The sequence below is a fragment of the Thermostichus vulcanus str. 'Rupite' genome (assembly GCF_022848905.1).
In the GTDB taxonomy this organism is placed as follows: Bacteria; Cyanobacteriota; Cyanobacteriia; order Thermostichales; family Thermostichaceae; genus Thermostichus; species Thermostichus vulcanus_A.
The window spans coordinates 1-46,769 of sequence record NZ_JAFIRA010000031.1; the positions used below are offsets into that span (position 1 = coordinate 1).

At 54.5% G+C, this 46,769-nt stretch carries 36 protein-coding genes and 1 pseudogene; 21 read left to right on the forward strand and 16 right to left on the reverse strand.

Going from position 1 to position 46,769, the window contains the following annotated elements; all coding sequences use genetic code 11:
* Positions 1-198: 198 nt before the first annotated feature.
* From JX360_RS11620 to JX360_RS11635, 4 genes are read left to right on the forward strand one after another with little or no spacing between them, the layout of a single operon-like run.
* The gene (locus JX360_RS11620; RefSeq protein WP_279611456.1) at positions 199-387 is read left to right on the forward strand and encodes a DUF4351 domain-containing protein; all 189 of its coding nucleotides are present in this window, start codon (positions 199-201) and stop codon (positions 385-387) included.
* A 36-nt stretch (positions 388-423) separates the two neighbouring features.
* The gene (locus JX360_RS11625) at positions 424-2,295 is read left to right on the forward strand and encodes an FAD-dependent oxidoreductase (protein ID WP_244351011.1); all 1,872 of its coding nucleotides are present in this window, start codon (positions 424-426) and stop codon (positions 2,293-2,295) included.
* Between the two features lie 6 nt (positions 2,296-2,301).
* Entirely contained in the window at positions 2,302-2,679 is a 378-nt protein-coding gene (locus JX360_RS11630; RefSeq protein ID WP_244351013.1) for a hypothetical protein, read from the forward strand.
* A complete protein-coding gene (locus tag JX360_RS11635) occupies positions 2,676-3,926 on the forward strand; it encodes an ATP-binding protein (RefSeq protein ID WP_244351015.1) in 1,251 nt (416 codons plus the stop codon). Before JX360_RS11630 ends, JX360_RS11635 begins: the two co-directional genes overlap by 4 nt.
* Positions 3,927-3,932: 6 nt before the next feature.
* On the opposite strand, the gene JX360_RS11640 is transcribed toward JX360_RS11635, so the two are convergent.
* Entirely contained in the window at positions 3,933-4,250 is a 318-nt protein-coding gene (locus JX360_RS11640; protein WP_244351016.1) for a DUF3067 family protein, read from the reverse strand.
* A 136-nt stretch (positions 4,251-4,386) separates the two neighbouring features.
* On the opposite strand from JX360_RS11640, the gene JX360_RS11645 reads away from it, so the two are divergent.
* Together JX360_RS11645 and JX360_RS11650 are read left to right on the forward strand one after the other, a co-directional pair.
* Entirely contained in the window at positions 4,387-4,905 is a 519-nt protein-coding gene (locus JX360_RS11645; RefSeq protein ID WP_244351032.1) for a cytochrome b6-f complex iron-sulfur subunit, read from the forward strand.
* A gap of 104 nt (positions 4,906-5,009) precedes the next feature.
* Positions 5,010-5,993, forward strand: coding sequence for an apocytochrome f (locus JX360_RS11650; RefSeq protein ID WP_244351035.1), 984 nt, complete (start codon positions 5,010-5,012; stop codon positions 5,991-5,993).
* Positions 5,994-6,114: 121 nt separating this feature from the next.
* Here JX360_RS11650 and JX360_RS11655 read toward each other — a convergent pair whose 3' ends face one another.
* Entirely contained in the window at positions 6,115-6,942 is an 828-nt protein-coding gene (locus JX360_RS11655) for a PhzF family phenazine biosynthesis protein (protein WP_279611453.1), read from the reverse strand.
* Positions 6,943-7,022: 80 nt separating this feature from the next.
* Here JX360_RS11655 and JX360_RS11660 point away from each other — a divergent pair, with 80 nt between their 5' ends.
* The 8 genes from JX360_RS11660 to JX360_RS11695 all read left to right on the forward strand — a co-directional run bounded on the left by JX360_RS11660 (position 7,023) and on the right by JX360_RS11695 (position 19,654).
* Complete coding sequence (locus tag JX360_RS11660; RefSeq protein ID WP_244351046.1) at positions 7,023-7,403, forward strand: response regulator; 381 nt, start codon at positions 7,023-7,025, stop codon at positions 7,401-7,403.
* Positions 7,404-7,484: 81 nt separating this feature from the next.
* Positions 7,485-8,795 carry a glutamate-1-semialdehyde 2,1-aminomutase gene (gene hemL / locus JX360_RS11665; protein ID WP_244351049.1) on the forward strand — a complete coding sequence of 437 codons (1,311 nt, stop codon included), beginning with the start codon at positions 7,485-7,487 and terminating at the stop codon, positions 8,793-8,795.
* Between the two features lie 153 nt (positions 8,796-8,948).
* A complete protein-coding gene (locus JX360_RS11670) occupies positions 8,949-11,768 on the forward strand; it encodes a cation-translocating P-type ATPase (protein ID WP_244351113.1) in 2,820 nt (939 codons plus the stop codon).
* Between the two features lie 155 nt (positions 11,769-11,923).
* Positions 11,924-14,413 carry a PAS domain-containing protein gene (locus JX360_RS11675; RefSeq protein ID WP_244351052.1) on the forward strand — a complete coding sequence of 830 codons (2,490 nt, stop codon included), beginning with the start codon at positions 11,924-11,926 and terminating at the stop codon, positions 14,411-14,413.
* A 52-nt stretch (positions 14,414-14,465) separates the two neighbouring features.
* Positions 14,466-15,689, forward strand: coding sequence for an RNA-guided endonuclease TnpB family protein (locus JX360_RS11680; protein WP_244351055.1), 1,224 nt, complete (start codon positions 14,466-14,468; stop codon positions 15,687-15,689).
* Positions 15,676-17,634, forward strand: coding sequence for an ATP-binding protein (locus JX360_RS11685; protein ID WP_244351057.1), 1,959 nt, complete (start codon positions 15,676-15,678; stop codon positions 17,632-17,634). The genes JX360_RS11680 and JX360_RS11685 overlap by 14 nt, the downstream gene beginning before the upstream one ends.
* 27 nt (positions 17,635-17,661) lie before the next feature.
* Positions 17,662-18,333 carry an Hpt domain-containing protein gene (locus JX360_RS11690; protein WP_341830549.1) on the forward strand — a complete coding sequence of 224 codons (672 nt, stop codon included), beginning with the start codon at positions 17,662-17,664 and terminating at the stop codon, positions 18,331-18,333.
* Entirely contained in the window at positions 18,320-19,654 is a 1,335-nt protein-coding gene (locus tag JX360_RS11695; protein WP_244351073.1) for an ATP-binding response regulator, read from the forward strand. The genes JX360_RS11690 and JX360_RS11695 overlap by 14 nt, the downstream gene beginning before the upstream one ends.
* A 298-nt stretch (positions 19,655-19,952) precedes the next feature.
* Here JX360_RS11695 and JX360_RS11700 read toward each other — a convergent pair whose 3' ends face one another.
* From JX360_RS11700 to JX360_RS11730, 7 genes are all read right to left on the reverse strand, one after another.
* A complete protein-coding gene (locus tag JX360_RS11700; RefSeq protein WP_244351075.1) occupies positions 19,953-21,128 on the reverse strand; it encodes a cysteine desulfurase family protein in 1,176 nt (391 codons plus the stop codon).
* Between the two features lie 8 nt (positions 21,129-21,136).
* Positions 21,137-26,461 (reverse strand): FtsK/SpoIIIE domain-containing protein, encoded by a 5,325-nt coding sequence (locus JX360_RS11705; RefSeq protein WP_244351077.1) that lies wholly within the window; start codon positions 26,459-26,461, stop codon positions 21,137-21,139.
* Positions 26,461-27,981: a hypothetical protein gene (locus JX360_RS11710; RefSeq protein ID WP_244351079.1), complete on the reverse strand. Its 1,521-nt coding sequence runs from the start codon at positions 27,979-27,981 to the stop codon at positions 26,461-26,463. Before JX360_RS11710 ends, JX360_RS11705 begins: the two co-directional genes overlap by 1 nt.
* A gap of 50 nt (positions 27,982-28,031) precedes the next feature.
* Positions 28,032-29,888: a hypothetical protein gene (locus tag JX360_RS11715; protein WP_244351081.1), complete on the reverse strand. Its 1,857-nt coding sequence runs from the start codon at positions 29,886-29,888 to the stop codon at positions 28,032-28,034.
* A gap of 25 nt (positions 29,889-29,913) precedes the next feature.
* Positions 29,914-30,708 (reverse strand): phosphoadenosine phosphosulfate reductase family protein, encoded by a 795-nt coding sequence (locus JX360_RS11720; protein ID WP_244351083.1) that lies wholly within the window; start codon positions 30,706-30,708, stop codon positions 29,914-29,916.
* 245 nt (positions 30,709-30,953) lie between these two features.
* Complete coding sequence (locus tag JX360_RS11725; RefSeq protein ID WP_244351085.1) at positions 30,954-31,559, reverse strand: Uma2 family endonuclease; 606 nt, start codon at positions 31,557-31,559, stop codon at positions 30,954-30,956.
* A 262-nt stretch (positions 31,560-31,821) separates the two neighbouring features.
* Positions 31,822-35,289, reverse strand: a complete 3,468-nt coding sequence (locus tag JX360_RS11730; RefSeq protein ID WP_244351086.1) for a hypothetical protein — start codon at positions 35,287-35,289, stop codon at positions 31,822-31,824.
* Positions 35,290-35,389: 100 nt separating this feature from the next.
* Here JX360_RS11730 and JX360_RS11735 point away from each other — a divergent pair, with 100 nt between their 5' ends.
* A complete protein-coding gene (locus tag JX360_RS11735) occupies positions 35,390-36,079 on the forward strand; it encodes a Uma2 family endonuclease (protein ID WP_244351089.1) in 690 nt (229 codons plus the stop codon).
* On the opposite strand, the gene JX360_RS11740 is transcribed toward JX360_RS11735, so the two are convergent.
* Both JX360_RS11740 and JX360_RS11745 read right to left on the reverse strand, forming a co-directional pair.
* Positions 36,060-37,010 (reverse strand): DUF4007 family protein, encoded by a 951-nt coding sequence (locus JX360_RS11740; RefSeq protein ID WP_244351092.1) that lies wholly within the window; start codon positions 37,008-37,010, stop codon positions 36,060-36,062. The genes JX360_RS11735 and JX360_RS11740 overlap by 20 nt on opposite strands.
* A gap of 202 nt (positions 37,011-37,212) precedes the next feature.
* On the reverse strand, positions 37,213-37,665 hold the full coding sequence (locus JX360_RS11745) for a PIN domain-containing protein (RefSeq protein WP_244351095.1): 453 nt from the start codon (positions 37,663-37,665) through the stop codon (positions 37,213-37,215).
* Here JX360_RS11745 and JX360_RS11750 point away from each other — a divergent pair.
* Positions 37,664-39,724, forward strand: coding sequence for a DNA phosphorothioation-associated putative methyltransferase (locus JX360_RS11750; RefSeq protein WP_244351096.1), 2,061 nt, complete (start codon positions 37,664-37,666; stop codon positions 39,722-39,724). The two genes, JX360_RS11745 and JX360_RS11750, sit on opposite strands and share 2 nt — an antisense overlap.
* Before the next feature lie 62 nt (positions 39,725-39,786).
* Here JX360_RS11750 and aroA read toward each other — a convergent pair whose 3' ends face one another.
* A complete protein-coding gene (gene aroA, locus JX360_RS11755) occupies positions 39,787-41,115 on the reverse strand; it encodes a 3-phosphoshikimate 1-carboxyvinyltransferase (protein ID WP_244351097.1) in 1,329 nt (442 codons plus the stop codon).
* 28 nt (positions 41,116-41,143) lie between these two features.
* Entirely contained in the window at positions 41,144-41,275 is a 132-nt protein-coding gene (locus JX360_RS17630; protein WP_279611455.1) for a hypothetical protein, read from the reverse strand.
* A 127-nt stretch (positions 41,276-41,402) separates the two neighbouring features.
* Between JX360_RS17630 and JX360_RS11760 the strand changes: the two genes are divergently transcribed.
* The 3 genes from JX360_RS11760 (at position 41,403) to JX360_RS11770 (ending at position 43,423) form a co-directional block, all read left to right on the forward strand.
* Positions 41,403-41,861: a DUF4332 domain-containing protein gene (locus JX360_RS11760; RefSeq protein WP_244351098.1), complete on the forward strand. Its 459-nt coding sequence runs from the start codon at positions 41,403-41,405 to the stop codon at positions 41,859-41,861.
* A gap of 36 nt (positions 41,862-41,897) precedes the next feature.
* A complete protein-coding gene (locus JX360_RS11765) occupies positions 41,898-42,578 on the forward strand; it encodes a polysaccharide deacetylase family protein (protein WP_244351099.1) in 681 nt (226 codons plus the stop codon).
* A 65-nt stretch (positions 42,579-42,643) separates the two neighbouring features.
* Entirely contained in the window at positions 42,644-43,423 is a 780-nt protein-coding gene (locus tag JX360_RS11770) for a PspA/IM30 family protein (protein ID WP_244351100.1), read from the forward strand.
* 56 nt (positions 43,424-43,479) lie between these two features.
* Here JX360_RS11770 and hemF read toward each other — a convergent pair whose 3' ends face one another.
* Entirely contained in the window at positions 43,480-44,484 is a 1,005-nt protein-coding gene (gene hemF / locus JX360_RS11775) for an oxygen-dependent coproporphyrinogen oxidase (RefSeq protein ID WP_244351101.1), read from the reverse strand.
* Between the two features lie 115 nt (positions 44,485-44,599).
* Positions 44,600-44,842: a Ycf34 family protein gene (locus tag JX360_RS11780; protein ID WP_244351104.1), complete on the reverse strand. Its 243-nt coding sequence runs from the start codon at positions 44,840-44,842 to the stop codon at positions 44,600-44,602.
* 380 nt (positions 44,843-45,222) lie between these two features.
* Between JX360_RS11780 and JX360_RS11785 the strand changes: the two genes are divergently transcribed.
* Together JX360_RS11785 and JX360_RS17975 are read left to right on the forward strand one after the other, a co-directional pair.
* Positions 45,223-45,525, forward strand: coding sequence for a hypothetical protein (locus tag JX360_RS11785; RefSeq protein WP_244351107.1), 303 nt, complete (start codon positions 45,223-45,225; stop codon positions 45,523-45,525).
* A 98-nt stretch (positions 45,526-45,623) separates the two neighbouring features.
* Positions 45,624-45,989 (forward strand): annotated as a pseudogene (locus tag JX360_RS17975) (pentapeptide repeat-containing protein); the annotation flags it as partial.
* Positions 45,990-46,065: 76 nt separating this feature from the next.
* Here the strand turns inward: JX360_RS17975 and JX360_RS11795 are convergent.
* On the reverse strand, positions 46,066-46,769 hold a 704-nt coding region (locus JX360_RS11795), incomplete at its 5' end, for an RNA-guided endonuclease TnpB family protein (RefSeq protein WP_244351109.1).

A 46,769-nucleotide genomic window follows, 5' to 3' on the forward strand; every position in this document is an offset into this window, starting at 1 on the left:
CTAAAAGAAGCCGTATCTGTAATGGGTACGGTCGGCTCAGGGGATGGGGTAGTTGGCAATCCCCTGAACTCCATGAATACCTTGCAGTCTAAGGTTGCAAGGGGCTAGAAGGGAGAATCCCCCGGTTAGAAACCGGGGGAGTGTCAACAGCTAGGGTATTCGCGTAGTGTGCTGTAGGCATAGCGTTGGGATGTAGAGCTGGAGGCCCAAATTCGCGGTTTGTCTCTGGAGCAGATCGAATTACTGGGTGAAGCCCTGCTGGAGTTTGGATCCCTAGCTGAGCTGAAAGCTTGGCTGACAGAGCACTCACGAATTTCCAATCGACTCCTTCCGCTACAGAGGCTGGAGAAAACATTCGGGATCCTCTACCGTGCCAAATCCGTCTAGCCTAAGTAACGTTAGGGGTGTGGAGCGGTAAGCGTAATGAACGGGAAAGTCTGGGGTGCGGTGTTGCTGGGGTTAGGGATCCTCAGCTCGGGAAGAGGCATGGCCCAAACCCCATCTGCACCGGTACCAGAAACCTCGGTCACCTGTGAGATTTTCATTGCGGGGGGTGGCCTGGGGGGAGTGGCGGCGGCTTACGATGCCCTGCAATTGGGCCGGCAGGTGTGCATGACGGAGATCACCGATTGGATCGGTGGCCAGGTGAGCGCCCAGGGGGTCTCGGCTCTGGATGAGCGGCCTTTGCAGCGAGAGAATGATATTTTTCCGAGGGGATATAGCGAGTTTCGCCAGCGGGTACGGGCGGAATATGGCGGGGATCCGAATCCGGGTAAGTGCTGGGTGAGTGTGCTGTGTTTTTCACCGCAGGTGGGCCACCGGGTGATCCGTCAGATGTTGGAGCCGTATCTGCAGTCGGGGCAGTTGCAGCTGTTTACCGAAACGGTGGTCAAGGATCTGGAATTGCGCAATAACCAAATTCGCAGCGTGCAAGCGATCCGTAACATTCCCAAACATGCCGGTGTCGAGCCGGAGCAACGGGGGGATCTCTCCAGCTATCTGCTGGATTTTTATCGCCTAGAACCGACAGAAGATTGGGACAAGGAGATCCTGCGCTTTGTTCCCCCGGTAGGACGACAGAGCCAAACCCTGCCTTGGGTGGTGATCGATGCCACGGAAACGGGGGAGCTGCTGCCCCTAGCTCGGGTGCCCTACCGCTTAGGAACGGACGGAGAAAGCCGTTGGGAACCCAGCTCCAAGCCCTATGTGGATCCCTACTGTACCCAGGGCTTTACCTATACCTTTGTCATGGAGCGGTTGCCGCTGCCGCAGCTGCCGGTGAGACCGGAGTTTTACGATGACCCGCTGCATGGCCCTTACTACAGCTATGAGCATCCCCGCTTTAGTTTTCCCCTTATTTTTACCTACCGGCGCATTCTCGGTCAGGTACCCGGTTTTGGGGAAGAAGCGATCCGGGTGGGGGATCAGTCGATGCAAAACTGGACTTGGGGCAACGATTGGCGGATAACGGGGCCGGAGAAAAATCTCATCCTCACCGATGCGCAACTGCAAGCCTCCGGGCAACTGGATCCCGGGGGTTGGATGGGGGGGCTACGACCGGAAGCGCTGCTGCGGGGGGAACAACACGCCAAAGGCTTTTTCTACTGGTTGGTGGCAGGAACCACCGATTTTCTATTGCAACAGGAGGATCCCACCTTTCAGAAGGACTACTACCTGCGCTATGGCTATCTGGAAGGAGCCGATAGCCCGATGGGATCCGCCAGTGGCCTTTCTAAGTATCCCTACATCCGCGAATCGCGGCGCATTATTGGCCGACCCAGCAAAGCTTACCCGCAGGGGTTCACGATTTATGAGTCGGATATCACCACGCGAGAATCCGATTTGAACCGGGGTCGCCCGTTTATCTTTTACGACTCAGTCGGCATTGGTCAGTACCCGATTGATTTTCACGACTGCCTGTTGCCGGATTTTTCGCTACCCCCCAGCAACAACAAAGACTCACAGGCTCCCACGTATCCCTACCAGATTCCTTTGCGGGCCCTGATCCCGCAGCGGGTGGATAATCTCTTAGCGGGTAATAAAAATATCGCCACCAGTCGTATTGCCAGTGGATCCTATCGGGTACATCCGGTGGAATGGGCGATTGGCACGGCGGCTGGACATACCGCTCACTTTGCTCTGGAGCGAGATCTCATCCCGGCGGAGATTGTGCAAGAACCGCTTTTGGATTTGCAGCTTTTGCCCGCCTTGCAAGCCCAGATCCAGAGTTTGGGCAACCCGATCCAATTTCCCGGTACCACCATTACTGCCACTGAATGGGCGGATCCCCGCTAGCCTAGGATGGAGAGCATTCTGGCGTTGAGCTTGAGCATGGAGCCCGGTGGGATGGTGGTGCCTTGGGAGATGATCCGCCCCTCTTTGTGGGCAGGTATGGCGCTGTGGTGCTTGGGGTTAATGTGGGGCTTTTCGCCGTTGCATCGACGGTTGCAGTCGAGTTGGGAACAGCGGATCCCGTTTGACCCCACCGGGGCCTTGGCCTCGCTGCTTAGCCTCACCCCTTTTCTGCTGGGATCCATCCTGGTGGTGGCGCTGACGGAGCTGTCTTTGGGCAAAAGCTGGGGGGTATCTTGTGGGTTGATTGCCTGTGTTAGTGGCGGTCTGTACGAATTGGGGCGCCGGGATATTACCCGCGGATCCTCTGCGGAAGAGGAACCATGACCCCTCTAGAAAAAGCTGCCGAGGCGGCAGCTGAACTGCTGGTGTTTCGGGACATCCTGCGGGATCCGATGCTGCTGGCTTGGCAGGCGCTGATTCAACAGTTGGCGGAAGGGGATCCCTTGCTGGGTCTGCAGGCGTATGGCCGGTGGTTTGAGTTGCTGGCTGAGCAGAACTTGAGCTGGCGGGAATGGCTGATTCAGGCAATCCGACTGGCGGATAACCCCTTTTCGCGGGCAGCCCTGCGACCGCAGGGGATCCCGGCGCCCCTGATGCAGGCGGCTCGACATGACCTGAAGTGCCTGCAAACCCTGGCGGATAGCCAAGAGCCCATTTGGGAACAGGTGCAGGCGCTGGGCTTAGGGATCCACTGGCCGGATGGGGAAGTCGGAACGGGCTGGGATCCGCGCCACTTTCCCGATTGGGGGCTGAGTCTAGAGGGGTTGATCGCCCATTATCGGCAGGTGGGAGTGGGGTTGTGTGGGCAATACCGAGCTTTTCGCTGGGGAGGAATTGGGTTGCAAGGGATCCCGACCCCTGATTTGCCCGATTGGGATGGGATCTACGGCAATGAGCGGCAAAAACAGCAGCTAGCGGCCAATACTGAAGCGCTGATGCGCGGGGATCCCGCCTTGCATGTGTTGCTGTATGGGGCACGCGGCACGGGCAAATCATCCCTGGTGAAGGCACTGCTTAGTCGCTATGGCGGGCAAGGGTTGCGCCTGTTGGAGCTAAACCGGGCCGATCTGATCCACTTGCCAGAGATTCTGCAGGATCTGCGCACACGGGTGCTGCCCTTCATTTTGTTTGTGGATGATCTGTCGTTTGAGGCGGATGAGACTGACTTTAAGCAGCTCAAGGTGCTGTTGGAGGGGGATATTGCCGCGCAACCGCCGAATGTACGCCTCTATGCCACCACCAACCGCCGCCATTTGATTCGGGAGTTCTTCCCGGATCGGCCCAACCCTGAGGATCAAGAGGTGCACGCCTGGGATACGGTTCAGGAGAAACTGTCGCTGCGGGATCGCTTTGGCCTCACCCTCACCTTCACCCCCTTCACCCAAGCCGATTACCTGGCCACAATTGAGCACTTGGCCAACCAACGGGCTCTTACCTATGATCCCAAAGCCCTGCGCCGCCAAGCTTTGATCTGGGCACAGCAGCAAAACGGCTTTTCCGGTCGCACCGCCCGCCAGTTTTTGGATGCCATCGGAGCCGGTTTGGTCAAGGTTGCAGGAGTTGAGGAATAAGAAGCATCACAGCAGCCACTCCGAGGCCCGTTCCCCCATCCCAGCCAAGTCAAGCGGGATGGTTACCGCTTTGCCCATGCGGGGTTTTTGGCGGGTGGCTTTGATTTCCCTTTGAACCGCTTCCCATACTCCCCAAGCTTGCAAGTGAGCAACAATGTCCTGCAAATGGGCAAGATACTCAGCTTCGCTCATCGGAAAAGACGGTTGCTCTAGGTAGCGCCACATCACCAGCAGCACCACCTTTTGGTTGACGCGCCGCAGTTGCACATCGTAGGAATGGCCCCATTTCTCCTGGAGCAAAGCTTGAAAGTCGGATCCCGTCATCAGGTTTGGCCCATTGTCTGCACACTCCCCGCGGGAGAGCTGTTGTATTTCTTAACGATATTGGTGGGAGGGGTCAGTTAGGATGAACTCGTTTATCAACGAACATTAAGACAATCTCAGGTCTGCACTCGCCATTATGACGGAAGCCGTTCGCAACTTTGAAGCGCCCCCCATGGGCCGACGTGTCTTTATGAATGCCCTCCTGAGTGGCTCTGTGGGGGTTGTGGTGCTGGGTGCCCTCTACCCGGTGGTGAAGTATTTCATTCCGCCTTCTTCCGGGGGAGGCGGTGAGGGGCTGTTGGCCCAGGATGCCCTTGGTAAACCGATCCGTGTCAGCGAGCTGCTGGCCACTCATGCCAGCACCGACCGGGTGTTGGCCCAAGGTTTGAAAGGGGATCCCACCTACATCGTGATCAATGACGGTGCTATAGCCAACTATGGCCTCAATGCCGTTTGTACCCACCTCGGCTGTGTGGTGCCCTGGAATGTGGGGGAAAACCTATTTAAGTGTCCCTGCCATGGATCCCAGTATGCGGCCAACGGCAAGGTGGTACGGGGGCCAGCACCCCGCTCTCTGGAGCTGGTTAGTGCCACCGTGGAAGGCGACAATGTTCGCTTTAGCCCCTGGAAAGAAGCCGACTTCCGTGATGCCTAAGGCCGGTTGACCTGAGCTGAGAACAGCGGCAAAAGCTGTAACTCAACTTAACGACCCAGTTGCACTCCGCTGATGCGAACCCTTTTGAAAGTCTGAGCCGAGATATGAAGCGAATTTGCTTGGCCCTGTGTGCGTTGCTGCTGCTATTAGGGATGGGAACTCGTCCGGCGGCAGCCTTCCCCTACTACGCCCAAATGGCCTACGACAACCCCCGTGAAGCGACCGGAAAGATTGTTTGCGCCAACTGCCACCTGAATGCCATGCCCACCCGCGCTGAGGTACCGCAGGCGGTGACTCCCGGTCAGGTGTTCGATATCAAAGTCGGGATCCCTTACGACCTCAGTAAACAGCAGCTGCTAGCTGATGGCAGTAAGGGAGGATTAAACGTGGGGGCGGTGGTGGTGTTGCCGGAAGGCTTCCGCCTCGCCACCGAAGAGGAAATGACCGAAGCGCAGCGGGAAGAAACTGCCGAAACCTACATTACTCCCTATAGCGATGAGAAGCCTCACATCCTTTTGGTGGGGCCACTGGCGGGAGAGGAGCATCAAGAAATTGTCTTCCCCGTGGTTGCCCCCGATCCGGCTGAGGATCCCTCGGTGGCCTTCATGAAATACAAGGTGTTTGTGGGAGCGAATCGGGGACGCGGCCAGCTCAACCCCGATGGCAGCCTCAGCAACAACAACGTCTTCCGCGCTCCAGCCACAGGCCGCTTGGTCAGTGTTGCTTTAATCGAGTCGGATATCAGTGATTTACCGGCTGATTTGGCCAGTTTGGTTCCCCCTGAATACGAGCTGCCGGGCACCCGAGTGCTCAGCTTCGAGACGGAAAACGGGATCCAAAACCTGGTATTACCACCGGGCCCAGACCTAATAATCAACCTTGGCGACAGTGTGAAGGAAGGGGATCCCGTTACCAACAACCCCAATGTGGGTGGCTTCGGACAAGTGGAGCGGGATCTGGTGCTACAAAGCCCGGATCGGGTGAAGTGGCTCCTGGCCTTCCTGGCGGCAGTGTTCATCGCTCAGGTGGTGCTGGTGCTGAAGAAGAAGCAGGTGGAGCTGATCCAAGCGGCGGAGATTCTTGGCTAAGGGATCCTCAATCCACCTCCCCCTCACCCCTTGGGTTCACCTTGTATCAATCGCATCCAACCGCATCGATTATAAGCAGCACCCTAGAGCCTTCTGGGGTGCTTTTTCCCTTCATCTTCTGCTAGTTCAGCAAAAGCTCTCCCACAATCACCAGCACGGCATATCCAGCGATTTCCACACGAGATCCGAGATCTCGACAAAACAACTCACCCCCACGCGCAGAAACTTGGCGGGCCGTCAGTTCAGATTGGCCCAGCCGTTTGGCCCAGTAGGGTATGAGCAGGCAATGGGCTGCTCCTGTCACCGGATCCTCCGGGATCCCCAGTTGTGGGGCGAAAAAGCGAGAGACAAAATCCAGCTCCTCTCCATCTAACTCCTCTGCGGGAGCGGTGACGATCAACCCTGTGCTGGCCAGGGCCTTGATCTCGGCCATATTCGGCTGCAGCTGCTGCACTTGCTGGGCAGAGGCCAAGACCGCCAACCCTAGTCCCCCTTGATACAACTCCAGAGGCCTAACCCCCAACGCTGCTGACACCCTCTCCAGTGCTTCCGGCCATGGCTCCAAGGCTTGGGCGGGAAAGTCCATCACCAAACGCTCCCCTTGGCGCCGCACCCGCAACAGACCACTGCGGGTAGAAAACTCGACCACCTCCGCCTGCGGATCCACTTGGGTAAACAGCACATGGGCACTGGCCAAGGTAGCATGACCGCACAGATCCACTTCTGTGGTCGGGGTAAACCAGCGCAGTTCGTAGTGGAGAGTGGTGCCTTGGGATCCCTGGGGCAGCAAAAAGGCAGTTTCCGAAAGATTATTCTCGGCGGCAATCTGCTGCAGGAGCGGCTCCGCCAACCCCTCTTTTGTGAGCAAACAAACGGCGGCTGGATTGCCCGCAAAGGGCTTCTGGGTGAAAGCATCGACTTGAAAGAACGGGATCCGCACACCCTCCATAAACCCTCTCTTCAGGACAAAATTTCCCTCATGAATAATCTGAATCTGCGCCAGCCTTCCCACTCTTGCACAGCATTGACTTGCACTCAAACGTATCTAAGTTACGGCAAACGCTGGCCCGACAGTTGGAGCGTGCCGGCTACGAGGTGGTCCAAGCCCGAGATGGACAGGAGGCCCTAGCTCAACTGGAACAGCAGCAGCCCGCCGATTTGATCCTCTGTGATGTGGAAATGCCACGCATGAATGGCTTCGAGTTTCTGAATCAACGGCGCAAAGTCTCCCACTTGGCCGGGATCCCGGTGGTCATGCTCACCTCCCGCAGCGGCCAAAAGCACCGTCGTCTGGCCATGCAACTGGGGGCCAATGCTTACCTGACCAAGCCCTGCCTGGAATACGAGCTGCTCAACCAAGTAGAAGCCCTGCTGCCCAGCCGCCAGAGGCAAAAAGTTGCAGATTATTAAAGGTTTCTCTTGCAGGGGGAGCAACCTACTTGTGCGTTCTGTTGCCTGCTAGCCTGAGTAATGCGTCGCATTGAGTCCGTTATGACCAGCACCCTTCACCCCACCTCCTTTAACACCACCCAATCCAAGCAAATTTTTGCCCAGGCCAAAACCTTGATGCCGGGCGGGGTCAGTTCACCGGTGCGGGCCTTTAAGTCGGTGGGTGGGGATCCCGTTGTTTTCGACCGCGTCTCAGGGGCCTATGCCTGGGATGTAGACGGCAATCGATACATCGACTACATCGGGAGCTGGGGGCCTGCCATTGTCGGCCATGCCCACCCGGAGGTGATTGAAGCGCTACAAAAAGCCCTCAGTAAAGGCACCAGTTTTGGCGCTCCCTGTGTTTTGGAAAACCAACTGGCGGAACTGGTGATCGAGGCAGTGCCCAGCGTGGAGATGGTGCGCTTTGTCAATTCGGGTACCGAAGCCTGTATGGCGGTGCTGCGCCTGATGCGAGCCTACACCGGTCGGGAAAAGGTGATCAAGTTTGAAGGCTGCTACCACGGCCATGCGGATATGTTTCTGGTGAAAGCGGGATCCGGAGTCGCTACCCTGGGGCTGCCGGATTCCCCTGGGGTACCGAAAGCGGTTACCAGTGCTACCCTAACCGCACCCTACAACGATCTTGAAGCGGTTAAGGCCCTATTTGAGCAAAACCCTGACTCGATTGCGGGCGTGATCCTGGAGCCGGTGGTGGGCAATGCCGGCTTTATCCCGCCGCAGCCGGGCTTTTTACAAGGTTTACGAGACCTGACTCAACAGTACGGGGCGCTGCTGGTGTTTGATGAGGTGATGACCGGGTTTCGCATCAGCTATGGCGGTGTTCAGGCCAAGCTGGGGGTGACCCCCGATTTAACCACCCTAGGGAAAGTGATTGGCGGTGGCTTGCCGGTGGGGGCCTATGGCGGTCGGCGGGAGATTATGGAGTGGGTGGCTCCAGCAGGGCCGATGTATCAAGCAGGGACCCTATCGGGCAATCCCTTGGCCATGACGGCAGGGATCCAGACGCTGCAAATTCTGCGTCGTCCCGGCACCTACGAGTACTTGGAACGGATCACTGAAAAGCTGGCCAATGGATTATTACAGGTGGCCCAAGAAACTGGGCATGCCGCCTGTGGGGGCTATTTGCCGGGCATGTTTGGCCTGTTTTTCACCGCCGGGCCCGTTCGCAATTATGAAGAGGCCAAAACCTCGGATCTGCAAAAGTTTGCCCGCTTCCATCGCGGCATGTTGGAGCAGGGGATCTACCTGGCTCCTTCTCAATTTGAGGCAGGCTTTACCTCCCTAGCCCATACGGAGGCGGATGTGGAGCAGACCTTGGCGGCAGCGCGGCAGGTGTTGAGTACCCTGTAGACGGGATCCCCTGGTAAGCAGTCACACCTAGGTCTTCCCCCGGCAGCAGCGAAGAGTTTTGCGAAGACGCTGGGGGGCTGCTGCTCAACCTTGCAACTGGAGAGGGATCCGTAAGCTAGCGTACAATTTGGCAAGAACCCTTGAGTGGCCATGATGATCCCTGCTGCTGGATCCCCTGTTTCTTCTGCTCCTGCTTGGCATACCCTCACCCTGGCCGCCACCGCTCAGAAGCTGCAAACGGATCCCGATCGCGGCCTAACCACTCAGCAGGTGCTCCAACGACAGCAGGAGTACGGCCCCAATGAGTTGATTGCCACCTCTGGCCGCAGTCGCTGGCAGGTATTGCTTGACCAATTCAGTAACATCATGCTGCTGATGCTGATTGCGGTGGCGGCGGTTTCAGCGGCTTTGGCCATAGAAGAGGGAGAATTTCCGAAAGATGCCCTGGCCATTCTGCTGATTGTCGGGTTAAATGGCGGCCTGGGTTACCTGCAGGAAAGTCGGGCGGAAAAAGCACTGGCGGCCCTGAAAAAACTGGCTTCCCCCAGTGTACGGGTAGAGCGAGACGGGTTGTGGCAAGAGATTCCTGCCAGCAAGTTGGTGCCAGGAGATCGAGTGCTCCTAGAGGCTGGGGTACAGATCCCGGCGGATGGACGGTTGGCGGAAGCCGTCAATTTGCAGGTGCGCGAAGCTGCCTTGACTGGTGAGGCGGTGGCGGTGGTTAAGCAGGCGGACTGTGTGCTCCCGGCAGACACCGAGCTGGGGGAGCGGCGTAACATGGCCTTTATGGGTACAGAGGTGCTGCAGGGGCGCGGGATCCTCTTGGTCACCAGTACCGGTATGCGCACCGAGTTGGGCAAAGTAGCAACTCTGTTGCAATCGGTGGAGACCGAACCCACCCCTCTGCAACGGCGCATGAACCAACTGGGGAATGTGCTGGTATTCGGTTCCTTAGCCCTAGTGGCGGTGGTGGTGGTGGTGGGTTTGTTGCAGGCGGGGAATATGGCCCCCTTTACTTCCCTGCTGGAAACCTCCTTGAGTATGGCGGTGGCGGTGGTACCGGAGGGGTTGCCGGCAGTGATCACCGTCACCCTAGCGATTGGCACCCAACGCATGGTGCGGCGGAATGCCCTGATCCGGCGCTTGCCAGCTGTAGAAACCCTGGGATCCGTCACCACGATTTGCTCCGACAAAACCGGCACCCTCACGGAAAACAAGATGGTGGTCACCGAGATTGTCACGGCCTCCCATCACTACCACCTGACCGGCACAGGCTACATTCCGCAGGGATCCTTTTACTGCAGGGGAGAACCGGTGGATCCGCAGGGAGCCCCGGATTTGTTGGCGGTGTTGCGGGCAACCGTGTTCTGTAATGATGCCTTGTTGCAGGCCAACATCCAGCCGGCTGGGGTGCGCAATCCCCGTTCTGCCGTCTCATCCCAACCTCCCTCACCCACCTGGTCGATCTTGGGGGATCCGACGGAAGCAGCCTTACTGGTGGCGGCGGCCAAAGCCAATCTGCAAAAAGCCTCTCTACAAGAGCAATGCCCACGGGTACAGGAGTTGCCCTTCAGCTCCGAGCGCAAGCGCATGAGCGTGGTCATTCAGGAGAAAGGTGGCTTCCGCGTTTACGTTAAGGGATCCCCGGAACTGGTGCTGGAGCGGTGTGATCGCATTCAGAACGCCGAGGGTTGGCGTTGGCTTTCGGAAGAGGTTCGCCAGGATATTCTCAACACCAACGACCAAATGGCAGCTCAGGGCACACGGGTTTTGGGAGTGGCCACCCTAGAGTTGGAATGGATCCCAAGCAACCTAGAGGAAGTAGAACAAAACCTGATCTGGCTCGGATTGGTGGGAATGCACGATGCCCCACGACCGGAAGCACGAGAAGCGGTGGCTCGCTGCCAAGCGGCTGGGATCCGCACCCTGATGATCACCGGTGACCATCAACTGACGGCTGTCGCCATTGCCCGTGACCTGGGCATTATCGGGCCAGACGACCGAGCGGTGGAAGGGCGTGCCCTCTCCCGCATGAGTGCCGATGAGCTGCTGGAAACCGTACGCACCGTCAATGTGTATGCCCGTGTTGCCCCCGAACACAAACTGCGCATTGTACAGGCGCTGCAAAAACAGAACCAGTTTGTAGCCATGACCGGCGATGGGGTGAATGATGCCCCGGCTCTGCGTCAGGCGGATATCGGCATTGCCATGGGTATTACGGGCACCGACGTGAGCAAAGAAGCCAGCGATATGGTCTTGCTGGATGACAATTTCGCCACCATCGTTGCCGCCATTGAAGAGGGACGAGTGGTCTACAGCAATATCCGTCGCTTTGTGAAATATATTTTGGGCAGCAACATCGGTGAGGTATTAACGGTGGCAGCCGCGCCAATTTTGGGTCTTGGGGCTGTGCCTTTGACCCCACTGCAAATTTTGTGGATGAACCTCGTCACCGATGGTTTACCTGCTTTGGCTTTGGCCATGGAACCGGCTGAACCGGGGGTGATGGATAAACCCCCCTTTAGCCCTAAGGAGAGCATTTTCGCCCAGGGCCTGGGGGCTTATATGGTGCGCATCGGGGTCTTCTTTGCCATCACCACAATCATCATGATGCTCATTGTGGAGAATTATACCCTCCATTGGCGCACGATGGTATTCACAACCTTGTGCGTTGCTCAGATGGGTCATGCGGTTGCGGTGCGCTCCAACAACAAGCTGATCGTTGAAACCAATCCTTTTTCCAATCCCTACCTGTTTTGGGCGGTGTTGGCTACCCTTCTCCTTCAATTTGCCCTTCTTTATGTGCCCTTCCTGCGAAATTTCTTTGGCACCGAAGCCTTGACCCGCGATGAACTTTGGATCTGCATGGGCTTCAGCAGCCTGATCATGGTTTGGGTGGAGATGGAAAAACTTTATTTCCGCTGGCGACAAGGATCCCGGCCCTCACAACCCGAGCCTGCCCCCACAACCTAGCCAGGAACCAAGCCCATCCCGACTCGAAGGTGGGCCATCCTCAGCTCTTTGTAAAAAAGAACACGCCCCGATAAAGTCACTCGCTAAGATCAAGCTGGGCCATACTGAGGCTATTTCCGTAGGCAAGCTAGCTAAAGTAGGGTCAAGCGGCTCCGTTGGCTGGTCTGACTTTTTACAGTATGCACAGGTGGGCTTGGGTAGCACTGGCAACCCTGGGCATGGGAAACTTTGGGATCCCTGCCCCTTTGTCATTGGCCAGTTTGGATGTCTGTTGGGAAACTGCTGGCTGGGGTTGGGCTGCCTTTGGGCTGCTGCTGCTGGTTAATCTGGGCCTGTGGGGGCGGCAACGCTTTCTTGTTTTCAAAACAACAACAGACAAAGCAACAGGTACTGTTTCAAGTCTTGACACCCGCTTCCGGGCTGCGATTGAAGCCAGCTTGGATGCCATTTATCTGTTGGATGCGGTACGGGATCCCCTCAGCCAAGAGATCCTGGATTTTGTTTTTGTGGATTTGAACTCGAAAGGGGCGGAACTGGTCTCCCTCCCGCGCGAGGCGATCCTCGGCCAACGCCTGTGCGAGCTGCTGCCGATCAACCGCTCGGGCGGGTTCTTCGAGAAGTACAAACAGGTGGTGGAAACCCAAACCAGCCTGGAAGAAGAATTTCCCATTTCTGGACAGCCGGGCTTGGTGGCCAACTGGCTACATCATCAGGTGGTGCCGATCGGGGATGGCATTTTGATCACCAGCCGCGATATTAGCGAGCGCAAGCACCAGGAAGCACTGCTGCAAGAGCGACAGGCCCAGTACCAGGCCATGTGGGAGGTCATTCCCGACTTGATGGCTCGCGTCAGTCGAGAGGGGGTTTACCTCAGTTATTCCCACACCACCGTCTTTAACGACCTAGTGCCCAGCGATGTGGATCCGATCGGGAAAACAATCTTCACCTACTTGCCGCAGGAGGTGGCCCAAAAGCAGTGGGATGGGATCCAAGCTGCCCTCAATACCGGCCAGTTGCAACTCTACGAGCAGCAGATCCCGCTTGGTGACAGGGTGCAGTACCAAGAGGTGCGCATTGTCCCCAGTGGCCCCGATGAAGCCCTGATCATTGTACGGGACATGACCGATCGGGTCAGGTCAGAACAGGCGCTGCGGGAAAGCGAGCTTCGCTACCGCGCCCTTTACGAAGCCATCCCGGACATGATTCTGGAGGTGACCCGTGCCGGATACATTCTCAGTTGTAAAGCGCCACACGGGTTCCCCACTCACTATCCCGCCGAGGCCTATGTAGGTCGGTATGGACAGGAACTCTTTCCAGCGGCGGATGTAGAGCAGTACCAAGCGCTGATTAACCAGGCTCTAGATACCCAGCAGATCCAGTATTGGGAATACAAGACGGAGTTTCTAGAAGGGATCCCACAGTACCGCGAAGCCTGTGTGGTACCCCAGGGAACCGATAAGGTTTACGTCTTGGTGCGAGATATCACCGAGCGTAAACAAGCGGAGCTAGCCCTGAAGGAAATTGAAAATACACAGCGGGCCATTTTGCAGGCCATTCCCGATCTAATCATGCGCTTCGACGCACAGGGCACCTGTTTGAACTTTATTTCCGGTGGAGATATTCGTTTGCGCGGCACCCTCCAGGAGGCTCTGCACCAGTCCATCTATACCATCCTGCCCCCCGACTTAGCGGATCAACGGATGCTGTTTATTCAGTTGGCCCTTTCCACCCAGGAGCGGCAAATCTACGAATACAGCATTGAGGTCACAGAAGGGGAATTGCGCCACGAAGAAGCCCGTGTTGTTCCTCTCAATGAGCATGAGGTGATGGTGATCGTGCGGGATATCACGGATCGGGTGATCGCCGAGCAGTCTCTCTGGGAGAAAACCAAGCAACTGAGACAGGCCCAACGGATTGCCAAACTGGGCAACTGGTCTTATGAGGTGGCTAGCCAGCAGATCACCTGGTCAGAAGAAATTTTTCACCTGTTTGGGTTGTCACCAGAACAGCCGCCCCCCAGCTTTGCAGAGCACCTAGAGCAAATTTACCCCGAAGATCGCCAACTCTGGCTGAAGTATGTGCAGGCCACCCTTGAACAAGGGATCCCGCAAAGCTGTGACTTCCGCATTCTGCGTGCCGACGGAGAAGTTCGCTACCTGAGCGCCCGTAGCCAAGCGGAACAGGTGGATGGAACGGTTGTGCGTATTTTTGGCACGGCCATGGATGTCACGGAGAGAAAGCTGGCGGAACTTGCCCTGCAAGAAAGCGAACAACAATTCCGCGCCCTCTTCGACAATGCTGCCGTTTCCATCATGATTCATGATGCCGAAACCGCCGAGATCATCGATGCCAATCCGCGTGCCATCGCCTCCTATGGGCTGTCTAGCTTGGAGGAATTGCAAGCCTACGACATCTTCGATACCTCCCCCTACAGCTATGCGGATGTGCTGCCCTACCTAGAGCAGGTGCGCCAAATGGGAGCGGTGCGGTTTGAGTGGCGGTCGCGGCGGGCGGATGGCCAGATCTTTTGGGAAGATGTGTTTGTCCAGCCGATGTTGCTGCGCGGGATCCCGCGCTTGGTTTCCACCGCAGTGGATATTACGAAAAGCAGCGTAAAGCCCCCGGTTTCCAACCGGGGGATATGAGCGCACAGGCTGAATTTATTCAGCAACAGAAATAGTACATACAATAGTCTGCATGAAACGGGTCACCACCACACTCAAGCTCAAGTTTCTTGACCTCAATGGTGCTCCGCACCGCCCGGAGGGCGATGCGGTCAAAGCAGAGATGTTCGACCAGACGGTTTGTGCGACAACCGAACTGGCAAACGAACTGCTCCGCATCAGTCCGAAGGAACGAAAAGCATTAACAACCGCCAAAGTGGTGACACCACTCAAGTCGGCCCTCTCCAACCAGGTGATTCGTGTCCTGAAGGGGAAAGCCGGCCAGCGGGTCAAACACTTCAAAGTGTTCTGGCCAGAGGTCAACAACCAAAACTGGAAGCTGCACAAAGTAGGTAGCACCTACTCGGTGAGTTTTCCCACGATTCAGGGTGACAAGCGGGTTCCCCTTGAGGTTGGCAGTTCCTACTATGCCGAGCGTCTTGAGCGCATCCTGGCCGAGCAGGATTGTGAACGGGGAACCTTGAAACTCATGAAGCTACGGGGCTGTTGGTACGCGGTTGTATCTATCACTTGGGAAGTTCCCGAAGTGAAGAGTACGGAGCGACTGGGTGTTGACCGGGGGCAGAACCGTTTGGCAGTGGCGGCCACCCGTTGGGGTCGGGCGGTGTTTTTTGGGGGTGGAGAGGTAGCCTATCGTCGTCGTCGTTTCCAGAAGCGTCGTGCCCAGTTGCAACAGGCGGGTAAATACCGAGCACTCAAGCGACTGGAGCGCAAAGAAGCCCGTTGGATGAGGGCGGTCAACCACACCGTTAGCCGTCGCATTGTGCGGTTTGCCAATGCGGTAAATGCAGATGTGTGGATGGAAGACCTCTCAGGTATCCGCCAATCCAGACAGAGCCAGAAGGCGCGTTCGGATGCCGGGAAATCGCGCCATACCTGGTCGTACTACGACCTGGAGTGGAAGGTTGCCTACAAGCTGGAGATGGCAGGTAGAACTCTACACAAGCGCCCTGCTGCCTACACATCCAAAACCGACCACAGGACAGGATTGATCTGCTCCGCAGGGCCGGAGGCCATTGGGAAAAGGAGTGGGCATCTGTTCACTGGGCAGGACGGGTATTGCTGTGATGCCGACTGGAATGCCGCAATGAACCTAGCCCAGTGGGACGGGTTTTCGTGTCCCTTGAGTCTAAAAGAAGCCCTGCCCGTAATAGGTAGGGTCGGCTCAGGGGATGGGGTAGTTGGCAATCCCCTGAACTCCATGAATACCTTGCAGTCTAAGGTTGCAAGGGGCTAGAAGGGAGAATCCCCCGGTTTCTAACCGGGGGAGTGTCAACGAGCGCAAATTGGCCCAAGATGAGCTGGATTACCGTTCCCGCCTGGAGCGGCTGTTGATCGATCTTTCGATGCAGTTTATTAATGCCTCGGAGGCGGCGCTGGACGAGCGTATTCAGCAAGCTCTCCAGGAAGTGGGGCAATTTGTCGGGGTGGATCGGGCCTATTTGTTCACCTACGACTTCGAGCAAGGGATCACCTGCAATACCCACGAGTGGTGCCAGGTGGGGATTGAGCCGCAAATCGAGCACTTACAGGCTGTTCCCCTAGAAGTAGTATCCCAGTTTCTCGACCGTCATCGGCATGGGGAGCCCTATATTCTGCCGGATCTGTTTGCCCTTCCCCCAATGGATCCCTTACGGCAAGTTCTGGAACCGCAAGGGATCCGGTCCCTACTCGCCATTCCCCTTTACTTTGAGCAAACTTGCCTGGGCTTTGTCGGGTTTGATGCTGTGCGCCAACAGCGCCAATGGCAAGCCGGTGATATTACCCTGCTGCAAATTTTGGCGGAGCTTTTTGTCAATGCCCACCTAAAGCAGCGCAATGAAGCCTTTATCCGCGAAGCGCAAGCTCAGCTGCAAGCTTCCACACGGTTGGCCCAGCAAATGGCCGAAGCCGCCGAAGCGGCGAACCGAGCCAAGAGCGAATTTTTGGCCACCATGAGCCACGAGATCCGCACCCCCATGAATGCGGTGATCGGCATGACGGGTCTGCTGCTGGATACAGAGCTGAACGAGCAACAGCGGGACTTCGTGCAAACGATTCGCCACGGCGGTGAGGTACTGCTCAGCCTGATCAACGACATCCTTGATCTGTCCAAAATCGAGTCGGAGCGCCTAGAGCTGGAGGAAAACCCCTTCTCACTGCGGCAACTGGTGGAAGATCTCCTGGATCTGATGGCGATTCAAGCGCGAGACAAAGCCATCGAACTGGCCGCCCTAGTCGATCCCACCCTGCCCGATACCCTGATCGGCGACTCAGCCCGTTTGCGCCAAATCCTGGCCAACCTGCTCAGCAATGCCATTAAGTTCACCCCCGCCGGAGAAGTGGTGCTCACCATCCAGTCCGGCCACTGGGATCCCGAGGCCCATCGGCAAGAGCTGTGTTTCCAGGTGCGAGATACCGGCATTGGCATTCCCCCCGAAAAACTGCATCGGCTCTTCAAGCCCTTCAGCCAGGTGGATGGCTCCATCAGTCGGCAGTTTGGCGGCACAGGACTGGGCTTGGCCATCAGCCAACGGCTCTGTCAGCTCATGGGGGGTGAGATCACGGTCGTCAGTCAACCGGGCGAGGGATCCAGCTTCCGTTTTCGCCTATCCTTTGAGGTGTCCACTACCCCTTTACCCCAACCGCAACTGAACCTGACGGGCAAACAGGTGTTGGTGGTGGATGATAACGCCACCCATCGTCAGATTTTAACCCTCCAGGCGAAAGCCTGGGGCATGGAGGTGGTCGCCTGTGCCTCAGCCGCCGCCGCCCTCACCCTAGAAAACCATCCCTTCGATCTGGCCATCCTCGACTACCACATGCCGGATATGGATGGACTGACTTTGGCTGCTGCCCTGAAAGCGGGGGATCCGCAACTGTCCCTGATTTTGCTTACCTCCCGCGACCAACATTCCCTCACCCAACACCCCGCCATCTCCGCCTGCTTGACCAAGCCGGTGAAAGCCTCGCAATTGCGCAACCTGGTGCAGCAAATCTTGGGCCGTGACCGGGATGGAGAATCCGCCCATGGGCACACCCGCTCCACTGGCTCCAACTGGGATGTGGAAATGGCCCAACACTATCCGCTGCGGATTTTGGTGGCGGAAGACAACCCCATCAACCAAAAAGTAACTCGCCTGACGTTGGAGCGACTGGGTTACCGACCGGACATTGTTGCCAATGGCTTAGAAGCCGTCTAGGCTCTGTACCTGCGCCCCTACGATCTGGTGCTGATGGATATGCAAATGCCGGAGTTGAATGGCATCTCAGCCACCCGCCGGATTCGTGCCGAACTGTCCCCAGAGCGCCAACCCCGTATCGTTGCCCTCACCGCCAATGTGCTAGCAGAAAGCCGCGAAGCCGCAGAAGCTGCCGGGGTGGATGATTACCTGACCAAACCCCTAGAGCGTGCCCCTCTATTGCGCGTTCTCCAGGGATCCGTTCCTCAGCCCTCCTTGTTCAGATCTGGCTCAACAGTCCTATCTACAGTCCCAGCAGAAGATACGCCAGATGCGATTGATGCAGCCACATTCAATGCCCTGAGAGCAGTGATTGGCCCAGAGGATCAAGCGGTTCTCCAGGAGATGATCAGCATCTACTTGCAAGAGGGACAGACCCAGCTGGGATCCCTGCAAAAAGCCCTTAGCGAACGGGATCCGCAAGCCTTGTTCCGATTGACCCACCGCTTCAAAGGCAGCAGCAGTACTTTGGGGGCGAAAGGGCTGAGCCAGCTCTGCCAGGAGATAGAGGCACTGACCCGAACAGAACCGATAGACTGGAATCTCACCCAGTCGTTGCTGAATCAAATACAAGTCGAATATCAGCGCGTTGCCCTCAGCCTTGCTGCCCTTACCGAACCTTATCTCACCCCCCACTCCTCTCCCCATGCCGACGCTTGAACTACCGGAACTCGATTCTTTGCCGGTCGCTGAGGCACCGCAGGGGGATAGCTTCCCTGACTCAGCCGCCGCAACCAGGGATCCCTCAACTCCCTTGCACACGGATTTGGATGGGGATCCTGACCTACCCTCCACCATTGCAGACAAGACGCCCTCTGGCCAATCCCAACCGTTGCTGTTAATCAGCGATGATGACCCCAACCAGCGGTTGTTGATCCGCCATGTCATGGGCAAAGAAGGCTATAGGGTGATCGAAGCCAGCGATGGGGAGAGCTGTCTGGAGGCGTTCGCCACTCATCTGCCGGACATGGTCTTGCTGGATGCGGTGATGCCGCAGTTGGATGGGTTTGAGTGTTGCCGCCGCCTGCATGCCCAAAATCCGGATCTGCCAATTTTGATGGTAACCGCCCTCGATGATGAAGCCTCCGTGGCCAAGGCCTTTGCGGCAGGAGCCACTGACTACATCCCCAAACCCATTTATTGGCCAGTTTTGAAGCGGCGCATTCGTCATCTGCTCGAAGCCAGCCGTGCCCGCCGTCGCCTACAGGAACTGAACCAGGCCCTAGAAGAGAAAGTTAAAGAACGCACCGCCCAGTTGGCCTGCCAGGTGGAGGATCTGCAACACCTGCACCGCCTCAAGGATGACTTTCTGGCGACCGTGTCGCACGAGCTGCGCACCCCCCTGACCAAGGTGGAGCTGGCCCTACAACTTTTGGGTCGCACACCCTTGAACGAGAAACAACAGCAATATCACCGCATCGCCTTAGAGGAATGCCACGCCGAGATCGATCTGATTGACAAATTGCTGGATTTACAACGGCTAGAAAACGAGGAACTGGCGGCTTCCGTCTCAGCCATCGATCTGAACGGTCTTTGGGTGAGCCTACTTGGCCGAGTACAGGAACGGGCACAGGCGCGACACTTAACCCTGCAGATAGCCGAACTACCGCCTGCAGCCGTAATTCATACGCATCGGCAGCACCTCAGCCAAATTTTGCAGGAACTGCTGGAAAATGCCTGCAAGTTTACCCAACCCGGTGGAACCCTTCGCCTCGAGGCCCAACCCATGCCGGGGGGGTTTGAATTCAGGGTGGGAAACACAGCCCAGATTCCCGCTGCCGAGCTGCCCCGTCTGTTTGATCGCTTTTACCGAGTTCCCTCTGCGGATCCCTGGGCGCAACAGGGAAGTGGCCTAGGGTTGGCGTTGGTAAAGCAATGGGTGGAGTATTTGCAGGGGCAGATTCGGGTCACCAGCCAAGCGGGATGGACCTGGTTTATCCTCAGGCTGCCAGACCTAAAGCTACCCAATTCCAACTCCTAACGGGGTTTACACGTTCGAAATCTTGTATCAAACTTGTATCAAGCTCAAGATGATACAATCGGTAAAAGACTTCCACCATGATTTAAGGGTGGATGGTGCAATGCTCACACCATCATGCCGCCAACCTCAAGGAGGCAGAAGCCCAAACCCTAGAACTCCTGGGCTCTTAGGATAGATGGATTGGGGCTCCTCAAGTGAAGGGGATCCCTATTTTTTGCTCTTGCAAAAGCTCCACCCCGACACCCCATCCCATCTGCCAAAACCTAGCTTTTATGGGATCCGACAGTGGATATCCCAATCATGAGGAATGGAGAGCTTTCAAGATCTGGTGAACGGCTGAAATGAGAATCTCCGCTGCCCGATCTACTTCCTGATCTGTTGTGAATTTCCCTAATCCGATTCGCAAAGCTCCTTCGATTACTTCGGGCGATAAGTTCATAGCCGTAAGTACATGAGACGGGGCTTCAACTCCACTGGAACAAGCGGATCCCGTGGAGATGGCTAGCTGATGCCGGACTCTCGCAATCACCGCACTGTTTGGGATCCCTGGGATCGATATATGCAAATTCCCGGCTAGCCGATTGTCCACATCTCCATTGACAACTAAGTTGGGGATCCCTTCTTGGAGTAGAGTTTGCAACCGATCCCGTAAACATGAGATCCGAACTTCATCCTCAGTCATTTCCAAAGAGCGCAAACAACAGGCTTCCCCTAGTCCAACAATTCCTGGAACATTGAGCGTACCAGGACGGATCCCGCGTTGATGTCCACCTCCATACATGAGTGGTTCCAGTCGCTGCCCTTGCTTGATAACCAGCGCCCCCACACCTTTTGGAGCATAGAATTTGTGACCTGAAATGGCAAGAAACGTAATGCCCCATTCCTCAAAGTTAATCGGGATCTTTCCCACAGCCTGCGATCCGTCACAGAGAAAGGGGATCCCATATTGTTGGGCAATTTCACCAACCTGTTGAATAGGATAGATTGTCCCGACTTCATTATTGGCAGCCATGACGGAGAGTAGATCAATACCTTCAGAGCAAATTTTATCGAGATGATCTAAGTCCAGTTGTGCTTGGGAGTCAACCTTTAGAAAGGTGATCTCAGCTAATCCCTTCTTACTTAGTACTGTGCAGGTATCGAGAACAGCTTTGTGTTCTGTGGGAAGAATCGCTACTTTGAAGATCTTACCTGTAAGGACTGAGTTTTGCAGGACGAGATTAATACTTTCGGTTGCTCCAGAAGTGAAGATGACTTCCTTGGGTAAAGATCCTATGAGTTGAGAAACTTGCTTAGTCGCTTGGAAGACAGCATTCTCTGCTTCATCACCAAAAACATGATCAATGCTACTTGGATTCCCAAATTCTTCTGTCATGTGCCGCAGTACTATGCTGGCAACTCGCGGATCTGTAGGCGTAGTCGCGTGATAGTCCAGATAGATAGGCTTGGGGAGGGTACTTGCTCGCTCGTTCATGCCCCAAATTATAGGTTAGGAAGTCCTTGTAGGGTTTGCCATTGCTGTTTAATGATTTCGGCGATTGCAGCCATCTCCTCATCCGATAGGAATGGCACCTGAGCGTAAATGAGATCAGATTGGTTAGTTAGGCGGGCAGCTAGATGTCCTTTACCTAAAAGGTCTTCTGCTCCTTTTTGACCCAGTGAAATTTCCGAAGTGCCCACGCTCTCGACTCTCAGGATTAAACGATTTCCTAAGTTGTCTCGAAGCTGTACCGGAAGGACATTCGCATCAGGACGCTGGGCAGCAAAGATAAGATAAATCCCTGCGGCTCTTGCCTTTACCCCCAAACGTTGTACTGCCGCCGATACAGCCGCTTTATATTCATCGACCAGCATCCATTCAGCAAATTCATCGTGAACCAGCCATAGCACCGGAAGCCTATCCTGCTCAGGCACTTTACTATTGTAGTCTTGCAACGATTTCGCTTTCTGAGGAAGAAACTTGCGGTATCGGTTGTCCATTTCCTCGACCAAAAGCTCTAAAACCTCGATTGCACGGTCTTGGTCAATAATGATTCCTTCTTTGAGATGATGTAGGTCGCTGATGTTGGCATAATCAACGCCCATTTTGGGATCGATTAGATAAATGCTTGCCAGTTTGGGAGAGTTCGTTGCACAAATATCAAGAAGGAGATTTTGCAACAGAACCGATTTACCGCTGCCTGTGGCTCCAGCAATCAGCGTATGTGGAGCGTGTTGTTCTAAATTCTCGAAACTACTGCCTAGATTAAGGTAAAGCAATTCACCATCCAGTTCTTTAACCCCAATGACAAAGCTAAGGTTCACACCCGAAGGCGATCGATTGATTTTTCGTTTTGCCCACACTTCCCGTAAAGAAATCGTTTGACGCTGGGGGCGGGCAACGGTGACCACAATTTCACCAGGCTGACCATAAACGCTAATAATATTCAGGGCGTGAGTGGTCAGGAGTTGCGATCGCTTCTTCTCGATGTCATCCAACTTTAAATTGTCCGAGCCTTTGAAGCGGACGATCGCTGCATTTGGAGTCAGGCGTTTACCTTCAATTTTGGCTTGCAGGTTATATCCCAATAGAGCCGTCCGCAGTTTTCCAGCCACTTCCTCCAGCCATTTTTCTGCCGCTGCGTCGCCTTGGCGGGTTTGTGCTTGTCCCTGCTGCCACCAAGAAACCAACGCTGGACTCGCCCAACTATCTACGCTTTCAATAGGTGAGTCACCCGGAGAGACAGTCGTTTCAGGTTCAACTGGCTGGTCAGATAGGGGCTGAAGTGGACTGTCATGATTCTCAGACGGATTAATTTTTGCAGGTTTTGTTAGAGGAGACGCTGCTATGTCTACTTTCCCAATTTCTAAAACCCATGTGACTCGATCCGCAGGTTGTAATGCTTTTGCGACTGTCCAGGGCTTGTCGTCGCCAATCTGTTCACGTATTGGGAAGAGTGGTTGTCCTGCTTCGTAAGCCAGAACCAGTTTGCGGACAGATTCTCGATTGAACACTTCTTGGAAGCAGCGTTCCACCTTAGGAATCGGCAATCGCTCCCCTTCCACATTGCTCTCATTCGTCCCCGACACAAAAACTTGGGAGTAACCAGATAGGTCAATCCGGAGTGTCCCTGAACGGATTTGTTCGCGCCATTGCTCAATGTTCAGTTTGTTATCGGAACTAAATTCGATGCCGTCGAGTAGAAGATCGCTGAGGCGAGATAGCCAGAGGTCCCGATCAAGACGACCTGGACTGATAAAGAGGGCATTGGCAATGCGATCGACTGTTTGCCGGAGTTGGTTCTGTGAAGTCTTGCGAGCATCAGCCAAGCCCGCTACATCAACGTATTTTGCTTCAGAAATAATGACTTTCAGAACAGGCTCACCGTCCACATGCTGCGGTGAAATAGCCATGATGTCAGCAATTTGACCTTCTTTTTGTCCTAACCAGGAGGCGTAGTCATCTAGGAAGTACCAGCCAATTGGGTTTTGCGCTCCTATCTCTGCTGTGATTAAGGCTTTACTGAGAACAACGCCCATTAGCTCGCTGGCAAATCTGCCACATTTTGCGGCTCGTAACACGATGTCACCAGAAACGGCGTTGGCTTCGTTAATTAGGCGTTCTACCAGTTTGTCTATCCGGTTACTTTCTAAACCTAAATTCAAGGCTTCCAAGCGTTTTCTAACCAGCACCTTGAGTACATTCAGAGATGCGTCCGAGGAGACGAGGAAGTTCCGTTCATCAGTACGGTTCTGTTGATAGCGAATGACCTTGACGCCCTGGTTAACAAGTTGTCGTCGTTCCAGCAAATCATCGTAATTGACTACCCACTCTCCTAAACGGTGGCTTTCGTCAAAAGCTGTCTTTGTCGTTTCTTCCTGAAAGGAGATTTGACGAGCAGGTAAAAAGTGCTGGTCAGGAGAGCAATCTTCACCCTGAATCAGGCTATGTACCATATCGAGGTAGGCTTGACCCACTGCCGTCTGCTTGGGACAGGTCAGATAAACAGTGGATTTAAGCTCGCCTTTATCAGATGGGCGTTTCCGTGCCCAACGAGCAGGAGAATGGATTAAGATTTCAGCGGTGTTGCTGTCAAACGGTGAACGCTGCCAAACCACTTTTGCCTGCCGGGAGATTGCATCTTGCAGAAACACAATGTCGGCAAATTTGCCTTCTCTGGGGGTTGTGGAAGGAACATCGCTGGACATGACTGAGATTCGCAGTCTTGCCATAAAGTCTTGAGAAACCTCACTGGCAAGGAACGCATTGGGATCAGCGTCCGAGCTTTCCAACATCTGCTCATAGAGTTGAGCGAGTTTTTGCCTATTCCGATGGCGCAGAACAACCTGACAACGAACTTCTTCCCGATCGTCTTGCAGTTCTTCACTCAGCTTGTTAACGATCGCCTGAGGTAGCTTGATCGAGTCAGTTTGGTATAGAACAACGCTCAGATTCGTTTTCTCATGGGGCAGCAGTTCCACGTAGCGGCGGATGATCCCTAATAAGCGATCGGCTGCTTCAGCCGGATTTTCGTTGGTCGTGAGATCGCTCTCGTCTCGTGTGGGGCGCTCCATCAGGCTGTAATCGTTGACCATATCAGACACAGAGAGCAATTCGGGCTGCTGACCCTGGTAGCCAACACAGACCTCGGGATAGTAAGGGTGGTCGAGTTCGTTCCGTAAATCAGCAAAGAATAGGCGAGAATCGCCAAATTTGACCTCTGGCGTAGAAATAATGTACCGAAGGAGTCCTGCTAATTGACGGGCTTTGACAGCTAGGGAGGCTAATCGTAGTGGATGCCAGGGGGCGATGATGGCGGCAGGCTTACCACGCTCCACTCGAATGCAGCCCAAGCGCAAGATGGGTTGATAGAAGTCAATGCGATTGAGATCGCCTTTGACGTGTTCTAAAACAGTCTTGAGTAGGTTGCCATAGGCTCTATACTGGTGCAACAGATCCGGACTAGCAATCCCTTGCCCTTCATCTGTGAAGCTGGCGATCGCTGCCCTGTATCGTTCTGCAAAAGTTTTCCAGGCGGCGGTGATTGCTTCACCCGCATTCTGCGAGAGACGACCATCCGCGACAGCTTGTTCAATTTTGGTGGGAAGGGTTTTGTCCAGGTCGCTCTTGCAATCGTACTTACTGACCAAGGAACCCCGGTCTTGACGATAGGCTGCCATCAGAGTGCCAACGTCTGACAGAGCAATCCCCTGCAACCGCCCCTTTTTACTGACTAGCTCTCTTGATACCTGAGAGAGTTGGAAAGGGGAGTCTTTAAGTAGCCGTTCTAGATCATTGCCCAACTCCATTCCAATTGCATTTGGATTACACCGCCAGACCAGTTGCGTCTTAGCAATTAGAGCCTGGGTGCTATCCCGCATTTCGACGTAGAATTTGATTTCTGTCGCAGCTCTTGCTATAGAAGTGTTCTCGCGGTACTTTGCCTTCTTCTGGGATTCTTTTAGCAGGGCATCGTACTTAAACAGCCAGTGAGTTTCCCATTCAATGTGAGGGGCAGTCAGTTGTTCAATGCCTCGGTAGCGAGTACAAAAATACCGACCCACGTCAGCATTGAGCTCCAACCATTTGCTTTTGGAAGCTTTTTTCTGGGTTTCAATTTTGAGGGATTTGACGCTAGCAACCGTCTCCGCCTGGTCAAAAAGTCGCTCAAAGGCTTGTAGTAAACCAATTAAAAAATCTTTACACTCGATCGGCTGTCCGTAGACAAATTTATCCCACTTTGCTTTGAGTTTGCGATCGCCCTCAAGTTCTTGACGGTGCGCGTCATAAAACTCCCGATCCTCGTCTAGCGCCTCACGTTTATTGCGCTTTTTCAGAGCATTAAGGTACTGGGTTTCTGACTCCGTTAGAGTATTGGGATATTCATCATTAAAGAAATCCAGGGTAAGAGAAGCAATGTCTGTCTTTTGAGCTTGTAACCCAGAAAACAGCGTGTTGATATTATCCGATTCCCACTCAAACTTAGAAAGGGCTTCAGCTTCAGAAGTCCAGCCAGCAGAACTGCCAATAAAGGAATGAATAGTAGGATGGGCGATCGCAGGAATGTCATCCTTTACCTTGTCAAAGGCGGTTTGAAGGTCCTGCTCATCGATGGGTTTACGGCTAGGAGTTTGCTTTAGTAGTAAACACGCACGTTTTGCAAAAGCTTGCTGAAATAGCTTCTCCCAGCGCTGGGTTTGTCCTAATTGAGTTTCAGGGATGGCACGAAAGTAGCCAGAATCACGGGGAAGCCGCAGGGCAGGCAGTGCCCATCCAAGTGCGTCTATGACTGGAAGGCTTTCTTCAAGGATGCGCGATCGCGTTTGAACAATGTATTCCGCAAAATTTTCCAGACTAGGTGTACTAACTTTCTGGAGTCCATTTAAGGCTTTACGCCAGTGTTCAATCTGCTCAGCAGGAATCGCTAGGTCTTTTGCAGCCAGATTAATCCAGCACTCAATCTGTCCCTTCAGTTCTTGAGCGCCAATAGAGGTGATGTCATTCAGAGATTGGGCTTGGTCGTCGCTGATGTTAGCAAGTAGTAGCGCAGGGCGATCGCAGTCTGAATGGCGCAGGTGAACGGTGCGTTCATCAGTCAAAATTTCGTCAGGTAAGCCGAAGCCTGCCACGAGATCTCGTGGAACTTGAATCTTGATGAGCGGGGCAAGTTCCGAATCCTGGAGAATGGCTTGACAGATAGCGGCAACCTGATGAGCAGTGAGCCGATTTAGCAGAAACCGTGCAATTCCCTCGTTGGTTTCGTCGGTTTGAATTGAGCGTTTCAGGAAGTCAGCCGCAACTTGACCAATCAGTTCAATGGTCTGCATTATCTCACCTCCGAGGCAAATGGATTTTGAACGTAGGCACAAGCATCGGAAAGGCGTTTGAGTAGCCCAATGCTGGCAAGGCGACGTTCAAGCCGTTCGGCATTGGCTACAAAATCTTCGCGATCCGCATCACCGGAGTTGATTAAATCTGTAGCTTGGCGATCGCCAATAATAAACCCATATTTCTGGTGCAGTTTCGCCAAAAACTCCTGAAACTCCATACGAGTTGGTACAGAAGCGAGTACCAACGTCCTCAGTAAGGAATCAGTCGGGGCATAACGAGTCCGACGGCTGCCCCGACTGGACGACAATCCGATTTCGCGTGACCAAGTTCCATGAAACTTGCCGAGGTGTTGCTGATGCCGTTTGACTGCCCTCTCTCGTAGCGAACTTAAAAGATCTGCTGGTGAACCTGAACCATCTGAATCCTCGTCTTTTGCAGGCCAGGCAAAACGCTCTTGTAGCAAATCGATCGCATCTTCAATAGGGGTGTCGGAGTTGAGGCAAGCCTGCCACTCTGGTGAATCAGCGATGCTACAAATGGTATATTCTACTGCTCGTTCAGGCAGATCATTGTTCTTCTGAAATTCGTCAGAAGCCAACTCACGCACTGTTGTTTTCTTAGGTGCGACAATCTCTAGCACAAACTGTGGTGGGGTAGACTCACCCAATGTCGCCTTGGCGCGGCTTAACAGATAGATAATCAGGTGTAACCCAGTAATGGTGACGATATGAGGCAGGGAGTCGTAGTCGGGTAGGTCACACTGTAAAACATTGAGCCAGTCGTCAGCTAGTTGTTCATATTCGGGCAGCTTCTCATAGGGAAGATAGGGTGGGCTGCCACTAGTTCTGGGTGCGCTCCGATCCGCAGGAGATTGAAGAGCAAGGACTAGCTGATTCCACTTGGAACCTCGATACTCACTGGAGTAGTTGCGGGAAATTATTCCGGTACTTTCCAGACGGGAAAGAATTTCCTCGCCCCGACTGCTCCGGCACAGCATCAGATATAAAAGTTCGCCCGTTCTCCCAAAGAAGCGACGATCGTTGCTTACTTTGTCGTCCGTTACTCGTAAGTCTTCATATAGGCAGTCAGGACCGTATGGAAAAACGAATTTAGAACTCCATCGTTTGTTACTATCGCCCTCAATGGCACTTGATTGAAGAAACTTGACGATTTCTGCAAAGTCCTTGAAGGATTCAAAGCGGGATTTCAGGTAGCTAAAGTCAGGTGAAGCTAGCCCACCCACGTTACTAGCAATCGCATCCATCCACATCTGCCATCGCTTATTGTCATCTAACCCTTCTGTGGCGATCGCCTCAATGTGAGGGTTGTTGAATAAGATATTACGGAGATAGAGGCGCGGATAGATTTCGTATCTAAGGTCGTTCAGCTTGCTCTCCACAAAAGCCCGTCCGTTGCTTGCTTCTGATTGCGTAATGCAGAGCATTTCCAGAATGCAAAGCCAGGGGGTTTGCTCATCGTACAGCCGATGACCCCAGATGGACTCGTCAACCCACATATTGAGTTGAGACTGCTCGATCTGTTGAGGGCGTGGGAGAATTTTAAGCATTAGAAGTAAACCTCAAGCGTTCGTTCACTTGCGATACCAGCACTATTCATTTCTAGCAGCCGAATATTGATCGCCTCTTCCCCATCCTCATCCTCGTTATCTAAAGACCGTCGGACTGCAAGCTGCTTAAATACTTGGGTTTTGAAGGCGAGGACATCTTCGTAGCACTCCTGTGAAAAGCTACTTGGAAGAGCACCTTCAGCAACTCTGCTCAGATATTCGTATCGAGTTAGGGTTAGGTTGAAACGAATTGGCTCAACGTTTGAAGCGAGATTAACAACTAAACTTGGCTTCTTTCGGCTTTGATCTAACTCCACTGACACACTTTCACCCCGTTTCCGAGAAACGGAGACGGATTCTTCGTATACTTTGCTAATTCGGGCTTGGGAGTAGCTCCCAGAAGTTGCTAGAAGGAGTTCGTCTTGATTATTGACCAGCAACCCTGTAAAGATACGATTAAGTCCCCTGATCAGACGTGAAGTAATGGGCTTAGGAACCTTCTTATCTTCTTGTAAAGCCCTGTAAAGGTCGTTCAAATACTCTCCGGCATACTGAAAGATCGTGAGATCCCAGAGCTTCATATCTGTTGTGCGATCGCCAGGAATAGTAAAAAACAACCGCTGCCGTTGGGCTTGAAGAACGCCAAGAAACTCTTCTCGTCCCTTAGCAGCATCCCCTTCCAAATAAGAACGCTGTTGAGCCTGGTATTTTAAGTCGGCTCCGTAGAATGAATCAGATAACACTAAGTCAGCGTACAGTGGCTGTAGTTCTGGATCGTCTGCTCCAAAGATCAGAATATTGTCAATCTGGTTACTGGTTTCAGCGCCAATACCAAAGCCACGTAGGACTTTGAAAACCTCGGTTGATTCACGCCGCCGCTCCGGTAGGTTCTCGCCGAAGATATTGCGGTAGAGGCTGGCACGCGATGTTGTATCAGCCGCAATCACATCAGGAACTTGCCGACAATTGAGTAACCGATCTTTTGCGTCTGGATGACCTAATAGTGCGTTGGCAACCAGTAGAAGCAACTGGCGAACTGGAAGATGCATCTGGTTTAGTTCGCACAGTTCGAGCAGATCGGTCAACCGTTCTTGTGTGGTTCGATCCGCATCAGTTCCCTCTAGACGCTGTTTGTTTTGCCAAATCGGGCATCCTTGGCTCTGATAAGCACACTGATTGCAGTCGCCCCAACCCGGATGCTCCAGAACCGCTTTCAGAATCCGGGGAAACAAGACGGCAGCACTTTGGCGACTCAGGTTGTAGAGTTTGACTTGGAAGCCATCTAACTCACGTAAGTCGCCTACTAAAAGATCCTCGATCGCCTTTCGTACTGGCTTCATTTCTTCAATTTGTGCTGCTTCTGTCCATGCTTCCACTAGCTGTCCGTCGTTCGCTGCAATCAGATAGACCTTGGAAGTGTCCTTACCCAAGATGGCAGTTGCAATTTGTGGCAGGAGTGACTGCTTCTCTTTTAGAGTGAGTTCACTCAAATCCTTAATGACGATTAGCTGGCGTACCGAAGGGCTGCTTGCAGCATCGCCCAATGCCAAGCGTTGAATCTTGCTATCCTTTTGCCAATCATCAACAGACCCACCAAACTCTTCCCAAATCTGCCGACAATAGTAGGTTTTTCCATCCCCAGCCGTACCCGTCAAAATAACCGTCTTGGGCGAAGCTGAACGGAAGTTATCAAGCAATTCACCTAGATACTCAGTTTCAAAAGTAATCGGTTGAAGTTTTTTCCGTCGTAAAGTTCGTTGAATCACCTCATCATACATATTGTCATTACGGGGAATGGGTCCGTATTGCCGAAGGAAATCGATCCACGTCGAAGTTCTACAGGTCAAAGAATCCATGAATCAAGATCTTTACTTTAATCTTTCATAGGTGACAAGCAAAACAAGGTACATTCTCATCTTGACTATCTAGAACAGTGTCTAATGCCTGTGCAAGAAATTTTAAGTCTGCTCTCTTCTGTTCTATAGTAAGCATCCTCTTATGATCGGTAATAATCTCATCTTTTCGTTCTAGCAACTCAAGAAGAGTTTCCCCTTGAGTCCAGGTGTAGGTCCTGCCATCGCTGTGTTCCTGTTCATACCTGACTGCTTCTGCAAACAGATCAGGATGCTCCTCAGCCAACATCACCCATTCATACTTGCGCTGAAAGAAACAGAAAAAGCACCCAGATCGGGATCGCCAACGGTAATAATCCGGCAACCCGATTCCACTTTCATCCAAGAGCCGCAAAATATCCTCTTTCACTAATCCCCGCTCTTTGAATGGGAAAACAGGTTTGATATTAGGCTTAGTGGAGATATACCCATCCCGATTCTCATCAGCACGGATCCCGACATAGCTGATCGCCTCATCATCCCCGACCCATTTCTCCAGAGGCTTGATCTTCATCTGTACCGTACACCAGCGCATCTTGGGTGAAGGCAAAACCCCACCATAGACATCCAGCCAGTGATCAAACCCCCGCTCAGACTCTAGGTAGGTGATTTTGATCCCCAACCGCGCCTTGAGCCGATCCAGGTAGTCGTAAGTCTCCTGTAGCTCCTTACCCGTGTCACAGAAGAAATACTCCATCTCAGGGATCTCCTTGTGCAGCAGGATCGCCAAGGCAGTGCTGTCCTTGCCACCCGATAGTCCTAAGATGTGCCTGACCTGTCCCATCAAGTGCAACCTCGCAACCCAGGGAGCCCCTCCCTGAACAGTTTAGAGGCTCATTTGAAAACTGTCATGCGGCAGCTACCGGCAGCTACACCCAAGTTTACTGGGGAAGCACTGACCCGCTGCGCTACGCGCCGCTGACGCGAACAGGGATCCCGAACAGCAAAATGCTCCTTGGCTGCCCTGTCTTCCCTGTGTCTTGGAGTAGGATGCACAACTATACATTGAATCTATACATTGAATAGAATCTATACATTGAATAAAGACTCAGCTTTAAGCTCTTGTCCCGAAAAGTATGAAGACTGGATTCTCTCTATGCCTTTGAACTGAGAAGCCTGATAATCACGTCCATTCTGTAAAGTAAAAACAGTAACCTTCCCTTCCTCAGGATCTACAACCCAATATTCAGGGATCCCTAATTCTTGATATTCCTTGGTCTTGATCTCATAATCACGTTCTCGATTCTCCTCACCGGGGCTGACGACTTCTACCACCAAGAGTGGAGGACGTTCCACGATGGCTGATTTGGGGTTTTGCTTGCGAAGTGCTTCCCAGTCCTCAGCGTGAATGATACAAAGATCTGGCTCCCGTGAGGTTCGGATCCCCGTTCGGATCCCGATGCCCGTGGCAAAGACCTTATCCTTGCGACCCAAGCGCCCTATTTCTTGGTTCATCCATAAGAAAAGCAAGCGGATGATCTCTGCATGCAGAGGGCTGGCTGTCGGTATAATGATGATATTCCCATCTTCTAATTCGTGGCGAAAATCAGTGCCATCGTTGTAGTCAAGATACTCAGCAAAGGTAACTTTTTGGTTTGTGCCTGCGTGCCCCTGACGAATGGGTGTGCGAGTCATCTTAGTACCCCTGTTTTTTACTATCCGTTCCGTTAGCACAGCCTGCCGTAGGTAATGAACTCTATCACCATAGCCAGATCTGCCCTCTACGCATAGTCGCTGTATTAAAGCTGCGCCGCCGACGCGAACAGCAGACCGAGCCAAAGCCGCTAATTTGTCCTACTTGACTAACCGCGAAGCCACCTCAATAATTTCTAGCCGCTCCTGGTTGAGCAGTTGCTCCAAAGCAATGAGGATTTCCGTCTTTGTCATCATGGTTCCCCTACTTGAGATGAAATCTGAGCCTGTCATCACTTGGATCCTGTCTGGGCTTTTTATGGCCCAACACATCTGTAGGCTCTTCGGCGGCAAAGATTGTCTCCGTCAAGCCTGTTACTAACGCCTGTTGGATCTGGGGATCCCTACACTCCCTTAGGATCTTGTCGATCATCGGCTGGACTGTGGCATGGATCCCTTCATCCATCCAAACCATGCGGTGGGTTTCCTTCCCGTCCGGTCGGGTAATCGTAATCCGCCGTGCCGCTACGCACGACCCTTGGTCTACAAACCCTTCTTTTTTGGATGCCCTCACCTCAGATTGCAACGCTTCCAGATTCTTAAACCGCCGCGCCAGATCGCTCAGATTCACCTCAAACCGAGTTACATCCTCATCCGACCACGACTCAGCAGGCTTATCTGCCACAATCATCAACAACGACTCCAGCCACTCGTGATCTGGTTTGATCTCATCCACTGCTGCCAATACAAAACTTCTCAGGGTGGGCTCTAACACCTGCCCAACCAAATAGTTAGCCCTGATCTTCAAGTCAGCCCGAAGATTATCCATAGGAGAACGGATCCCGAATGCACTGTAAAGCAACTCCTGACTGTCTGTAACCAGCCGCTCGTAGCAGGTTTGGATCTCGTGAAGTGCCTGCACTAATTTTTTGCGAAAGATCCGAGCCGTAGAGCCATCATCCTCCAGTCCTGAAACGAAGGGATCCATTCCAACCGCTTTGGGCAACGCCGTGAAGAGTAATTCATCCGGCTCCTGAGCCTGCATCAAGGTCTGCAACACCGCTTGAGACTCAGAACTCAACCGAGTCGTCTTGCGAGTATGAGCAGGCAGTTTTTTAACAAATTGGAATAGGGGCTTCACCACTGATAGCAACGTCAGATTACGGATTCCCTGCCCCGTGGGAGCCTTAGACCGTAACACATCCTCAAGCTCCTGAAACACCTGTGACCGCAGTCCGGTAATCTCGAAATACTTCACCGCAAACCGAGAGGGATCCTTGACCAACAACTCAAAATGCTCCGCCCCTAGCACTGGGATAAACGTCCCATCTTTGTAAACACTCACATCATCCACATGATGCAGCAACACCGCCGCCAGCAAGACCGGAATGGATCCCCGCTTCACCCCATAGGGAGGCGCCTCTAGGTGAGCATACAGTTCCCCTAAACTGCGCTGTTGCTGGGATCCCAAACAAAACCCCTCAATGGCCTGCCAAACTCTCGCTACTCCCTCATCGGTTGGAGGATAAAAACCCCAAGTTCCGTCCATCTGCCGGTGGATCCCTGACTGAGCAAGCAGCGAGTCATACATACTCACCTCAGGCCCATGCCCCTCCAACCCCAAACGAGGGATCTCGGCCTTCTCCAGCATCCCCTCCAGCAATACCCGCCGTGCCTTTGCCCCCTGAGAGGTCAGCTCCCGCCGATTAATCAATTCATTCCACAGCACCAACCCTTGGTCATACACCTGGTCGCACACTGCCGAAAGTTGGGCATTCAGTTCCCGTTCATGGGTAAACACCACCGGGATCCCCTGCACCCAACACTGAGCCTTGCCCACATCAAATCCCATCGCAATCGCCTCATCCAGCAAAGCTTTTGCCTGAGACAGCCGCTGCCGCACCTCCAATCGCGCCACCCCATCCGTTTGTAGCTCTGGGGCTTTTCTCACCTGCTGCAACGCCCCATACTCCTGAGCCGTCACCCGGATCCGTCCCAAGCCCGTCACCGATACCATCACCAATGGCTTGCCATCTTTTGTCTGAGCAGGGACTTCCTCTGGCAGTTCTTCCGTCACCCAGTACCCCAGTAGCCCATCCGCATCGGTGCTCTCACAAGCCAACTCTGCCAACGACTCACCACCATCCAGATACCGCCGCTCAAAGTAGCGCAACGTCCCTGTCTCATAGCTATGCCGCTGCACCACCACCGGCTTGAGGGGATGGTAGGTCGTCAACAAATCCACTAAGGATCCCTGTTCCTGTTGCAGATACTCCTGCAGCTGTAACTCCACATCAAAATCGGATCCCTGCCAGAGCCGCAACTCATCCATCAGCCGCCGATGAGTCACCTGCCCCTTATCCACTAGATGTTGAATAATCTCCTGCCAGTAGTTTTGACTCTCAGGATTCGGCTCATCGCACAACGCCAAGGCCACCACTGAGCGCTTGGCCCGCAGGGATCCCGTCGTGGTCACTAGGTTGAGCACCCCAATGGTTTTCAGCACCTTCACCCAATCGGGATCCCAATGCCGCGCATCCTCCACCCGTTCCTGAACCTCCAGCCAACGTTGCGACTTGGATCCCTTGCCCACCGACTCCACAAAGTAGTCGTAGACCTGATGGAGTTGCAGAGTGGGCCAATGGCCTGAACTGAACAGGGTCGTTCGCAGAAACTCCTGAAAGGAAAACGGCTCCTCACTGGTCAAGAACGTAAACAGCGAGCGGTCATTCTGGGCATAGCGTAAACAAAGCTGGGGTAACGCCAACGCTGCCAGGGGATGTAACGGATAGACCCGTCCCAAAGTCTCCCCCGTCCCCACATCGGGTATCTCAGCCTTAAGCTGCTCATACCAAGTGGATCCCCAATCACTAAAGTCTTTCGCTTGGATAATGGCGCGTCCCATCACCTGCACCATCTGCTCAGCCGATTCTACAAACGGGATCTCCTCAAACCGCCCCTGAATCTTGGCCCACTCTTGCCGCTGTGTTGTGGCCAACCGTGCCCCATAGTCGGTAAATCCTTGATGCAGGATCCCTAGGACATAGACCTCCCGCCCCTGCTCCGCCAACTGCTGCAACAGATAGACATCCTCCTCCCCCTGATGCTGGGCGGTATACTCCAGCGCCTTGCCCAACTCATCCAGCACCAACAGGACGGGAACCCCTGCCGCCTTTTGGATGGCTTCCACCAGCTTCAGTACCTCCACATTGGTAAGACTGGCTCTCTTGTCCAGCTCCCCTTCCAAGTCCTTGAGATCTACAATCGCTCGCCATGCCTCAGGTCGCTGATGAACGGGCCAAAACTCTTCAATCCCTCTTTCCAAGGCGCGCAACACCGTATGGCTGATGGGTTCTCGTTGCGCCGCCACCACCGCCCGGATCCAGCCCTGCTGCGGCACTCTCTCCAGTGTTTTGATGCTCTCGGATTCTGCCCCCAAAGCTTGAGAAGCAATCACCATTGCCTTCTGACGCATGGGATCCCTGTGCTTGCCCAGCAATGCGGTCAAAAAGTGAGCAAATGCCGACTTCCCGGTTCCATACACCCCCGTCAGTGTCCAAGCCCGTGCCTGTTTGCGCTGGGTACCCACATCCCTCAGGATCCGCTGTAGTGCTAACACCGCCCGCTCCGTCGGGATATACCCCTCCAGACTCTCAGGATCCCCCATGTCCCGCTCCAAATTAATGGAACGGCTGTAGCGGCGATTCACATGGATCAGCTCAGACAGGCGCATAGATAAAGTGACCGAGAGTAGGCTCAATCCTAAGAATAACGGCCATCCTCTGTCGGAACCCTCTGAGCTAGAGTAAAGCTGTCCATCTCAACGGATCTGCATGACTCCAACCTTTGAGGTGACCTCTCAAACAAACCTTCCTCAACCTACCCCCCCAGACATCAGTGATCTCGTCATCGAGGACGATCAACCTGTGGACAGCCTCTACTCCGAAAAACTGCAACGGCTGCTCACTAACGCCCTCTATGCCTCCTTCAAGCCAGGGATCCCGTTTTTAGTCACGGCCAATGTGGGACTGTTTTATGCCCTGAAAACCAATCCCCTTGTGCCGGATGTGATGCTGAGTTTGGGGGTCTCTGCTCCCACTAACTTTGAGCGTCGAGAAGACCGCACCTACTTTGTCTGGGAAATGGGCAAACCCCCCGAAGTGGCCATCGAGATTGTCTCCAATCGCAAAGGTCACGAACTGGGATCCAAACTCACCGCCTATGCCCATGCCGGAGTCAGCTATTACGTGGTCTACGATCCCCTAGTACAACTGAAGGAATTACAGGGATCCCGTTTAGCTATCTTCGAGCGGCAGGGATCCCAACTTGTCCCCTATGACTCCACCTGGATGCCAGATGTGGGTCTGGGGCTGACCCTGTGGCAGGGATCCTTTGAGGGGGTGACGGTCGAGTGGCTACGCTGGTGTGATCAAGAGGGGCAGATTCTATTGACTGGTGAAGAACGCTCCGAACAACTGCTGGAACTGCTGCGTTCCCATGGCATCACGCCCCCAGAGAACTAGCGTAATAGCTGTCTAGTAGATTCTCTGCCAGAACCTCAGGGCTTCCCACAAAGCTCATCTGAATCAATCCGGCACTCTCTGACAAGCGAATCTCCGCTCTCTTCTGTTCGCGCCAGCGCGCCTTTGGCGCAGCCACCCGTTCAATCGCCTCTGATAGAGCACTCTCGGATAGCTTGAACACCAAGCCAGGGCTATTCACCTCATACAGCAGCCGACTCAGGGACACTGTTCCCCCACCCTTAAGCTCTTCATCTGGCCCACCGGCTACAAACTGCAAACATGCCGCCACCACCACTTCTGGTGGCAGATTCACCTTCAATCCCGTCCCAAATCGGTAACCTTTCTCTTCCGCCCGAATCAGCCCCAGCTCCGCAAAGGGACAGTCCAAACTATCCTCCGTTGGCCCTGCTTTGGCCTTGCCGCTCTGCGCTCCATACATCCGCAGCAGGCACGTCAGATCTTTGTGCAGGGATCCCGTCGCCACCCGCTTGCCCATCTGAGCGCAATAGTCTTCTAATGCCCGCAGCAGATCCTCAGCCGTAAACTCCACCTGGCGAAACTGATTGAACGCCACCCACCAGGCCGTTGCCACACAAGGAGGTCGCAATAGGTGCCAATGCAGCAACCACAAAGAGGCCGGATCTTCTAGATAGGGATCCCATTGCCCCAATAACTTGTGGCCAAAGTCCGTGGGTCTGTCGCCCTCTGTCAACTTGAACGCCTCGCACCAATAGCGGATAGAGCGCACCATATTCTTACCCACCCCCAGCCGCACCGGGGCATCCTCCCGCAGAAAAATCTGGGGATCCTTCTTGGCTGCCTCAAACCCTTTTTTCAGCCAGCCATAGCGGGGATGGAAGGTCTCATGACGGGCAAAGGCCAGACTCGCCCCGGCTCCCTGTGGGAGATCTAACAAAACCTGTTGTTTCATATATCCCCTTCAGCAGCCCTGTTTGATTGGATAGCCTGAGTAATATCCTCAAGGGTTACGTCTGACAGCCACTGTTGACGCTCCTTCGTATAGTCTCCCTTCCCGGTCTCAAACTGCTGGAGGAATCGCACCATTCCCACATACCCTAGTTCCTTAGCCAACGCATCTAATCCACGCTGCCGCAATTCAGTTGTGTTCATCGTTATGTTTCCTCCATTGGTTGCCCCATCAGCCACGACACCGGGTTATCCACTGTGACAGATACAGTTGCCGCCCGTCCCACTTGCCGTAGCAGCCTATCATCAACCGTCAAAAAGACATCAACCTGTCCCTGCTCGGCAGAGGCCACGTGCAAACTATCCAACAGTTGGATCCCCACAGATTGCAATGCTTGACCGCGCTGCACTACTGTCTCGTCTAAGGGGATCCTAGCCTTGGCCACCTGCAATGACCTCAGCAATCGTTCCCGCCGTTCAGGATCCGGTGTGGCCCGCATCTCAAACTCCACCACGTCGCTCGTGAACAGCAAACAGTCCCCACTCTCACAACGGCTTAGGATCAGTAGCACCGCCTCTGCCTCTAGCCGGATTCGCTCTTGGCTCTGGTCATCAAAGGGGCGATTCAAACAACAGACATCCAGATAAATCCGTTGCATGAATGGGATCCCTCACGCCACCATCGCCAAGCTGTGCCAGTCTAGCCCAGTGGGGAAACGCCTGCCGGATGCTCTCTACGTCCACCATTCGGCTCTTTGCCACCTGGATCCCCAGCTTCAGTGCCTCGAACAGTCCGCCCGTCAACACCTGCCCTCCCCCAACGGCTTCACCCTGGTCAAGTTCTCCCTCACCCAACCCAAACTCTCCTATCTCACCTACCCCGACTTCGATACGGATCCCCATCCAGCTTTGCACCACAGCACCCAGGTGGATCTCAGCACTGGACAGGTGAGCGAGCAAGACTACAGCCGCCGCCCCAATCCCCCCATCCTGCACCGCAAAGAAGCCTTCGTTGCCCCCGACTATCCTCACTTTGAAACTTTTCAAGCTCTCACCCAAGCCGAAGAACGCCACGAGCTTCTGAAAGACTCCCACCACATCGGCACTCAACAGGGCTGGAATGCTCGCCTGCAACAACACGGGATCCACATTCAAAATCATCAACTCAGCCACTCCCCCCGCTCCTGCCCCACCATCCACCGCCACCGCGCCGCCATCGTCCGCCCTGACTTATCCAAACCTGTCCGGGTCGCCCTCGAAGCCGGGATCCTCACCCCCGCCACCACCTTCTTCGACTACGGCTGTGGTCACGGCAATGACCATCAACGGCTAGCCCGCCAAGGATTTACCTCAGAAGGCTGGGATCCCCACTTTCGCCCCCATACTCCCAGGATCCCAGCTGATATCGTCAATCTGGGCTATGTCATCAATGTGATTGAGGATCCGGCAGAGCGGCGAGAAGCCCTGCTCAATGCCTGGAACCTCACCCAACGAGTCCTGATTGTGGCTGCCCAAGTGCTGCTCGACAATGCCACCCAGGGCCAAATCGCCTATGGAGACGGCATCATCACCCGCCGCAACACCTTTCAAAAGTATTTCGACCAACAGGAACTCAAAACCTACATCGACCAGGTGCTAGAGGTTGACGCCATCCCCGTCGCCCTGGGGATCTACTTTGTCTTCCGTGATGAAGCCCAAGCCCAGAGCTTCCGCGCCTCCCGCTTTAGATCCCATGCCACCACCCCCCGCATCCGCCTTCAGGTCAAACGCTTTGACAATTACCGGGAACTGCTCACCCCCCTGATGGATTTCGTTACCGAACGGGGACGGATGCCCATCAAAGGGGAATTGCCCACAGAGTCCGAGATCGTCCAAGAGTTTGGATCCCTGCATCGTGCCTTCCAGGTGATTTTGCAGGTTACCGACCAAGCCGAGTGGCATCAAATCGCAGAACGGCGAAAACAGGATCTGATGCTCTATCTGGCACTGAGCAACTTTGGTCGCCGTCCCAAACTCAGCCACCTGGCTCCCGAAACCCAAACCGACCTCAAATCCCTGTTTGGCAGCTACCGACAAGCCTGTACCGAAGCGGATGCCATGCTCCACAGCTTGGGAGATTTGAGTCTGGTGGCCCAAAAATGTCAGTCCAGCCCCGTAGGGCTCCAGGGATCCCGTTCCTTTATGGTTCATGTCTCTGCCCTGGAGAGGCTGGATCCCGTCTTGAGGCTCTACGAAGGCTGCGCTAGTCGCACCATTGGCCGCCCGGATGAAGCCACCTTGGTCAAGTTTCAGACCCAAAAGCCCAAGATTGCCTACTTGTTTGTCCCCGACTTCGACCGGGATCCCCATCCTGCTATCCACACCCGCATGGAAGTTGATCTTCGCACTCTGCGCGTCCATTACCAAGATTTCAAGCCGGAAGAAAACCCCCCCATCCTGCACCGCAAAGAAGCCCTGGTCGCCCCCGACTATCCCCTCTACGAGAAATTTGCCAAACTTACCCGCCAGGAAGAAGACTGGGGACTGCTGGATGATGAATCTCTGATCTCCAAACGTTGGGGCTGGGAACGCTGCTTAGCTGACCATTGTGCCACTCTGCAAGGGCATCGTCTGGTTTGGCGTAAAGATGGGAATCCCTACACCATCAAGATCCTCCGCTCTCAGATGCGCGCTCGGCAGAAACAACGACCGGATTCAGCGGGGGATGATCCTGGCTAGCTCCACCCCATGAGCTGACACCGTTACATGGACCGTTGGGAGCCACTAACGCTCGTTAATGCTTATCCCAGGGATCCGGTCACTCGCTGTAACGTGGGGATGAAATCTGGGTAAGAAATGCGGGCACAATCCGCCCCAGCCAAAGTTGTGGATCCCTGGGCGCCCAAAGCCGCCACCATTAGGCTCATGGCAATGCGGTGATCCTCATGGCTATCTACCTCCGCTCCCTGCAGAGGGATCCCTCCTTGGATTTCTAAGCCATCAGGATGTTCCCGCACCCGCGCCCCCAGACGACCCAGCTCCTGTGCCATAGCGGCCAACCGATCACTTTCTTTCACCCGCAGCTCTGCCGCATCTCGAATCACCGTCACCCCCTCTGCAAAAGCTGCCGCCACCGCCAACACCGGGATCTCATCGATCAACGTCGGGATCCGGTCGCCCGCAATGGTGCAGCCCCGTAAGGGAGCCGAACGCACCCGCAAATTGCCCAAAGGCTCACCCGCAATTTCTCGCGCATTCTCGATCTGAATATCTGCCCCCATTTCCCTGAGCACCTCCAATACACCGGTGCGGGTGGGGTTCAAGCCGACATTCTCCAGAAGCAATTCACTCTCGGGCAGAATCGAGCCGGCCACCAACCAAAAGGCCGCCGAACTGATATCCCCCGGTACGGTCACCGCTTGCCCCCGCAACCGGGATCCCCCCACAACGGCTACGGTTTTCTCCTCCGGATCCGCCTTGATCTCGGCCCCAAAGGCCCGTAGCATCCGCTCAGAATGATCCCGCGAAAGCGCCGGTTCCGTCACTTGCGTGGTGCCTTCCGCCAACAGACCCGCCAACAAAAGGCAAGATTTCACTTGGGCCGAGGCTACCGGAGAGTGATAGTGAATCCCTTTGAGGGATCCCCCCTGCACAGCCAAAGGAGCGAGATTTCCTCCGGCCCGACCCCAAATCTGTGCCCCCATCAGTCGCAAGGGATCCACCACTCGTCGCATCGGTCGGGAACGCAGGGAGCCATCCCCCGTCACGGCAAAAAAGCGCCCGGCATGGCCAGCCAGGATCCCCAACATCAGCCGCATCGTCGTCCCAGAATTGCCCGCATTCAAAACATCCATCGGTTCTTGCAGCTGGCCCAAACCAATCCCCTGGATGCGCACCCAGTCCGTATTCAGCTCAGAAATCTCCGCCCCCATGGCCCGAAAGCACGCAGCCGTACTACGGGGATCCTCCCCCAGCAGCAGCCCTTGAATCGTGGTTTCCCCTTCCGCCAGGGATCCCAGCATCAAAGCCCGATGGGAAATGGATTTATCCCCAGGAATACGGACTTGGCCCCGCAGACCAGAAACAGGGGACACAATCAGGGCACGGGCAGAAGAATCGGTTTGCAACACAGCAGACGTTACAGAAGTTCAGGCAGTCTCAATCATACTCGTACCCGTGCTGGCGATTCCCTCCAGGTTGCGGGTCACCGTTGCCATGACCCTGACCGGCTTGACAGGCTGTCTTTTGACGGGATCCGCCGCTGTTGTGGAGGATAAACAGTAACAACATGGATTCCTAGGTCGAGGTTGGCCTCGGCCTTTTATTTTGGTTATTTGGGTGGGGTTTTGCGCCCTTTGCCCACAAGACAAGTCTGAGAAATCCTGATTAAAATCAAGCAAATGCCTCTAACGAAGTCGTGTCTTCCTCTAGCCAGCCTGTAGAGCCTCTCCCCGCGCCTGTCGATTGGCCATTGAGTCGGATCCCGGGGATTAGCGCTGCCGATCAATCTGCCTTGAAGAAAGCGGGCATTGAATCGACCCAGCACTTGCTGGATTATTGTTCCACGGCAGCGCAGCAGCAAGCCCTTTCCACCCAACTGAAGATCCCTTTGCGCTTTATTCACAAATGGGTGGCGCTAGCGGATTTGGCCCAGATACCTTCGGTGGGGCCAGAAGGTTGTGGGCTACTGTTACATGCAGGCATAGTGTCGGTGGAGCAGTTGGCGCAGGGATCCCCGCAGGCACTGCATCGCAACCTTTGCCGTCTTCAGGTGAGATCCCTGGGACAACGGGGGAGCCAACTGAGTTTTGCACAAGTCACAGAGTGGATTCGCCAAGCGCAACAAAGAACCCAGGGAATCTCCAGTGGATCCTGAATGAGGACTCTAATCTCTAACTGGGAATAAAGCATTGTGGTTCCTCCTCCTCAAGTTCTACCCCCATTCCTTTACCCGCCTCTGCATTGGGGGCTGAAAACCCTTTTCCCAGACTGTTTGTGGGAATTACCGATCCTCCCGAAGACTCAGCCGGTTGCCCTCACCTTTGACGATGGCCCCCATCCCGACTACACCCCGCCTCTGCTGGAGGTTTTGGCGCACTTTCAGGTACCTGGCAATTTTTTTGTCCTCGGCGAACGGGTGCAGCGCTGGCCTCATCTGGCTCAAGAGATCGTCCAGCAAGGCCATCACATCGGCCTCCACGGTTGGCAACATCACTCCTTTACCCAACTGACTCAGGAAGCACTGCACCAAAGCCTAACCCGAACCCAAGCTGCTTTGGCCGAAGCGTGTGGCGGGATCCCCGGTGATTACCGGGATGTGCGCCCGCCCAACGGCTTGTTTTGGCCACAAACCCTTACGCATCTGCGGGAGTGGGGGTTGCGAGTGGTGATGTGGAGTGTGGTTCCAGAAGACTGGTTAGCTCCGCCGGTAGAGGTGGTGCTGGAGCGCATTCTCACTCAAGTGCGGGCGGGATCCATCATCGTGCTTCATGATGGGAGCCAGGGGGGATCCCAGGTGGCTGCCATCACCCAGCAGTTGATCCCTAAGTTACAGGAACGGAGCTTTCAGTTGGTTCGCCTCTCGGATCCCTGAGAACTATTCCGGTTGGGTGAGAAATTGAATACAGTAAAGTCAAGCACAGGCATGGGAGCAAGGCCATGGGCGCACGCAAAGTCATCTACGGCATTTTCGGGCAACGGGCGGGCAGCGTCATTGTCGGCACCTGGAACTGGCTGTGGGGGATCCCTGTGGATAAGGGCGGTACTGGAGCGGTGATGGTGGCGGAAGAATCCCTGCGCACCATGCAAGAATCCGTCCAGCGCCTCACCGAAGCTGTGGCCACTCAGGTGGCGGCCTACCAGCGGGCCGAGCAGAAGTACATGCAAAAGGTACGTGAGTATCAATCTCTGGAGAACAAGGCTCGTCTTGCCGCCCAACGGGGAGATCAAGAGGCGGCCCGGTTGGCCATGGCGCAAGCCCTACAAATTGAAGCGATCCTCGGCCCCCTCAAGGAAAATGTCGAAACTGCCGACCGCTACGTTACAGCGGCCAAGCAAAAACTGGCCCGCGAGAAAGAAAAGCTCACCACCTACAAGAATGAGCTGAGCAACATGAAGGACATCAACGAGGTAAACCAAGCCCTCGAACAGATGACCCGTGTGAACAATGCCTACAATATCGACTCTGCTAAGTCCCAATTTGAAGCAGCCAAAAACGCAGTCCAGGCCCGACAGTTCAAAACCCGCGCCATGAGCGAACTTTCGGAGGATCGCAGCGAACAGATCGCCGCCCAACTGGATAACATGGCAATGGATGATGAGGTGTCGCGCCGTCTGGCTATGTTAACGGGGCAGAGCAACCCCCAAGCAAATCTGCCAATGCCGGATCTGGACTTTGAGGTGAAGTCCCCCCAACAGCGGCAGCAGCCTCCTCAGTAGGTTGGTTCAGTAGGTCGGTAGCCCAGTCCCCTGTAACTCCACTCTGTCACACTCTGTCACGACACTCCCCAATCGCGCGGATGGCGTAGCACCTCGTAGAGCTTCGCTTCCCAGGTGTTGGGTTCCGGTTCATAGCCGTATTCCCAGCGCACCAAGGGTGGCAAGGACATCAAAATCGATTCCGTCCGTCCCTGGGTCTGCAAGCCAAAGATTGTTCCCCGGTCGTATACCAAGTTGAACTCCACGTAGCGTCCGCGACGATACAACTGAAACTGCCGCTCCCGCTCTCCCCATTCCATTTGCTGCCGCCGTTCCACAATCGGCACATAGGCGGGCAAAAAGGACTGGCCACAAGCCTGAACCAACTGAAACAGATGTTCCCAACTGCGGGATCCCACCCGGACTTGTAAAGACGGAGGTTGCGGATCCCCGTCCACCTGACCCTCAGGTCGGTACACCAAACCGGCCCGTTCGTCCTGATAATCGAAGAAAATACCCCCAATGCCGCGGGCCTCACCCCGATGGGGCAAGAAAAAGTACTGATCACACCATGTTTTGAAAATAGGGTAGTAGACAGGATCCAGCGCATCACAGGCTGCCCGAATCGTCCGGTGGAAGTGAACAGCATCCTCCTCGAACAGGTAGTAGGGGGTGAGATCCATGCCACCGCCAAACCACCACACCGACCCCGCTTCAAAATAGCGATAGTTCAAATGCACCGTCGGCACATACGGGTTGCGCGGATGCAACACCATCGAGGTACCTGTGGCATAGAAGGAGTGACCTTCTGCCTCTGGGCGTTGTTTCAGGATCGAGGGCGGCAAATGGGATCCGAAGACCTCAGAAAAGTTAACGCCTCCTTGTTCAAAAACCCGCCCCTGCTGAATCACCCGCGAGCGCCCGCCACCGCCACCGGGCCGTTCCCAACGATCCTCCCGGAACTGGGCTTCACCATCCACAGCCTCCAAACGGGCACAGATGTCATCCTGGAGCTGCCGCAGGAATTGACCCACCTGTTGGCGGGCATCCACCGGCAGACCTACGGGGCTTGAGGTCAGCATTGTCATCGCAGATCGTTATTGGGAGAGTATTGGAAAGTTGCTTGGGAAAAGGACGCTGCCACTCGCCTCCCTCGACAAGCTGGTTCGACAGAGTGTTGCAGTGACCAGAGCCATTTTAGGTGGGAACCGCCTCATAAGGACGCAGCCGTGCCCATTTGTTACGTTCTTCCTGAAAGCTTTGGCAACCTACCACATCCCATTCCATTTCCGTGCCACCGTTGCGAATATTCACATTGATCTGGGGCCCTTGCGGTTCAAAATCGGGAGTTAGAGTCAGGTGAGGCTGTTGGTGCTGAGCTTCAACCGCGTGATAGGTGGTGCAGCGATCCACATAGTGGCAGTGAATACAAATACACATGGCTGTCGCCTTGACGATACACTGCAAGACCTTGACGATAACATTTCCGCCTCTGGGGGGCGGGGGATGTCTAGTTTTGTAAACCTTGCTTGAGACATTTCTTCGTAACACTTCTTTGTAAAGATGGGCATCCCGTTGGGACTTGTCTAAAATCTCGACATACTCTCGGCATACTTCTGCTATCAGGGGCTCGATCCAGACTAGGATCAAGCGAACTCTTTTGAGTGGGCTGGGGACGGGGATCCCACGGTTAAGTGGCTTCTGGGACTACTGCTTGTCTTTCGGCACATCTGCAACACCCTGGAGAAAGCACGTTTTGTTGATCTCGTTTTGTTGATTTCATAAAGTCATAAAGAAACCCGCATTCAGGAGGCACCCCCATGAATACCCACGACCGCTATCGCTTCATCTGCACCCTCTCCTTTGGGGATATCTACGGGCAGATCATCATTTGGCTGATTGTGATCTTTGCCAGTTTGGCGGCAGCCCTTTCCCTGATGAATAGCCCTATCTATGCTTTTCTCACCATTGGTCTAATTTTGGTGATTTCTTTGCCTTTCCTGCTCTTTGCCTTTGTTACCACCTTGCTCAACCACATCGAGTTTGCGGTGGTTCCCCCCGAGGAAGAGAAAAGTCCGGCGACTTCCCCTGCTGCGCCGCAGGCGGCTGTTGGCCAAGCTTAAATGGGCACTATTACGCTATTTCAGTGTTATTTGGGTTACAGCCTGTGAGCTAAACTGCTTTGGAACACCCCTGCGAGACCTTCTCAGTGGAGCCGAGCATGGATTCTGGAGCAGCGGGCATCACCGTTGCTGAGCTACTGCGTCGATATGCCCAAGGAGAACGAGACTTCCCCAATGCCGTGCTGTTTGGGGCGGATCTGAGCGATCAAGATCTAAAAGGGATTTGCCTAACCCAGGCGTTTCTCAGCCAAGCCAACTTGGTGGGGGCCAATCTATGGCTGGCGGATTTAAGTGGGGCCAGCTTGGCAGGCGCTAACTTGAGCGGGGCTTGTTTAAGTGGAGCCAGCTTGCGAGAGGCCAATTTGACGGAGTCCCACCTACAGGAGACCGATCTGAGCGGGGCCAATTTGGGAGAAGCGAACCTGTTCATGGCCGACCTCCAGTATTCCTGCCTCAGCGGGGCGGAGATGTGGGGCAGTGTGCTGTGGCGGGCCAGCTTGTTTGACACTCCCCCGGTTAGAAACCGGGGGATTCTCCCTTCTAGCTCCCCACAGCTTGAAGCTGTGAGGGATTCATGGAGTTCAGGGGATTGCCAACTACCCCATCCCCTGAGCCGACCCTGCCTATTACGGGCAGGGCTTCTTTTAGACTCAAAGGACACGAAAACCCGTCCCACTGGGCAATGTTCATTGCGGCATTCCAGTCTGCATCACAGCAATACCCGTCCTGCCCAGTGAACAGATGCCCACTCCTTTTCCCAATGGCCTCCGGCCCTGCGGAGCAGATCAATCCTGTCCTGTGGTCAGTTTTGGATGTGTAGGCAGCAGGGCGCTTGTGCAGCGTCCTACCCGCCATTTCCAGCTTGTAGGCAACCTTCCACTCCAAGTCGTAGTACGACCAGGTATGGCGCGATTTCCCGGCATCCGAACGCGCCTTTCGACTCTGTCTGGATTGGCGGATACCTGAGAGGTCTTCCATCCACACATCCGCATTTACCGCATTGGCAAACCGTACAATGCGACGGCTCACGGTGTGGTTGACCGCCCTCATCCAACGGGCTTCTTTGCGCTCCAGTCGCTTGAGTGCTCGGTATTTACCCGCCTGCTGCAACTGGGCGCGACGCTTCTGGAAACGCCGACGACGATAGGCTACCTCTCCACCCCCAAAAAACACCGCCCGACCCCAACGGGTGGCCGCCACTGCCAAACGGTTCTGCCCCCGGTCAACACCCAGTCGCTCCGTAC

Bases quoted from the DNA above. Each gene is read 5' to 3' on its own strand.
- JX360_RS17630 (WP_279611455.1), bottom strand. From the start codon at position 41,275: ATGTTGTTACTGTTTATCCTCCACAACAGCGGCGGATCCCGTCAAAAG.
- JX360_RS11770 (WP_244351100.1), top strand. From the start codon at position 42,644: ATGGGCGCACGCAAAGTCATCTACGGCATTTTCGGGCAACGGGCGGGC.
- JX360_RS11640 (WP_244351016.1), bottom strand. From the start codon at position 4,250: ATGACGGGATCCGACTTTCAAGCTTTGCTCCAGGAGAAATGGGGCCAT.
- JX360_RS11670 (WP_244351113.1), top strand. From the start codon at position 8,949: ATGATCCCTGCTGCTGGATCCCCTGTTTCTTCTGCTCCTGCTTGGCAT.
- JX360_RS11680 (WP_244351055.1), top strand. From the start codon at position 14,466: ATGAAACGGGTCACCACCACACTCAAGCTCAAGTTTCTTGACCTCAAT.
- JX360_RS11715 (WP_244351081.1), bottom strand. From the start codon at position 29,888: ATGGATTCTTTGACCTGTAGAACTTCGACGTGGATCGATTTCCTTCGG.
- JX360_RS11725 (WP_244351085.1), bottom strand. From the start codon at position 31,559: ATGACTCGCACACCCATTCGTCAGGGGCACGCAGGCACAAACCAAAAA.
- JX360_RS11710 (WP_244351079.1), bottom strand. From the start codon at position 27,981: ATGTGGGTTGACGAGTCCATCTGGGGTCATCGGCTGTACGATGAGCAA.
- hemF (WP_244351101.1), bottom strand. From the start codon at position 44,484: ATGCTGACCTCAAGCCCCGTAGGTCTGCCGGTGGATGCCCGCCAACAG.
- JX360_RS11650 (WP_244351035.1), top strand. From the start codon at position 5,010: ATGAAGCGAATTTGCTTGGCCCTGTGTGCGTTGCTGCTGCTATTAGGG.
- JX360_RS11635 (WP_244351015.1), top strand. From the start codon at position 2,676: ATGACCCCTCTAGAAAAAGCTGCCGAGGCGGCAGCTGAACTGCTGGTG.
- JX360_RS11780 (WP_244351104.1), bottom strand. From the start codon at position 44,842: ATGTGTATTTGTATTCACTGCCACTATGTGGATCGCTGCACCACCTAT.
- JX360_RS11720 (WP_244351083.1), bottom strand. From the start codon at position 30,708: ATGGGACAGGTCAGGCACATCTTAGGACTATCGGGTGGCAAGGACAGC.
- JX360_RS11700 (WP_244351075.1), bottom strand. From the start codon at position 21,128: ATGAACGAGCGAGCAAGTACCCTCCCCAAGCCTATCTATCTGGACTAT.
- JX360_RS11740 (WP_244351092.1), bottom strand. From the start codon at position 37,010: ATGAAACAACAGGTTTTGTTAGATCTCCCACAGGGAGCCGGGGCGAGT.
- JX360_RS11750 (WP_244351096.1), top strand. From the start codon at position 37,664: ATGAATGGGATCCCTCACGCCACCATCGCCAAGCTGTGCCAGTCTAGC.
- JX360_RS11705 (WP_244351077.1), bottom strand. From the start codon at position 26,461: ATGCAGACCATTGAACTGATTGGTCAAGTTGCGGCTGACTTCCTGAAA.
- JX360_RS11630 (WP_244351013.1), top strand. From the start codon at position 2,302: ATGGAGAGCATTCTGGCGTTGAGCTTGAGCATGGAGCCCGGTGGGATG.
- JX360_RS11695 (WP_244351073.1), top strand. From the start codon at position 18,320: ATGCCGACGCTTGAACTACCGGAACTCGATTCTTTGCCGGTCGCTGAG.
- JX360_RS11785 (WP_244351107.1), top strand. From the start codon at position 45,223: ATGAATACCCACGACCGCTATCGCTTCATCTGCACCCTCTCCTTTGGG.
- JX360_RS11655 (WP_279611453.1), bottom strand. From the start codon at position 6,942: ATGGAGGGTGTGCGGATCCCGTTCTTTCAAGTCGATGCTTTCACCCAG.
- JX360_RS11645 (WP_244351032.1), top strand. From the start codon at position 4,387: ATGACGGAAGCCGTTCGCAACTTTGAAGCGCCCCCCATGGGCCGACGT.
- JX360_RS11730 (WP_244351086.1), bottom strand. From the start codon at position 35,289: ATGCGCCTGTCTGAGCTGATCCATGTGAATCGCCGCTACAGCCGTTCC.
- JX360_RS11625 (WP_244351011.1), top strand. From the start codon at position 424: ATGAACGGGAAAGTCTGGGGTGCGGTGTTGCTGGGGTTAGGGATCCTC.
- JX360_RS11745 (WP_244351095.1), bottom strand. From the start codon at position 37,665: ATGCAACGGATTTATCTGGATGTCTGTTGTTTGAATCGCCCCTTTGAT.
- hemL (WP_244351049.1), top strand. From the start codon at position 7,485: ATGACCAGCACCCTTCACCCCACCTCCTTTAACACCACCCAATCCAAG.
- JX360_RS11735 (WP_244351089.1), top strand. From the start codon at position 35,390: ATGACTCCAACCTTTGAGGTGACCTCTCAAACAAACCTTCCTCAACCT.